Genomic DNA, 42,352 nt, shown 5'->3' with positions numbered 1-42,352 from the left:
GTTTTATTATAAACACATTTAGCTTCTCCAAAAAGACCACCTGTGTCCCATTCGCCACCATAATGAGCACAATTCAAAGGTGTACGATCGTTTCGCATACTTGGATTTGAAGGTGGTTCATAGCCATTATTTACAATACTACCAACAATAAATATCCCTCTGATTACAAATACCACAGCAACGATTAAGAGTGTTTTCCCATTAGGACCGGTAACAATGTCGTCTACAACTTCTTTTGCTTCTTGCTGAGTTTCACCTTTTGAAAATAATGAAAAAATAATAGAGATTATAAATATGAAAAATAGCAAGATTATAAATTTCAGAAAATATTTCTAAAAATCTTAGTTTCTTAGCTAAAAGTATCAATAATTCAAGTAGAAGTATTATTTTTGAACTTTATAAATATTGAACGAGGGAGAGGAGATATTTTTATGGATTCAAAAACTTATGAAAAGCTACAGGGACTACGTAGATATAAAGAGCCAATTCAAGCAGTATTGAGAGCGGTTAAAAGACACGATAAAGACGATCCAGATACTGAATATGCTGAGTTCGCCCTTGAAAACGGAAAGATTATAGGTATTTGTAAGAAAGAGGACTTCTCAGATTATTCTTTTAGAAGTATTACACAATTCACAGGTAATATTTTTAACGTAGTAATTACTCAAATGTCTGATGAACTAGATGTAAATAAAGTTCAGGTTTCAGTAAAAGAAGCAAGTAGGAGATCTGCAGATGCTTTAATTCGTGAATTAATAGAATTGGAGCAAGATGAAAGACTGCAAGAGCCAACCTACGAAGCAGAAGTAACTGGATACAATATGAATGCTCAGGTTCCTACTATATTCTTACGCATTAATGGTGCGGAATGCTTCATGAAGTTACATGAACTAAACTATGGAAGAGTGTATAAAAACGCAGTGGATCGCTATGCACCTATTGGTGAACGTATCCCAGTTAAGGTTCTACAATTTAATCCGGAGCAACGACTAATTCACGTTTCTAGGAAAGCGGCAGTGGAAAATCCTTATCAATTATTATCTGAATTAGCTGAAGGGGATACAATTGTAGGGAGAGTTGTAAATGTTGACCCGCGTTTTGGAGTTTTTGTTGAACTGGACCAAGGCTGCACAATTAAAGGAATTGTCCCTAAAACAATCGAACAGCCAGTATTGGATGAAGTAGTAAGTATGAGAATTGTGAATGTGGATGTAGAAAAAGAGAGAGGGTCGGGGGTTATCTTCAAGTTTCCTTTTGGACGCAAAAAAGTTAACGATCCAACGGCGTTTTTATATAACTAATGAGTGCGCCGCAGGTTTCCGTACAAGAGAATGGAAAAGCGGTTCAATATTGGCTTAATAGGGACCAATCTTTATCACTTTGGGATGACCCCTCTCTACAGGGGGGGCCAATTCTTCCAGATAAATTCAAACCACTTACAGATTTACGTAGTATTTATGACAGAATTAATTCCGGTTTTATAAATGAAAAAGACAATTTAATACTAAAGCTTATTTGGGATTCATTAGCTATTACTGAAGCTCAAATGAAAAATTTTGTGGAATCTAAAATTAGTAGGTCTCAGGTTTCGGAATCGCTGAAAAAACTGGTACTGTATGGATTTGTTAGTAGATGGGAGATAAAATCAGGGCTATTTCCGGATCAGCCTAAAACCTCTGCTCCAATTACTCTAAATACTGCTGGTCATTTGATGATGTGGGCTTATCATAACCGTAATACAAACTATTCTTTAAAGCCAGAGCAGTGGTTAAAACTTGGGGTGGCGGGTATACAAAGATTTGTCACTATGAATCAAATAAAATATGAGTTTGCAATAGGCCAACAATTATTAAAAAACTGGTGCTGGTATCCGAAGTTACAAGGTATTGGTAATGGGTATAATCCAATTGCTGTTGGAGAAATTAAAACTCCGATTGGAAATCAAAACTTCATATTTGAAAGGGTACAACAAGGTCAGCGGTATGCACAACATTTAAAATCGCGATTGAAAATTTGGGAAGATCAAATTCAAAATGGACCAAATAATTTATTGAATTTCGAGAACACGAAGAGTTTACCAGGAATTTTTATATTATCTATATCTAATCTTGCTTTAGCAGAACATGTTAGAAAGGAGCTAATGCTAGACTTACGAAAGATTCCTATAATGCTTGTAATAGACGAATGCATTCACAGTGAGGGATTCGCAAAATCTTTTTATATCTCAACTCAAAACGGAATTCAGCAAGCACCATTACCATTTTTGAGATAACAAGGGCTGCTTCAGTTAAATATGCTGAAGCGGTTCTTTGTTGTTTTAACGACGAATGGATTTTCACAACTCAATTTTTGTTTGCAATATATCTAATTTCATTTTTTATAGACTTCAATTAGAGTTGTTTTAATGAAAAAACAATGTGTTGAATAGATAATTAAATAAGGCTTTTCTATTCCTTCCTAGAATGAACAGTAATGTATAATCAAATGGCCCTAAATGTAACAAGGGGGCAGTAAAATTTGGTTTATATTCATTTTTTTAGCTATTTTAGTAGCTAGTTATGTTGTGGCCCAATATTTTATTATGGATGGATTTCAAACAGGACTTGTCAAAATGAAGCTTATGTTTGTATCTAAATTAATTGTTTTTTGGTATATAATGTTATTTATACATATTACAACTAGTATAGTAGCATTAGTAATCGGTCCGTTTACATTATCCACAAAATTTAGAGGAAAGAATATTAACCGTCATCGAATAGTTGGGAGAATCTATATGGTTGGTATATTATTAGGCGGCGTTTCAGGACTGTACTTATCCTTTTACGCTATGGGGGGATTGGTAGCAAAGCTTGGTCTCGGTTTGTTATCCGTATTTTGGCTAACATCAGCATATCAAGCATTAAATAGAGTTAAGAATAAGAAAATTCAAGACCATCGAAATTGGGTGATTAGAAATTATTCTTTAACCTTTGCGGCAGTTACATTAAGAATTTGGCTACCTTTGTTTGTATTGCTATTTGGATTAGAGCAGTTTGAAGTTAGTTACACTGTTATTGCTTGGTTAGCATGGGTACCAAATCTAATTATTGCAGAATTATTTATAAGACAAAGACTTAATAAAGGAAAATACCTGTTATATGAGGATGTACATTTATGATGCAAATCTGATTTAATGTTAAGGATTGAAATCCTCAGCAATTCAATGTTTTTTTGTAATTTTTCCCGCTGAGATTATGGAGTAACCTACGGTGACGCTAGCGAAAAAATAATTGAACGAATGAAGTACGTTATTCAAAAAATACTTTACCTTTTAATATTTTTACAGTATTCAACCAGAGAACGTTTCTTATGTAAGGAAGGGATATGAGGGGTTATATGAAAAGAATGAAAAATGTATGGTTATTAGTGTTATGTTTCTTATGTTTGAGTGGGTGCAATTATGAAAATGAAAATCAGGTGAAAAAATATATAAAAGAAAAATATGGTTTCGATGTTGTTGTAACAGATTGGGGCGGGATACATGAAGGAAATATGGGACATACGTACCATACTGTTCAGGCAAAGGATAATAAAAATATTCAATTTCGAGTAGAGGTAAATGGCATCTTCTATTCCACAATACAAGGTGATGAATACGAATATGGAAAAACACATACGAGGAATATAAGAAATTCAAACCCATTCTTGAAGAAATGAAAAAGTTAGGTTACGAGGAATCTGAAAATAAAAATGTTCTTCAATATATAGTAGATTATAACAATGCAGCAGAAAAACCAACAGATGAGTTGTTATTAACCTTAAAAATGAGTAAGGAAATCGATTATAGTCAATTTGAAACTATAGAATTAGATCGTTTACATACATTATTCCAACTCATTCAAAAGAGTAATAGAAAGATAACAGAACTTGAAATTGAGGATTATAATGGTAAATCGATTGGTCTTCCTTTCGAAGATGTGCAAAAGGGTATAACGAAAGAAGAACTTCTACTAACAATGAAAGACAAAGTAAGCGGTTATTGGACATATTTAATTGAAACACAAACAAAAGTCGTTGAAAGATTAAAAGAAATTCAAAATGACCGCTTTGTAATTAAAGATATTACTTGTGCACATCCGAAGGAAGGGAAATGTCCAAAATATGAAGCTACGATAGTTTTTAATGACAGTTCTATGGAGTATAAAAATGATCCCGATGTAATGGAGGATTTGACAAAGGTGGTCACGATTCTTAAAGAAGAACTACATAACGAGAAATTTGATATATTTGTATCCAACAAAGATAGAACAAGCTATTCACTCTGGCTAACGTCAGAGAAAATTCAAAACAGTAGTAACATCTATGAACTTATAAAATAATTGTATATCAAAAATAATATGTAATAGGTTATATTGATAACTTTGTTTTTTCGATGCAAAGTGCATGAATGGTTTTGCTGCTTTTTAAAGAAAATGAAAGTTTGTATTAGTTATTAATGCTATATTTTCAAATGAAAGTCGTATAATTTTAAAAAGTATAAAGTTATGAATTAAGTTGTATCAGTATGAAATATCTCTTTAGAATGAATCAACCAAAAGTTTATATTTTCTAGGAACATGAACAGAAAATGAACAAATTTTTTTATGAAAACTGTTCATGCAATCCTAAGGAAAGAGTTGGCTTTAATCAATCTTTTTTTTAAATCGATTCTTTTTGTGAGTCATAGAATCTAATTTGGTAAGAGATTTTTGATCAAACTTTATTTTAAAGCAACGTTTAAAAGGAGTAAAAAATGAATACAATTAATAAAATCTTAAGTGATTTTGCAGATATAAATACAGACGAATACGTGAGGAATTATTATGAGCTTAGTATTATGTCAGAAAATAAAAAGGACAATATTTTTGTACTTGCCAAAAAGGCGACATATGCTACTAGTAATGACACGTTAGAACTCATCCGCTTGAAAGAGTGGAAAAAAGAATTCCTAATTTGCCAATATCCCAATGGAGAGTCTTCTTGGTTTGGGAAAATACCGTGCGGATATGATTTAAATGGATTGACTTCGAAGGAATTTATAATAGAGCATTTATTAAATGTATTCAAACAAGAACCAGATGAGGTTTATTGGATTAAATTAGATCCAGGAGGTTATTATGCATGCTGTTATGAAGAATATTTGTTTAAGACAAACACAGGAATTTATTTTTTTAGTATGCAAGTACACGATTAAATAATCAGGGTTTGAAATGTAGTTTTATTAATAAAAAAGATTGATAACCTAATAATAAAGAAGAAGCCTCCAGGTCAAAGGAATAAGAATTAAATGAAAAATACAGATAGTCCAGGTGAATTTTGTATTCTTCTTAATTCCTATTATATTTTTGAAAATAAAGTTAAAAAACCAAGCACCTAAAATTGTAACAGATAACTCAAAAATCGTAATTATCCATTCTAGTATAGTATGTTCTACATCAGGAGAAGCACCAGCCATACTAAGAACAACTATAACTGGAAATGAGGGTATATAAACAAGTAAATAAGAAAAAAGTAAAAAATATATTTTATCAATGTTTTTCCTTCCATAAGATCCACTCCTAATATAGAACTAATAGTTAAAGGCGAATTATCAAACTTAGTCAAAAGTTACACATGTTATATTTTAAGTATATAAAGTTAGTGCTTTTATACATAAATGGAGATCCCTAAATAATGTTATTTTAGAGGTCTTCAGTGGTGAAATATCATATAATATCAAGAAGTGATAAGAAACTATAGCAAACAAATAGTCTGCATATATATCAATCTAATTATAGTAAAAAAGGAAAATTATTAGAATCTTGACTTTTTTCTACATGCATATCAGAAGGTAATGAGGAATTATAGCTTAATCCTTTAAAATATATCCATATTATAAAGAAAAATAGAACTTGAATACAAATAGGAGTCTGAATATTCTGTTGAAAATAAATTGAATATGATGATGATAATTTATATAATGTATGTAAGACTTTCTTTTTTTTTTTTATAATCCATAAATACTACAACCCTTTCGGGGAAATGACTTTGTAAAGCAGCCTTGCTTACAAAAATTCATATACCCGAAAGGGTTTTTTGTGTTTAAAAACAATTAGGCTTATGCCGTTTATATAGATATTTCTATAAGGAAAGGATGAAGGGTGTTGTATATATTTGAAAAGGAATTTTATTATGCAGTTACTCTAAAGGGCTTGTAACACTTCCACTAACTTATTAAACAAATTTCATACTAAGTAGTAGGAGGAAACATAATTTATGTTACTACTAAAACGAATGAACTAAATGGATTTGAGCGAATAGCTAAGATTTTAGAGGAAGTTGAGAGATCTGGTACTCATCAGCAGATGATAGAAGTTCTAGTAGAAGGTAAAACATATCAATCTGCCTTTTGCTTTGCACATGTTGTTGCGGATATAGGACAGTGTGTTTCCTTACTACTTTGCACAATAATTGGGAGAATCTATTTATCAAAGATTATTAGAGAAAAAAGAGATGGAGACTGTACCTTGTTATTATGACAATAAGTTATTTAAATATTTCTAGGTGTTAAAGTTCAATTTCAATGAATATGAAATGAATTATTGTATTAGTGAAATGGTAAAAGAGTAGAAAATCTTGTTTCCGAAGGCGGATTGTGGAAGCGTGTTAGAAGAGGGTAATAGTTTAACTGATTACATGCTTAAATATGCAGAAATTATAGTAGAGAAGGTTTTACATGAGGTGAAACCATCCTATAACCCTCTAATAGATTTGCCTTTAGAGCATTTTCTTTCATAAAGGGAGGAAATTACAATGATAGGTGAAACTTTTAAAAATTTATTATTAAATCTGGCTGGTTTAATAGTGGGGTTAAGTGCTATATATTTAATAATTAAATATAGCTTCAAATTAACAGTAGAAAAAGCTATACCTAATTTAATAGCCTATGCTAGCTTATATTTACCAGGAGTTATAACATTTAGCTTAGTTGGGTATTTTTCAAGCTCATGGATTTTTGGAATTGCAATGGGTGTTATAGTTGAGGCAATTTGTTTCTATGGATTAGGAAGAATACTAAATAAAATATCCTCTTCATTAAGAGCGATGAAAGTGAAAATTGCTATAGCAAAAGCAAATAAAATTTCAAATACTAAAAATAAACCTTTAGAGGTAATTGAAGTTGCTCAATTTAACCTTGAAAAAGAGAGCATAGTACAAGAGCAACCAGCAGTAATTGAATTGAAAAAAGCACAGAGGGAGAGTATAAAAACAGAAGGATTAGAAATAATTGACGATGCAGATGATGTAGAAGATTTAGATGAAATGGAAGGCTTAGAGCGTGTAGCTGTACTAGAGCACATAGAAATGGTCGCAGAAACTAAAGAAGAAATACTAGTGGAAAATGATACTACAGTTAAACGTGAACGTAAGCAGGCAGAAAGTACACCTGATACACAGGAAATATATGAACAATTACAACTTGTTTTAGTTGGTGGGGATTTATAAAAAAATAATCAAGAAATTAGTTTGGATTAATATAAGAGCTATCATCATGTTTAATGATGATAGCTCTTTGTATTTAGAATTAAAAAGCTCGCTTTAAGATGAACTAGCTACTATCTTACTCTGTTTCAATAATGGCAAAATAAATATCATTGTACACTTGATGTACGCGAATAATAAACTTGTTAAAAAGTAATAACGCCATTTCAAAAAACTTTAGAAACACATGGTAATAATTGGTTTAATTATTCTTTATCCTGTATGATAAAAATGGAGATATTCCAATGTTTTCATAGATAATAATTGGCTTAATAGAAGTAGAAAAAATTATTAATAGGAACGAAAAGGATGACCAAAATGGGAAGAAAAAGGAAGTGGCATGGCATAGACCGTGTTTTTGTTAAAGACTTAAAATATGAAATAGGATCGCCTGAATCTCATGCACTATCCATACATAAAACTAACTTTGAAGATTGGGAGTTAGAGTTAAGTGCCGATGAAGAAGAATTATATTATTTTGAAGAAGCAAAACCCAAAAAGGAACCTATAGAATTTGCAATTTATATTTAATATATGAATTGTTTAACAGGAAAGGAGGTAGTGAAAAGCATTGAAAAAAAACAGTTGTAGTAAAGGGAATTACTGTTTTATATGGTTATAGATATGTATCACCACGTTGAAAATATTTTAACTTTTAAACAAGATAAACAACAAGGGGTAGATAAAATGGGGAAATATGTGAAAGACCAAAAGGTAGTTGCTTATACACTATTAGGATTAGAACCTTGTACAGTTGTAAGAGTTGGTTGGATTTTTATTACGGTAAGAGAAGAAGAAACGGGTCATCTATATTCTGTTAGAAGAAGTAAAATGACACCTATAGAGGAAGAGGAACACTATCTTGTAGAAGAAAGTATTGATGATGAAGGGTTATTCGGTATAGGTAGATTGTTTGCTAAAATAGAAGCAGAAGACATGGAAATTGCAAAGAAATCATTTGAAGAGAATGAAGACTTCCTTAAATACGAAGATTTCCATAAACCATCAGAAGGGAAACTGTATGGTGGAGAGTACTATACTACAATCAAAACAGGTAAAGAGTTACTAGAACAATACTTTAATCGAGAAGAGCTAGAACGTAATGGTACTAATTAAATTAGATGTGTAAACGGTTAAAGGTCAAATCTTATTTATGTTAGGTATATAGACTAAGAAAATTTATATTTGTTTTTGGGGAGGACAAAATAATGGATTTGGTAAACAAATTTTTAAACGGTTTGAAAGCAGCATTATCAACAGATGATCTCGAAGCACTAAATAAAGCATACGGTGCTACAAAAGGAGATATTGATATATTAAGGACGAAATATCCAAATTGTCCAGAATCATTAATCACTTTACTTGAAAATATCGATGGTACATATTGGCGGAAATATGGAGAAAACGAAGTCACGGTATGTATTTTAGGTTCAGATGTTGAAGAGTATCCATATTATTTGCTTTCTACACAGGAGATGATTGAAAGTTCAAAAGAAGAAGAAGACGTCTCCTATCTTTTAGAATACCAAGATGACGAGGATGCTGTTGACTCCAAGATAAATCCAGAAGGACTTCTCCCTGGCACGTATATTCACTTTTCAGATTGTATGAACAACGGTGGAACATCAAAGCTGTATATTGATTTTAACCCTTCTGATGAAGGTGTATGTGGTCAAATCATTCGTTTTTTACATGATCCTGATGAATATGAAGTGATTGCAAACAGCTTTGATGAGTATTTACAGAGTCTTATTGATGGTAATTTTAATTTTCTAGACGAAGAAGAATCTTAATAATGTGTGAAGAATTTTACTCAAATATTGGAGGAGATTGCGATGAATCAAGATCCAATTTTACAAAAGGCAATAAATAAAGGGGAAAATATGAGCTATGATTCTTCTTTCCGAACAGCATATGAAGCTCGAGAGAAATTACTTCTAGATGAACAAGCTAAGTTAGCGCATGCAGAACAAGAGGGCATGGAAAAAGGAATTGAGCAAGGTAAGATGCAGATAATCCGAGGGATGTATGAAGTTGGTGTACCGCTTGAAACTATTGCAAAAGCAAGTAAGTTGAGTGTGAAGGAAATAAAAAGTATCTTAAATCTAAAATAAATATATGCGAGTATATAGAACTCATGAGTAGAAAAAAATAGACGTTCGTTATCATAGTACGTTTAATGGGAAAGCATTGCTGAAGATTTTGGCAGTGCTTTTTCTTAATCAATTTTTTGATGTTTTTCATGCTGCTCACAATTATATAAAAAATTCGAAAGAAGAACGTGAAATGTATTCACGATTAATAAATATGATGCAAATCTAATGTAATGTTGAGAACAGAATTCTTCAGTAATTCAATATGTTTTTTTATGATTCTTCTCGCTGAGATTTTGTAGGAAGAAAATACTAAAATGTTTACTATAAGGTCTCAATATATGAGGTTTTTTCTATGTGTAAAGTTACTTTCCAAAAAGAATAGTTAACTTAAGGAGCCCTTCTCAAACTTGAACCGTCTTAATTTTATTAATATGTATTGAATTCTCATCCACATCTTATTTTCCCGCGTTATGTAATGGTGGTCAGTGAGAAAAAAGGTACTCTTTCGAGTACCTTTTTACTATTCTACTTTTAACTTAATTTCTTTACCCGTCATACCACCACTAGCTTTTAAGAAAATTCCTTCAGCATCTTTTGGTATATCAAATACAATTTTACCTGTCTGTGTTAGACCAGGATTCAATTGTTTTAAGAAGAAGTCAGTTTTTCCACCGTTAGCTAAGTCAAAAGATGTTTGACCTTGTATTGAATATGTAAATTCGCGACCTTTACTATCTACTAATTTAAAGCTGTTAGCATCAACAGTGATAGCGTCTTTTTGATTATTAGTAAGTGTAACTTCTAAAATTTTAAATACACCTTGTGCTTGTTCTTTTGTATATTCATTGCCCACAGAATCTACTGTTTCCATAGACCCTACAGCGATTTTCACATCAGAAGATACACCTTCTTTTGATACTGCTTTAGTGTCTGTTGAAGTTGTTTCTGTTGAATCTCCGCCACCAGCAACCATAGCAATTATTCCGATTACAAATAAAGCTATAATGCCTAGGCATCCAAACTTAAATATTTTTCCCACGTTTGTTCCTCCAATTATGTAAAATTTAAGATTGCAACAGTAATAATAACACATTATATATCTTTATATTGTCATATTATGTCTAACAGAAATAAAAAGATAGTTTGGAAGTTTCAGATTTCATTTCTGTCCTATGACCTATCTTTCCCCGTATTTCGTCTGTATCTCATATTCATAAAGGTAAATGCGCTATAGCCAAAAATTTTATCTATTTTTGGTAATTGATTCATGTAAAATTTGTTTGTTGGTACATAACTTCATCTATTTTTTACTATTTTATTATTAGGATGATAAGGTGAAAATAATTATGTATATGGGTTTCGACAATCAGGAAGATTGACAAAGTATTGAGAATTACTGGACTGTCTGGCCAAATTTAAGAATTTAAACAAATGCATTATTAAAAAAAGAACTCTTATGGAAAGATAAGAGTTTTTTTTAAAATGTTGTATTTGAAACTCGTGATGTTTCACAAAAATATTACGTATATGCAATATATGGAGTCAATGAAAATGATAAAGGTGCATATAATCTATATTTTAATTAGTTTAGCCCCTTGGAGGGCGCTCCAAGGGGCTAAGATTCGAGAATTTTTAAACTCTTGTTAATTTATATGAGAACTCCTTAAAGAGTACCTATGCAATTTTAACACTTAACCATTTATTTTTACAACTGTATATATAGATTTATTTGTTAGTAGGTATCATGTTGCGTAACCATAATTGGTTAGCGAAGGTGAGGGGACAACAGAAGTACTGACTGGACCTACGGAGTATAAATGAGAAGATTCTTGGTTTTCTCCCAACCACCAAACATAAAGCGAATAGTTAAGAAAAATAGAAAGTTATATGATGCAGGTGCTTTTTTTTAGTTATATAGAAATTATACATTAAACATACTTAAGGAGTCATTTAAGTATAAAGATAATTTATAATCATACAATGATATGGAAAGGTCTTTTCGAACATGTTAGTTAATTCAAAGTATATGTATTATTTGGAACCTGTGCGAGGGTGCTTTTTTAATGCACATTATTATAAGGACAAGCATATTATGTAATAGGACGAGTTCTTCGTGTCCTATTCAATGCTCAGGATAACCCCGATTCACATTGAGAGCACCGATAGCGGGGGGCTCTCTTTTTATTGAAAAATATATTTAAATGTATATAATATGATTATTCAATTTATTTTTCAATATAAGGGGTACAAATTCGATGCGACGTAAAGAGGATTTGTTAAAACAATGGAAGGTGGATCTGCAAGCTGTTCAAGAAGAAAAGAGAATGAAGAAGAAAGCTAAGAATAAAAAATATAGCATTCCTGGTAATACAGCGGGATTCATGAATGGAAAGAATACTTATCGTAAAGAGAATGGGGTATGGAAACAAAGAAGTAAATGACGTGAAGGTAAATAAGTTTAGTTAAGTTTATAGCAAGTATTGTAGGCGCTTCCGTGATCTGGTTGGCGTCTTGTTTGTTGTTAAGGAAAAATAACAAAATCAAAGAATATAAGTACGGGATTAGAAGAAAAAATAATAGTCTTGTCGTTTGCTATAACCCACTAGGAAAAAGCGAATAACAAGACAATAGACAAGTAGTGAGAGGGAATTCCCATTCTCGATTGAAATTACATCGCAAAATCCAAATGCCGTATAAGAAATATTAAACTTATAAATGAAAAAAGAAACATGCTAGTGTCCCAAAAATATAAGTTTTTAAGGCTCTACCAGGATATGAATTGCAGGTACATCCCCGTATCGGTATAACGAGGAACACAATGTTCTTGGAACGGTGGACAGTAGTTGCCACGGAGAAGTCGGAGTGTTGGTTGTTAACAATGAAGTTCCTAAAGAGGAAAATTATGCAAGATCATGAAATTGAAAGAGGTACTCGTATTGCTAAAGGCGACATAACTTCGGTGGAAAAAGCTCATTTATAGAAAAAAAGAATGAGGAAAGTGGATTGGATTATTAGCTAAATCCAACCATAATCATTTCTTCATTTTTTATTTCAATTATAAATTTATATTCTTTATCCAATAACCAGAAATAAAAACTGACTGCATCAATATCAACTAGTGATTGGAATACTTTATCAAGATTTGTGCTTATTACAGGGATTTCATTATTATCCCATAATATAAAAATCTGTTCATCAAAATCTGGTTTGTTTTCTTTAATAAGGGAAATTAGTTGCTCTTTATTTAAAGCTATTAATTGATTGTCTATCTGTTCCCAATCTATTCTTCCAGAGACAGTTATAGGAAATGAATTTATTAAAGTATTTACAATCTGTTGGCTTTTATTTTGAGAGAAAATGAGAGTTTCTGCTCCGAGGGATTCAATACATTCATTAAACAAAGGGTTTGTATCATTGTTATTTTTGGTTTTCAGTGCCCGTAATTTTTGTTGCATTTTCCATCGTCTTGAGGATCTATCACTCATTTTTATCATTCCTTCTACAATTAATTAGGAGTCAGTATAGCATATAGAAATAGTTCTTTGGAAAGAAACTATTAGGCGATTGAAATCAGCCTCTACTTTCACCATATTTAGTTTAAGAATTAGATTGTTCAATCCTTTTGAAACATAACTATAATAATTCAATTTCAATATCGTAAGCAACTCAGTTATTATATAGAAATACAAATTCAATGACTTGAATTCAATGTTTTGTTACGCTATAGATAGCTTGATTTGTTTTAACTTAAACATATTAAGAGTACTTAATAATTTTTAGGAGGCTTTTTTGAATGAAGTTATGTAAGGCGAAAACCTGGTTACCATTATCTGCTGCAATGATTACAGTAGTAACAAATCCAGTAGGGACTGCGGCTTCAACGGTTTATACGGTTCAAAAGAATGATACCCTAGAAGCAATAAGTAAACAATATGAGGTTTCTGTACAATCACTTAAACAAGAAAACAATAAAGCAAATGATCAAATTAATATTGGAGAACGTTTAACAATTCCGGTATCGTCAACTGCAAACAAATATGTTCAAAAAAATAATTCAACAGTTTCAACTAATACATATCAAGCAATTTACCAAGTGAAAAGCGGGGATACACTAAGTTCTATATCACAACAATATAAGGTTTCAATACAGTCAATAAAACAAAACAATAACGTAGACGAAAACCATATTTTTATCGGTCAGCACTTAAAGATTGATACTGGTATTTCATTACAAGAAGTGGATTTAATGGCTCGATTAGTAAATGCAGAAGCAGGAGGAGAACCGCATGCAGGAAAGGTTGCAGTTGCAAAGGTAGTATTAAATCGTGCTAACGCAAATGGTTTTCCAAATACAATTACAGATGTAATTTATGAACCCATTAAAAATGGTTATGCATTTACTCCTGTTACAGACGGTAGGATTAATCAGCCTGCTACACAGGAAGCAAGAATGGCAGTAGAAGAGGCTCTCACTTCAAAAGGAACAAATTCTGATTGGCTTTATTTCTACAATCCCAAAACCTCGACTGATAAATGGATTACAACACGTCAAACCGTTGCACAAATTGGAAACCATCTGTTTGCTAAATAAAATAATAGTACATTAATATGTTTCCAATGAGATAAGGAGAGGTTATTTTTGCGTGTAGTTCATTCACTATTAGCAATATTAGCAGTTATATTTTTAATTTGTGGTGTTATTATTCACGAGTATGTATTGGTGTTTTTGGTAGGGATTTGTTGCATGGTGATAGTAAGTTTTATAATTGCCGGTATTCGTTATTGGAAAGAGAATAGAAAGCGTATTTCTATCGTGTATTTTACTTGTGTATCAATATTATTGCTATTAACAATATATCTTTTGTTTGTCACTTTTTATACACGTTCTTTTGAATTTTAGCACTTTTATATAATTTAACATGGCCCCAAAATCAAAAAGAATGATGAAATCCTCAAAAAATAATCAGCTCGATTTGTCGAGCTGATTATTACATCCAGAAATCCTCAAAGTCTACGCGTCATTTTACTTTATGAAGATTATCCCCTTATTGAACTATTCCCACTATTATCTCGTATAGACGAGGGAAATTGATAAGTAAGGGGCTCAATCGAATTCTAACTTATTAGTAGGTTATCGCCATAATTATAGTGGTTAGAAGCCTTATCCCTTCATTCTTCCAATTGATACTTGCTGAAATATCCCGATTATGGTTTGTTTGCTGTACCATTTCGCTATCAAGCTAACAAAGAGATTAAAAATATTAAAGAGGATTTCCCTAAAAATGAAAGCGTTTTATCAGTAAGAGAAATATGCAATTATACATATCTTTTTTTTATAATGTTTTCATATGCAAAATCTTTTACATATGCATTATCGATTATATTCAAAATGTCACAGGCCTTGGTATCTCTGTAAAAACGTATCAAAATTTTACTTTAAGACACACGGTATATAAATTTTTGATTGGGCAAATTCCTCTTGTTTAGGAATAGGAAAAACACCTACTATAAAAATTTTCACAACAGAGCCAGATAACGTGATAAAGTATGTATTGCTGTGCATGTAAATATAAAAAAAGCCTTACAAAATGATGTTTGTAATGGTTTATTTAGCTTATATGATTTTAGGAAATTAATAGCATTTTATGCCGTTATTATTAACCTAGTTACCAAGAAATAGAGGTGAATATAGGATGACTAAACCTTTTAAAAAAAATAGTCGTTATATGGTTGGGTTGGACAGTCTAAGGGGTCTAGCTATACTAGGTGTTATTTTGTATCATATTAATTTTAATTGGATGCCTGGAGGGTTTTTAGGAGTTACAGTATTTTTTGTACTTTCAGGTTATTTAATTACAGATATTCTAGCCATGGAGTGGAAGAGAAATAAGAGAATTGATTTGAAAAAGTTCTGGCTTAGTAGGGCAAGAAGATTGCTTCCAGGAATGCTTGTTATGCTCGTTATAACATTGGCATGGATTACGATTTTTCATAGCTCTTTACTTGAAAAAATGCGTGGAGATTCATTAGCGGCATTATTTTATGTTAGTAACTGGTGGTATATTTATCATAAATTATCGTACTTTGATAATTTTAACCAGATTTCTCCATTAAATCATTTTTGGTCGTTAGCAGTCGAGGAACAATTCTATGTTGTCTGGCCGTTTATTATTAGTTTAGGACTTTACTACATAAAAAAACAATCTCGTATGATTTTATTGATTTGTCTAGGAGCATTTGCTTCAGCTTTGGCAATGGCAATTTTGTATGAACCTGGAGTTGATCCGAGCAGAATATATTATGGTACAGATACGAGGGCCTTTTCCTTACTTATCGGAGCGGTACTTGCTTTAGTTTGGCCAAGCAATAGGCTTGCTAATAAAATTATCCCGAAGGCGCGTTTCATCCTTGATGTAGTGGGGGGCATTGCTCTTATTATTATTTTGGTTATGTTTTGGAAGACCAATCAATATGATCCATTTCTATACAAGGGAGGAATGGTTCTCTTATCAATTGCAACAGCATTGTTAGTGGCAAATCTAGCTCATCCAACTAGTCGCATTGCTCAATTTTTACGATTTAGACCTTTACGTTGGGTAGGGGTAAGATCGTATGGCATATATCTCTGGCATTATCCAATTCTCACATTAACGACTCCAAAAGTAAATACGGGGGATTTTTCAATAATAAGAGCAATCCTTCAATTTCTTTTAATCATATTGATTGCGCAAATTTCATGGAAGTTTATCGAAAAACCAATCCGACAAGGTGCGCTCCGGAACATTCAGTTTAAGAACTTAAGACTTCAAAATATCACTTTAGGTGTTAAGTTAGCTTTAGTTTGTTCATTATTCTTTTCGTCAATAGCAGTCTTAGGGTTATCAAATGCTAGTAAGGCTAAGGAGAATTATCAACAAGAGAAGGTGGAAGCAGTACAAACACAACCGGCGCCACATCCAGTTGCTGTTTGGGAAAATCCAAATCAAGAAACGCCTCTAAATCAAGGGGAATCAAAAGAAGTAAATTCTGCACAACCTAAAAATCCGCTCACAGTTACTGCGATAGGCGATTCCGTTATGATTGATATTACTCCATATTTAAAAAATACTTTTCCTGATATTAGGATTGATGCGCAAATTGGTCGTCAGCTGTCAAAAGCGATTCCGGTAGTTGAACAGTTAAAAAATGAAGGGAATTTAGGAAACTATGTCATTATCGGATTAGGTACAAATGGAGCCTTTACTACTGAGCAACTTGTTTCATTAATAAAATTAATTGGAAACGAACGTAAAATAATATTTATTAATACGAGAGTGCCACGTCCGTGGGAATCAATTGTGAACGAGAGACTGAAAGTAACAGTACCTAAATATCCTAATGTAACTCTAGTTGATTGGTATGCAGCAAGTGCTGGAAAGAAAGACTACTTTGCACCTGATGGTGTGCATTTAACCAATATAGGTGCAGAAGCATACGCAGTCCTTGTGGCTAAAGCGGTTAATCAATAATTAATTATATTTTGTCAAATTCTTTTGCAAAGTTAGCTGAAATAAAAAAAATCTATGTTTGGAAAAATAAATTTTTGGCATTTAGCAATAATTCCTGTAATTCATAATACATTGAAAAGCGAAGTTTAGTTGAAGACTTCGCTTTTTTGTACGGGACATGAATGATGTCGATGCCTTGTACTATACGTACGGCATAACCAAAATGTTGAATTTCTGTGGTTTTGAAAAAGTGGTTGTCACTTTACAGGTTAATAAACCTGTTCTATAGGGTTCTTTAATGGGCTAATTATATTTTTCTTACTAGATAATGTATCAGTTCAGTTAGTAATCTTTTAAATGATTTTCTATGATTAAGTAAATATCTCATTTATAAACATTGATATAGGTAATTTTGTTATCTTTCGAAAATGTAAGGTTGACGTAATGTTTTTGAATTTTTTTTCAAACGAGAACAGATTAAGATTACAGTATCATAGAAAATCAATGAGGTGAACAATATGAAAAAATATATGGCACTTTTTAGTCTTTTAGTTGTATTTGCAGGTCTGCTAGTTGGATGTGATATTAATCGTATGGGTAAAGATGAGTATTACGTTCAAATTACAATGGATGGAAAAGAGGGAGTTTCAAAATCTATGGATGGTAAAGTGATGGGAAAGGAGTATGAATATACATTATCGGGTTTTGATAAGGAAGGTAAAGAAAAAGAGTTACAATTTATGGCACAAAAGAATCTTCGTAAAGAAGCATTCCTACGTTTATATCACTCAGAGAAAAAAGGTGTAACCGCTTGGGAGGAAGTGCAGGAAGACGAGCTTTCTAAGAAAGCAAAAGAAAAACTAGGTGTGAAATAATCATTTATTTGTGATGGTGGATTCTCCTACGTGGAGGGTTCGCCGTTTTTTATTATATGTTATGTTGTAGTTTTTTATATAAAGCATATTGAAAAGATAAGGTAAATCTTCCGGAATGATATCTCCATAATTAATAATTTGCACGTTAACCTTTCCTTTATTACTAAATCCGTTTATATCAACAAATTGTCCCACATATCCCTTTGTACCAATATCTTTTAAAGTACGTATAAAAAATGCCCTTTATCTTATCTTTACCTTATCTTTACCTTATCTTTAAACTTTTATATTAAACTTAAAACCTTAAAGTATTGATGTTTTAGTCTAAAAAGGGCGGGAGATAGATGTCCATTACATAGTTTGTAAATAACCAATTACCTTTGAAAAATTGAATTTTTTATACGAGGAGGAATATATGAAGGATACAAGTAAAAAACAAATTATAAAAGTGTTCCTTATTAGTATTTTGGGCTTAGGAATAATACTTGGAATGCTATATTTTAATCATAAAACCAATATTCAACAAAATAAAGCGCTAGCCACCGAAAAACGTGTATTGCAATATGAATCTACCTTGAAAAAAGAATTAGAAAAATATAATTTAGGAGAGAAAACAGCAGTTTTATTAGGAATTATGTACCAAGAGAGTAGAGGTGAGGGAAACGATCCTATGCAGTCATCCGAATCACTTGGATTAAAGCCAAATGAAATTCAAGAGACAAGCTTGAGCATTGAACAAGGGGTAAAACACTTTGCTAAAATGTACAAATATGGAACGGACAAGGATGTTAGCATGGATACAATTATTCAAAGCTATAATATGGGGCCAGGGTATATTGATTTTGTTGCTAGTCAAGAAGTTAAACAACACTCGGAGGATTCAGCCAAAAAGTTTTCTAAGATGAAAGTTGATCAAAATCCAGCGATGTATACTTGTGGTGGAAATAAAAATAATTTTAGGTATCCATATTGTTATGGTGATTTCACATATGCCACAAAGGTAAATGAAAAAACAAAACTTATTGAAGAACTTCTTCGAAATGTACATAGCTCTTCTAAATAAGTTGCAGAATGAAATATAATGATACCAAGTTATTAACAAAAATATCTAAGAAAAAAACTACTTCCTTTCTTAATTCACATAATTTTCAAAAATAAATCTCGTAGATGTTAATATTTGTTATATAATATATTTGTCAAAGCATTACCCCTAAAGTTTCTACAGTCAAGCTGTAAGATAGTTTGTTTGGCCCGTATTTTTACCTTAAAACAAAAAGAACTTGTAGAGATTCCTACAAGTTCTTTTTGTTTTAAGGGTTAAAAGTGGATTTAAAATATAGTTGCAATTTTTTGAGGGGGACTTATATGGGAGCGGCTAATCTGCAATGGATTACAGGTAATGTATTTGGACCTCTACTAGGTGGTGTATTACTGGATCAGCTTTTAGGACATATGTTATTTACAATCTTAGGTGTAGGTTGTATTATTTCTGGATTTATTTACTTACTTTTAGACAGACTTATTGAGAATAGAAGTAAAGAAATACCTATAAAACAAACATCTTAATTTTAATATTGTTAATGAGTTGAAAATTAAATTTTATGTTTTAAGAATTAAATTAACTCATATATATAAATTTTTTAGGTTACGACCTAAGTATATAAAAGTAATTTACTGCTTCTTTTAATCAATTACAACTAAACTTCTTGACCTATCAATATGATTAAGTAACATACGATACTCTTCTTCGTACATATTTACGCTTTGTAGAAGGGACTGGTTTTCTGCTTCTAAATTTTTTATTTGGTTTTGTAAGTTTGTAAATTCATTTGTTTTTTTATAATTTTGTAGAAAGAGAATAATATCATCTAATGTCATAGATAAAGAGTTTGTTTCTTTTTTTTGTTGAGAGAGAGAAATATTGTTTCCCACTTTTTGATTTTGTTTTGCTTGTTGTATTTCCTCTTGGTATTGTTTTCTTACGTATGAATTCCAACGAAATCCACAAGCTGCAGGTGTCCTATTTAGTAGTTTTGCTACTTCTTTGAATGCAGCTAACTGTGTTCCACCGTTACGAATATTCTGGAGTACTGTTGATGCGAGAAGTAAATCGTTATCGTTAGTCCAGGAATCTTGCCTTGAGATTACCACGTTTTGACCTCCTTTACATGCTTTATATTACATATATGCAATTACTTAAAATGATAGAAGTTTAACTTATCGTGAACTACCCGCCACTTAACGTCCTAACGGACTGTTGAAGTGGAGGCTTCTCGGTTAGTCGTTACTTTTGGTAGCTAACGAATTCGTCCTAAGACAGCCGAGCTAACTCCCTTGTTCCAAGGGTTATTTTATTGCTATCTATGCTAACGCCAATAGGCGTATTGCTTCATTTTTGATATTGATAGCTGCGTTATAATCTCTATCGAGATTTACACCGCATATACAAGAATAGACTCGCTCAGACAATGACATATTTTTCACATTTCCACAACTGCTACATGTTTTTGTGGAAGGAAACCATTTGTCTATTTTCACAAGCTGTTTGCCTTGTTCATTTAGTTTATAAGCTAAGAAAGAAGTGAACATACCCCAAGCATTATCAGCGACGCTTTTTCCAAAATGAAGTGCTTGCGATATTCCCTTCATATTTAGATCTTCAATAGCTACAACATCAAAATGAGTAGCTAACTCTTTAGACTTATGATGAAGGAAGTTCTTACGTTGGTTTGCTACTTTTTCATGCAGCTTAGCTACACAGATACGTTGTTTATCCCAACGCCCTGAACCTTTTGTACGTCTTGATAATACTCGTTGAGCCTTTGCTAATCGGTCTAACATTTCACGATAGAACTTAGGATAATTGGCTCTCTCATCCTCAGAACTGACGTATAATTGATCCATCGCAAAGTCTAATCCAACAACTGTTTCTACTTCTTTTTGTACGATCTCTTTTTCGTATTCAGTCAAGATGGACACATAGTATTTACCAGTAGGTGTCATAGAAATCGTACATGACTTGATTATATGGTCTTGTGGTATTTCTCTATGCTGTTTGATACGTACCATTTTCAGTTTTGGCAATTTGATATGACCGTTAAGCAACATAATATTTCCGTTCACTACATTCGTTGTATAAGACTTTCTGTCTTTTTTGCTTTTGAATGTTGGGAAGTCATTTTGACCACTAAAGAAATTTTTATAGGCAGTTTGCAAGTTTAGTTGTGCATTTGCCAAAGCTAATGAATCAACTTCTTTTAACCACTCAAATTCTGCTTTGTATTTCGCAGGAGTGGGAAGCTTTTGTTTCTTTAGTTGATCCTTATCATCTTTATGTTTTTCATACGCTTCTTTCCGTTCAGCTAACCTTCTGTTATACACGAAACGTACACAACCGAAGGTTTTACGCATAAGGTGTGCTTGGTCTTCTGTTGGATACAAACGGAATTTATATGCTTTATTCTGCTTTGTCATATCATTTCACCTCACTTTTCACTTTGATTTTCAATATATGTTTTTACTACGTCTATTGGCGAACCACCAGTAGTTAGCAAGCAAAAACTTCTTGACCAAAACATCTCTTTCCAAAGTTTCTTTTTCACTTGTGGAAAGTCTCTTTTAATAAGTCGAGAACTTGCACTTTTATAAGCATTGATGAATTTTGTCATTTCTGTATTCGGGTGTGCCTTGAACAAAATATGAACATGGTCTACATCATGATTCCATTCAACTAATGTGATGTTATAGTTTTCAGATAGTCGAACAAACATATCTTTTGCATAGTCTGACATATCATCATCAAACACATTTCTTCTGTATTTTACGACCAACACAAGGTGATAATACAACAAGAATACTGAATGGTTATTACTATCTAATTTCATTTATATACCAGCCTTTATAATTTATAAGACTGATTATATCAGAGGCAAAATAAAAAGGAAAACCTTTTGGTTACGCCAAACTGAAATTCATCTCCCACCTACCGTTGGTCTACGCCCTTCACACGCTTGAGGAAGGAGAACTCTTTCGGGAAATTCGTTAAAATAATTAGGAGTATGTATTATTTAAAATGCGAAATTGCATAAAAAATTAGATTGACTATTTAATATTGATGTAACTATAGTGGTTACAGTTATGCAGCTAAATTAATAGGTTTGATGGTATGAAGTAGTTGTATTAATGATGTATAAGCAAATATTAAAAAATGAACGGAGTTGGAAATATAAGAAGCTTATATAAAAAAGAATTAAGGCCATATAAAGCATTTTATAATCATATATAAATTAAAAGAGGTGAAAATTTTGAAAATTTTTAAGGGAATTATAGTTTCTTCAATTGCGTTAACAGCATTTAATGGGGTGGGTGGACTACTTCCCAGTGATAAATCAGAAGTTGCCTATGCAGCTAGTTACAATTATTCAAATAAGCAATTGAATTCTACTGTACATAAGCAAGCTACTAAACAATTAATTTTGAAATTTAAAAATGAAGCAAATTTGCCATATCAGGATGGAATAGAAAAATTCATTAAAGAAGAAGAACAAGACCCTGAATTAATTAGAATTTTAACCGAATATCCAAATGTAACTATAAATCGACTTTTTAGTTCTTTAAACCCTAAAGAAATTAAAAATTTAGGTAGAGGAATAAACGACTCCGAACATATTTCTTCCAATTTGCTAAACTATTATGTTGTAGAAAACCAAGGTGATATTGATGTACAAGCCTTACTTGCAAAGTTTGAGAAATCATCTCTTATTGAGACAGCCTATCTACAGGAAGAAGAAACGCCACCTGAAGGGCGTTTACCAAGTCTATCTGTTAATCCATATGATGAGCCTAGACTTACAAGGCAAGGTTACCTTGAACCAGCTCCATTAGGAATTAATGCACCTTATGCTTGGAGTATAAATGGTGGAGACGGAAAAGGAACAACTTTTGTAGACATGGAGTATGGTTGGTTATTAAGTCATGAAGATTTAGTGAATCAGAAGATAGAATTGATGTCTGGACAGAACAAGAGTGAACACCATGATCATGGTACTTCAGTCTTGGGAATTGTTTCTGCAGAGGATAATAGCATAGGTGGAATTGGGATTGCACCAAAAGCTAAGGTAAAGGTTGTATCTCAGTTTAGAGACAACGGTAAGTATAATACAGCTGATGCTATTTTAAGTGCGGTTAAAAATATGCAAACTGGAGATATTCTTTTACTAGAGGCACAAGCAACTTACGATGGATATGGAGATAAGAATTATTTTCCTGTGGAAGTAAAACCGGACATATTTGATGCAATTCGTATGGGAACAAATAAGGGAATTATTATTGAAGCAGGTGCAAACGGTGGAAACGACTTGGATCAATTTAGAGACCGTAATGGTAAACAAGTTTTAAATCGCAATAGTCCTGATTTTAAAGATTCAGGGGCAATTATGGTTGGTGCAGCTTCTGCAAGGGTCCCTCATAAACGTTCATACTTCTCTAATTATGGTAGTAGAGTAGATGTGTATGGTTGGGGAAATGCAGTTGACACAACAGATGCTAAACCTAGTGAATTTACAGCAAATCTATATACATCCAGCTTTGGCGGAACGTCTAGTGCATCGCCTATTATTGCTGGTGCTGCAGCATCAATTCAAGGAATTGCAAAAAATAATCAGGGAAGGGTATATACACCAAGACAGCTTAGGGATATTTTAAGTGATTCTAGCACCGGAACGAAATCTAATGATCCAACTTCTGATAAAATTGGTGTTTTACCTGACTTAAAAGCCATTTTATCTAAACTTGGTTTTTCACCAAACTTAAGTAATGATTCTTCCATTGTATTTCCTGAGGAACAAGAAATAAATAAAGGGAATAAGGGAAGTGAAGGATCTACTATTACATTCCCAAAAGAAGATTCCGCTAATAGTGAAGGGGACTCTAGCTTTATTTTCCCAGAATAATGGTGGTTAGAACCTTAAATAACTAGTTGTTTATAATACTAGTGAGAAAGGCACTTATGCGTAGTAGCATAAGTGCCTTTCTGTTGTACTTTTAATCATAAGATAAGGAAAAGTAATCCAGTGGATATTTTTAGTGTAAAGGTATATCTTATATCAAAAATTAAACAACTATGAGTGTAGCCACATCCTAAATTTAGAACTGGGATATCTTTTCAAATATAGGCATAACGGCAATTGTTGATATTGATATAGTCCAATCAACTGCATATACACTTAATTTTCATTTAATTTTTAGTCTCCGCCATTCGAAATAAAATATATTGAAAAACTCTTATTTTTTTTGTAATTTCTGTTTTAAATCTTTCAAAATCCGTTGAACGCTTTCTTTATTAGGTTGTGAATTGTATATCCAATCTATTTTCCAAATGAATAGCATCAGCTTGGTCTTGGTAATCCTGTTCTGTAAACGTGGCGGGAATATCCAAAAAATTTTCAACGGTATCTAATGTACGGTCTATACCACCAAATACATGTGAAATTTTATCTTGTATTGCTTTTATTGTTAGATATACTTGAGTATCACGTGGAGTACACAACAAATTTATAGTTACATTCTCCTTCTCTTGCTACAATATTATTTTCCTATATTAATTTCTAATAATAAAGCGCCAGGACAGGTGTAATAAAAAAGGAAATTAATTTAATGTTTTATAGAATTAAATGCATAAATCGTTGTTTTTGTTGTATAAATATAAAACTGTATACAGAAATTTATATCTATGATTTGGGAATGCCATAATATAAAAAATTGAAAAAATAAGTTCTGTTATTACTTGACAAGTTCAAAAATAGTAGATATGCTTTAACACGAAACGAACAAAAAATTTGAGATATCTATGACCTGTTAGGTGAGGCTCCTATACAAACACAGGCTATTGCCCAAAAATATCGAAAGATGCCAATGGGTAGAACAGGAATTGTCGGATTAAGGCTCTTCTTAAGATAGCTAAGTGATGAATGATTCATCCTTTACGTTGTATAGTGCCAAAACTCAACTAGGGGGAATGAGCTTTATTTAGCTATGTCTTTTTTAGCAACCTCCTTTAGTTGAATTACTAAGGGAGGTTTTTTATATGCAAAATTTTATTTGTAATAAATCTTTTATAAAAGGGGGGAAGACTAATGATTGATGATATTGATCCCATATTTATTAAGAAATTAGTTTTCCTAGAAGTGGGAAAATGATACCAAGTACCACTGTCCTTAAGGAGGAATTACGATGAAAAAATGCTTACAACAATTATTAGCAACAAAAGATACAAATTTAGTGCAAGAGCTTATAAAAATTCAATCCTATGATATTGCAATGGAAATGAAAGAACTTCATGATAAAGATCAGATATCTTTAATGAAATACTTTCCTGCTGAAAAAGGTGCGAAAATTCTTAGTTACCTTACTCCAGAGGAGCAATATAATATTTACACCAATGTACCTATGGATAAAGGAGAAGAGCTATTAGCTAGGCAATCTATTGATGACCTTGTTGATGTAATTCTTTCAATTCATCGACTTCAGGCTGAAAAACTGATACAACTTTTATCTAAAGAATCTCAACAGAGAATTAGAAGTCTGTTAGTTTTTCAATCTGGAACAGCGGGCAGTTTAATGACCATTGACTATATTGCTGCAAGGGAAAATTGGAAAGTGAAAGATACGCTGTCGCATATTAGAAAAATTGGGGCAGGGGTAGAATCAATTTCTTATATTTATGTTCTTGATACACGTGGTCAGCTAAATGGAATTGTTTCTATTCGTGAATTATTGCTAGCTTCAGATGATAAAACTTTATCATCAATAATGGCATCAGATGTTATTTCAGTCTCAGTGGACCTGGACCAACAGGAAGCTGTACAAAAACTAATGGATTATGATTTATCTGCTATACCTGTAACAACGATGGATAATCGGATGATAGGTATCATAACCTTTGATGATGCAATGGATGTTTTCGAAGAAGAAGCGACTGAAGATATTCAAAAATTAGGAGGAAGCACCCCATTAGATAAGCCGTATTTCGAAACCTCTATTTGGCAAATATACCGTAAACGTATTGGTTGGTTATTACTTCTGTTTGTAGCAGAAGCATATACTGGTTCTGTACTTCGACATTATGAAGAAACCTTGACTCATGTAGTTGCACTGGCTTTTTTTATTCCATTGTTAATTGGAACTGGTGGAAATACAGGTACACAGGTCGTAACTACATTGGTTCGAGCGGTAGCTCTAAATGAGGTGAAATTTAAAGATATATTTCGTGTTATAAAAAAAGAGGCTTTAGTGGGTATTTTACTGGGGGTTACATTAGCCGTGGCGGCATTAATTCGTGCGTACACTTTAGGCGTAGGTACAGAAGTCGCACAAGTTGTAGCTATTACTGGATTGTTCATTGTTATTTGGTCGTCTATTGTTTCATCTGTATTACCCTTGATATTAAATAAGTTAAAGCTGGATCCAGCTGTTATCTCAGGTCCGTTCATTACGACATTAGTCGATGGAACGGGGTTAATTCTGTACTTTACCATTGCAAAAATGTTACTAGGCTTATAAGAAATTTATGTTAAGTTTTTATACCTACGATCGTTCCTATCATCCCTTGTTCGAAGCCAATTCATCTCCCATCTACTCACTGGGCTGTGACCCTTCACGCTCTTTGAGGAAGGAGTCTTCTTGGCTAAAATGATAAAAAAAAAAACAATCTAGGCTTTGTATTATTAATTTTAGGAATTGGGAGTATGATAGGTCTTCAATCTATTGTTAATTTAGGAGGTGTCACAGGAATTTTTTCCCTTACAGGCACTTTTATTCCGTTTATTGGGTTTAATGGAAGTTATTTGATAGCGATAGGAACACTGATAAATATCTCAATTTTCAATAAAATGAACAGGTAATATATTTGCTTGTGGAGGAGAAATGTTAAATTTGATAACAATCTTGATTATAATGGATTTCGGTATATAAATGAGTACGTGGGAGAAAATATATACATCAATTATTTAATGATTTTTTTGCTGAATATGCTCAGTATATGTTCATACTATTATTTATGATTCTTTGGTTAAACAAAAAATATAAAAATAGAACTTGTGTAATTCAAGCTATTATGGCATGCTGTTTTGCTTTTGTATTGAATAGAATTATTGGATTGTTTTTTTATAGAGAACGACCATTTGTTTCTCATTTGAATATAAATCAACTTGTTGAGCATACCGCTAATGCCTCTTTTCCTAGTGACCATGCTACAAGTGCCTTCGCACTAGCTATAACTTTATGCTTATATAAAAAACGTTTAGGGAAAGCGCTTGTATTGTTAGCTTTTTTAATTGCTTTTTCAAGGGTCTGGGTAGGAGTTCATTATCCGCTGGATGTATTAATAGGAGCTGTTTTAGGATCAATGTGGGCCTTCATAATCCATTATATAGTTAAAATAAATTTCAATAATAATTAATGAAGCATCTACACTACTATACTAGCGAAAGGCCATATTATATTCAAAATTTTTGTTGCTAATAAGAGGGAACTTATAAATAAAAATTACTATTTATGGTGAGAATAATACTATTTAAGTGCTATTGCACTTCTGAAACTAATTGAAAATTCCGGTAAATTATAAAAATGTAGTTTTAAAACAAGGGGATTCTATTTATTGGATAGGAGGTAAATTTGTTGAGATCTAATAAAAAATATTTTTATAATCAGGAAGTATTAAGCAAAAATTATAAGATGCTATGTGAAATTGCAAAAAGTGATGTTGAATCAACGTTAGATTTTTTTAAAACAACGTCTCAAGGGCTGTCTCACGAGGAAGCTACTAAGAGGCTTGAAGTGTATGGAGAAAATAAAGTAGTTTCTCAAAAAATAATAAAATGGTATATAACATTATTTAATTCTTTTAGAAGTCCGTTTATTTCTCTTCTAATTATATTAGGGATGTTATCTTTTTTTACCAATGATATAAAAGGTACTATTATTGTGGGAATCATGGTGACGTTAAGCGTGTTAATTCGGTTCATCCAAGAAATTCGTTCTCAGAAGTCTATAGAAAGATTAAAAAATCTTGTATATGAAAAGGTAACTGTTCTCAGGAAGGGAAATATTCCTTATAAAGAAAATAAGAGAACCTTATTGGAGGAAAGTGGAAAGGTACAAATTGGTCTTGAGGATCTTGTACCAGGGGATATTATAGAATTATCTGCTGGAAATATTGTGCCTGCAGATGTACGGATTATCTCATCAGAAAATTTACTTGTAAATCAATCATCCCTAACAGGAGAAGCATTACCCGTTGAAAAATCAAATCAGTATTTCCATATGTACAAAAAACGTAAAATTAGAAAAATCCAAAATCTGATTGAATTAGAAAATCTCTGTTTTATGGGGACTCATATTATAAGTGGTACAGCAAAAGTAATAGTTATAGGTACTGGAACAGATACTTACTTTGGTTCAATAGCAATGAATCAGGTTAAGCTGAACAAGAAATCTGATTCTAAATTCGATAAAGGGGTAAGCAAAGTTAGTTGGCTATTAATTAAATTTATGATCATCATGACTCCTATTGTCATGATAATCCATGGGGGTATTAATGGGAATTGGTATGAGGCTTTTTTATTTGCAATTGCTATAGCAATTGGACTCACTCCAGAAATGCTTCCAATGATTGTAACAGCTAATTTAGCTAAAGGCTCTATTAATATGAGTAAAAAAAAGGTACTTGTAAAACAACTATCTTCTATTCATAATCTTGGAGCTATGGATATTCTCTGTACCGACAAAACAGGCACGTTGACAGAAAATAAGATGGACCTGGTACGCCATACAGATACAAATGGAGAGAAGTCGGATGAGGTTTTAAGGTTAGCGTATATAAATAGTTACTTCCATACAAATTATAAAAATGAAATTGATTTATCAGTTATACGTTATGTAAAAGATAGTAGTAAATATGATCTGTCTCAATACTCCAAAATAGATGAATGCCTATTTGATTTTGATAGAAGAAGAGTTTCAGTTGTTATAGAAAAAAATGCTAACGAACGAATAATGCTTTGTAAAGGTGCAGTTAGAGAAGTTGTATCAATTTGTAGGTTTATAAAAGAAAATAATAAGATAATTCCTATGACAGATGAAATCCAGCGTAGAAATAAACACCTAATTGAACTCTGGCAAGAGCAGGGGATGCGAGTTGTTGCAGTTGCATATAAGCAATTAAATAGTGATAAAGTGGGAAGTTATTCTATAAATGATGAATCAGATATGATACTCGTTGGATATGTAGGTTTTTTAAATCCACCCAAACAATCGGCTATCGCTGCACTTCATACTCTACAAAAGAAAGGAGTACAAGTGAAAATTTTAACAGGTGATAACGAGTCCGTGACAAGAAATGTATGTAGGAAAATGGGCTTGTATATAGGAGAACCAGTACTGGGTTATGAAATTGATAGTCTTCCTGATAAGGTATTAGGAAAACTTGCAAGTAAAACAAGTGTGTTCGCAAAATTAAATCCTAGTCAAAAATTCCGTATTATAAAGGCACTTCAAATGAATGGTCATACAGTTGGGTTTATGGGGGATGGAATTAACGATGTGTTTGCTTTAAAACAGTCTGACGTTGGTGTATCTATCCATACAGCAGATGATATTGTTAAAGAGAGTTCAGATATTATACTTATAGAAAAAGACTTACATGTTTTAGAAGATGCTATAGTGGAAGGACGGACAACGTTTGGAAATATACTGAAGTATATTAAGATGACAGCAAGTTCAAATTTTGGAAATGTATTAAGTTTATTAATTGCTAGTGCATTTCTTCCTTTTCTTCCAATGCTACCAATTCAAATATTATGTCAAAACATACTATATAATCTATCCCAACTTTCAATTCCGTGGGATAAAGTAGACAATGAATTTTTAGTAAAACCAAGAAGTTGGGATACAAAAGATTTATTTCGTTTTATTATTTTTATTGGGCCGATAAGTAGTGTTTTTGATATAATCATTTTTATCGTAATGTGGAATGTATTTGGTGCAAATATTCCTGAGATGCAATCCTTATTTCAAACGGGTTGGTTCGTAGTAGGGTTATTAACACAATTATTAATTGTGCATATGATTCGTACTCAACATATCCCTTTCCTACAAAGTACGGCTGCTAGGCCAGTTTTGATACTTACAGGCTTAGTTATGTTTATAGGGATTTCCCTTCCATTTACCAGTTTAAGTACTCAAATCGGTTTAACTCCAATTCCATTTTATTATTTTCTGTGGTTATTGGGAATTTTAACAATGTATGCTCTAGTTACTCAATTTATAAAGAGAATATACATAAGGAAGTTTAATCGATGGCTATAATATTAAAAAATTCAGTACAATATGGAATAGGCAACGATAAAAACCAAAGGACAACAAAAGAGAGATGTTTGTTGTCCTTTGGTTTTTATTTTTAAATATGTTTTATAAAGAGATATGTATTATATTTCTTTTTTAATTAGAGTATGAATTAAGAAGATGTCTTATTTATTCTATAAAATAATGATGGTGTTTGATACTCGACTAGCCATAATAGCCTCCTTCCATGGAAGAAGAAAGGAAAGAAGCGAGTGACATGACATCTATATCATCTTTAATTTCGTTTTTTTCGATTCCTTCTTTAATAAGAGATTCCATTAGAACTACTGTATTATCATATCCTTTTGCAGCTGCAGCATGTAATTCAGGGAAAACATCTGTACTTTCAATTGCAAAATTAAGTAAAGGACAACCACCGGCTATTGGAGGATTGTTGGCCGCATTTTGGTATACAAGGAAGATGGCGATGATTTTATCTATAACATTCTCTTTATTTTCTATAGCCGCATAAAAATGTTTCCATATGATTTCTCCACCTTTATCAAATGCAGCCAATGCAATTTCTTCTTTACTTTTAAATCGGCGATAAATAGCGCCTTTAGGCAGAGAAACGGCGTCCATGATATCTTGAATGGATCTACGGGAAATCCCTTGTGTATTAAATAAATATAAAGCTGTTTCAATTATTTTTTCTTTTACTTTATCAACTTTAGTCATAATTTATATTCTTCTCAAATTGAATAATTCAGTATTATCGACCTCTGAATCCTTAAATTTTTTGCTATATTTTTAATAGAAGTTTTTTATATCATTTGCTGCTAAATATGTTTATTCCAAAATGATAAATATGTAGTAAATCATGAGTTTCTTGCTTCCCTCATGCTGCAAAAATTAAATGATGCTTTCATATTATTATATATGTAGTCGTTCGTGTTACATAGTATAGTTGTTATCTGAAAATATACAGTTTATCCTAAGGCTTGAAGTCCATCGGGTGCTTAGTTTGAATATATAGTGACTATCTTACAAAAATGTAATGTTAGCGTAATGTTAATAGATTTTGGCAGTAAAAAGATTGGGATATAATTTTTTTGAGAAGAAATATGAGGTGAATAATATGAAACGAATAATGCTTCTGTTTAGTGTTTTTGTGATATTTACTGTGTTTTTATCGGGTTGTAACTTAAACCGACTTGGTACAGATAAATATTATGTTCAAATTAATAAGGATGGCGAACAATTAAAAGAGAAAAATGTTAATGGTGATACGACTTACCAATATAAATTGTCCGGATTTGATAAGGACGGTAAGGAAAAGGAAATGGAGTTTACAGCATTAAAAAATCTTCGTAAAGAAGCATTTTTACTTATATATTACACTGAGGAAAAAGGTGTGAAATCTTGGGAAGAGGTTAAGAAAGACGACCTCCCTTCAAAAGTAAAAGAAAAACTAAAGGTGAATTAACATATAAAACATGCCATTGTTAGAGAAATATATCCTCTATTTCTTTTGCTTTTACAGGGATAAACACGCAATTTTGAGATGCTTTAAGTACTAAGAAGGTTTAACTTTGTTTATGTATTTGTCGAAGCTTAATGGATTTCGTAATGGTTATGATATAATAAAATTCAAGTACAATAAGGGGGATTAATTAAATGATTTTTCAAAGCATGATAACAGCTATTATAGAAAAATTACAAGATACGGTGAATCCCTATTGGATAATTGTGTTTGGATCAACGGCTGAGAATAGAGAACGGGAAGATAGTGATATTGATATAGCTTATGTAAGTGATACAACTTTAGGGAATTATGAACGTTTTTTATTAGCACAGGAGTTAGCTAACATTGTTCATAGAGATGTTGATTTAGTTGATTTATCCGAAGCTTCTACAGTTTTTCAAGCTCAGATTATACATACAGGAAAGACAATTTTTTGTTCTGATGAAGAACGGAAAATTATTTTTGAAATGAAAACTTTAAAAATGTATTCAAAATTGAATGAGGAACGCAAGATAGTATTCGATGATATAAAGAAAAGAGGTTCAATATATGAAGAATGAGGTTATTTTGAATAAAATTTCCACAATAGAGCGTTGTATAAAAAGAATCCAAGATGTGTATGGAAATGAACCGGAAAATTTAGAGGATTATACAAAGCAAGATTCAATAATATTAAATATACAAAGAGCTTGTGAAGCGAGTATTGATTTAGCAATGCATATTGTTGCTGGGAAAAAACTGGGGCTACCTCAATCTAGTCGAGAAGCTTTTGATTTATTGGTTACAGCAGGACTACTTAGCGCAGAGCTGGCAAATAAGTTAAAGGCGATGGTTGGATTTCGAAATATCGCTGTACATGATTATCAAAGTGTAAATTTAGATATTGTTCGGCAAATTATTGAAAAACACTTAACTGATTTTAAACTGTTTACAAAAGAGGTTATGGGGATATTAGAATTTTAGGCAAAGGAATAGACTAATTAAGCTGGGATAAAGTAAAAAAGAGATCTAATAAATAGGTCTCTTTTTTACTTTCGAAAAAATTAAATAAAAACTAGTTTCTATTCCTCACCAATAAGTACACTAAAATAAATACTATTTGGACATTCTAGCATATTAGCTACTTTTTCATACCTATTTCGTTCCTCTGGCCGTTAACAAATACTAAATATAATTTATAACATTGTTCAGATTGTAAATGAATTATCACATATTGCCAATACATATGTGGATAGCAGTAGTAATGTAGAGACTAGTATGAAAGAGCAAGAAATGTATGTACAAGAAATTGCAGAACTAGCAACATCATTAAGTTGGCTATCACAAGAGTTACAAGAATTAATTGGAGAGTTTAAAATTCAATAAAATTAATAAGTATCAGATTAATTTTATTGAAAAAACTTTTTTAAATTTGAATTTAATAATGTAAATCACATGCTTACTTAAATAAATATAAATTTTGCATATTTAATTGGAAATAGAGCATGATATTACCAATTAAATGGAGGTGTGTTAGAAATGCAAATTCGAGAAAATAATAATTCAAACGAGATTTTGGTAGCAGCGGCAGCAAGTGCAATTGAGCAAATGAAGTATGAAATTGCTCAGGAGTTTGGCGTTACACTTGGACCAGATTCAACATCACGAGCAAATGGTTCAGTAGGTGGAGAGATTACGAAACGTTTAGTTCGTATGGCGCAAGAGCAGTTATCTGGTCAATATAAAATTCACTAAAGTTAAAGGTATATCCCATTGAAGGGATATACCTTTTTAATTTTCTTTTAAAGAGGATTGTTAAAATTTTTATTGTTGGTTAAGTTTAGAAACTGTAAATTTAGCTGTGAAATTCATTTTCTTCATGTAAGAAGAATTTACTCCTGCTTGAAATTGTACAGAAATATTACCGTCTTTTTGTGCTTTGAATACGCGACCATATGGTGAATTAGCATTGTATGTGCCAATTACTTGATCATCTGCATCAAAGACTGTATAAGAAATTGGGAACCCGGAATTTTGTACAAAGACCGTAAGTTCTTCTCCTTTATTAAGATTAAATGATTCTTTTTGAGAAACTTCATAGGAACTCATAGAGTAATATTTTGTAACTTCTTGAATGTCTAAATTTGTAGTTGCCGCACTCGCTTTAGATGCCTCTGCTCCTGGTAAATTCATACCTGATAATACTGCAATTCCTAATGCCCCTGCTAAAATAACTTTTTTCATAATGCTAGTTCCTCCTTTAATATATTGTGAGATTTGAAAAGGAAGTGAAAATATCACCTCTTGAAACCATTATAGTTACAACGAGAATGATTTTCAATGAGATTTGATATGTAATTTTGCATACATAAGATGTCGATATACGGTAATCTATCCGAAGTTTAAAGTATTGTTAAAAGAAGGATAGGACAAATTTTTAAAACTATGAATGGGATGGTAGCTGGTTTTTACATACGTTGGTTTTATCCGTGGATATTTTTTGTTTTTTATTGTGAATTGTATGTAAATAAACACTCAGATGTTGATAAATTTGTATAATTCGGAATTATTAAACAAAAAAATAAAGGGTTATATGCTATAATAAAGCTGCAATAAGGTTCAGCATCCTAATCTTATTGTGTATATTTAGCCTATGTATGTCGTTTGTATTAAAAATAAGAAGCCTCTCAAAAAGAGGCTTCTTATTTTTTGTATGGAGGGGGATTACAGATGATTGATTATTATCAAATCTTTTTATTTACTATGGCAGGTATTGCCTTGTTTTCTTATATACAACATGCTGGAAAACCAACGAAAAGAAACAAACGGAAATTCTTTGTTGTAGTATTTTTATTTTTCCTTTTGAATTATTTATTTCTTAAATTTGTGTAGGTAAATGTAAGAGGGAATACGTTTTTTGTTCTAAAATTACAGTAAGAAGAACTTTTAAGACAAAACAGGGGTACGGGAAAAAGTCCAATAACTGTCATAATTTCTGTGAAAGTTTAATAAATTAGTATGTAATAATTCAACTATAGGGTTATTTGAATGTAATGAAGGTAAATGAATAGTTGAGTATGAAATTATGAGATTGTGTATTCAATTGTTCATTTTAGTTATACGTGTTTAGCCTTCACTTATATCCATGCTCTTAATATAGTAAGAAATTCAATAGGAGGGGACTAGTAGTATGAATAAAAAAATTCTAGGGCAGTTTAGAAAAATGGCTACAAATAAAAAAGGATTAAGTGCTGCTGCAGTAGCAGTGGGAATTATGAGTACAACTCTTATTCCTCAAAATGCCTATGCACATGGGTTTGTTGAAAAGCCAGGTAGCCGTGCAGCTTTATGCAGTCAAAATTATGGAGCGCTGAATTCAAATTGTGGAAATATAATGTATGAACCGCAAAGTTTAGAAGCTCCTAAAGGATTCCCACAGGGTGGACCAGCAGACGGGAAAATTGCTTCAGCAGGAGGCCTGTTTGGTGGGATTCTTGATCAACAAACAGCTGATAGATGGTTTAAGAATACGATTAAAAGCGGAGAAAATATCTTCACTTGGAAATACACAGCTCCTCATTCAACAAGTCAATGGCACTATTACATCACAAAAAAGGGATGGGATCCAAATAAACCTCTAACAAGAGCAGACTTCGAGTTAATTGGTACTGTAAAACACGATGGTTCTAAAGCAACTAATAATTTATCACATAAAATCAATGTACCAACTGATCGTAGTGGGTATCATGTTATTTTAGCTGTTTGGGATGTAGCTGATACTGTAAACGCTTTCTATAATGTGATTGATGTGAATCTAATAAATGATGAAAAACCAGATAAAGAGGCACCAACCCAGCCATCTGAATTAAAAGTAATAAAAGCTACTTCAAATAGTGTAGAACTTAATTGGAAACCTGCAACAGACAATGAAGGGGTGAAAGAATATCAAGTGTTACGTAATGGGGAGTTAATTAATACTGTAGTCGGTACAAGTATAATTGATAAAAAATTAAGCCCAAACACAGAATATACGTATACAGTAAGAGCAGTAGATGCTGCAGGGAATATATCTGAGGAAAGTGAAGCACTAGTTATTAAAACAACAGAGGAAAAACCAGATACAGAAGCACCGACCCAGCCTAAAGGATTACACAGTATGGGAACCACTACGAGTAGTATTGATTTAATGTGGGGTCCATCGGAGGATAATGTAGATGTGAGCCATTATATTGTATACAGAGAAGTTGGAGGGACCATGAAAGAAATAGGTACTGCTAATACAACTTCATTTATGGACAAAGATTTGCAAGCGAATACAGCATATAAGTATGTTGTATCTGCTGTCGATACATCAGGTAATGAATCAATGAAAAGTGATGCCATCACAGTTATAACAAAAGGACAAGAAAACTCTTATGAACAATGGGATGCGCGTAAAGCGTATAAAGCAGGAGATAGAGTAGTTCATGAGAATAAGGTGTATGAGGCAGTTCAGAGTTATCAAGGGAATGGAGATTCAAATTGGATTTTTGCATTGTCATTATGGAAAGAAGTAAACTAATGCTGTAAATAGTGAATCCCTTTAGTGTTTAAATAATGGGACAATTATAAGAGAAGGTATTCCTATTTTTTAACCCTTAATATTGTTTGAATATCAATTTCTGCATCTTCAATACCTATTAATAGCGAACGTAACCTAAAAATAAAACTATTATTCAAAGTACCTAATACGAATTAAAAGATTAGGTACTTTGAATAAATATTTGATAGATAATAAAAACAATAAGATATGAAGCAACCTTATGATTTAATTTGCTAATGTAATTGGCGCTGTGTACATTGTATCAACGTGTCCATCAGCATGTGTTACTTTAATTTTCATGCGATATGTTCCTGGTTCAGAAATTGCTCCACCATTGCCAGTCTCAGCATCAAAATCTTCATATACATTTGTTCCAGCTGGTAATAAGGAACCATAGTGAAAATCAGCGTCATAATAATCCCAACCAGTATCGTAGTGTTTTTCAAAAGATGCTGTGTAATGTACATCATATGCATTATCATTTGTTGCTCGTAGAATGATATTTTGTCCCAGTCTATATTTCGTATCTGAAAGTTGAATTGTGAAATTATTTAATGTTTCTTTAGGACCGCAAATGTAACGACAATATTCGCTCGCCCCATCAGCATGAGCTTTCGGTGTTTCCACATTCATTGCTGCTAAACTGCCAAGAGCCAATGTTCCCGCTAATAATACTTTACTAAATGTTTTCATTTGAAATTCCCCCTGAGTATGTTTTTAATTCATTCAACAGATGTCACATCAAGTAGTTTTATAACATTAAGCAAATTGAATGCTCTTTTTTCTTGAGTACATTTGCTACCAATCTTCCATCTTGTAGTAATTCAATCTGTACATAAAATTTCATGGTTTTAAATTCTATATATGTATCTTAATGTACATGGAATAGATTCTTTAATATTTTGATGACACGTTTGGTTTATTTACTTGTATCACCTCGTCATTACCGTTTATTGGTAAAAAGATAATGTCATTATACATAATATTGGAATCTACTGACAAGAGCTAATAATTTTGATCTAGTCATTTACAGGAAAGAAAATTATTAAATTAGGACGGTGTTCAAAACGAAGATAAAAACATTTGAAATGTGTGAGAAACGATTTGCAGAACAATTAGAGCACAAGTACTGTGGGAGTTTATAAGTGCTGTAACAGAAGAGAATATGAAGCAGAAGCAAGAATTAGAGTCTACACCAGGTTTATTAGTAGATCTATTTCAACTTGTAAAAGAAAGAATTCAAATTTAAAAGATGAAAAGGAGTATAACCAAATCTTCTGTAAAGATAGAAGCTAGTATGTTAGATAAATATAGATAATTTATGGAAGCGTATGTAAGATTAATTAATCATAAATTTGTTATTTCTAATTAGTTATAGAGCTTTCATCTGTTCTAAAAGAATTAAATTATTTTGTTCAATCATCTTTGCCACTGTTTCAAAGTAAGCTTCCAAGAACTTTAACCTGCTTCTCTTTAGGAAGCAATTGAATTATGTTTTTCATCTCTTTACACTCTTAAATTGTTGCAAAGATTTGTGTATTCAAGTATACCTAAAGTCGCTAACGAGCGTGTCTAGTCCTAGGATTTCCATGCATACATCCTCTTTCCTCTACTGATAATATGATAGAGGAAAAGAGATTCCTATAGTGATTTGGTAGGGCTTCTATTTTGTTAAATAATATGTTATTTACGAGGCGGAATGTTATTGAGCATGAATGTGATAGGGTTTTAATAGATGCAAAGGGGGGAAACATACTTTTGGAATTCAAGAGAAAACGAAATAGAAAGGGGATTTAAGGAAATTTAAAAGGCCTTGTCATTATAGACAGGGCCTTTCAAAAAGGGACACAATTGACAACTGAAGGTGACTTCATATTACCATTTTTGGTATTTAAATTCCAGGTATCTATGTTGAGAAATAAAATGATTATTTTGTAGAGTGTGAGATGGGGGATACTGCTTATCAATTTTTCAGGACGGGAAGGCAAAAGCAGAATTTTTTATTTGCTTTAAACAAAGGATAGGAGAAGTACTTTTGCTTAGCAAAGCGTGTTAAATATAGATCAAATTTATGTGAAAACTGTTTTCAGGATAGGTTTCCTTTTTGCTTTAAGAAGAGAATACATTTTCTCAACAGGACAAATCGTAATTATCTATAAGTACTATTTATAAGGATAATAAGAAAAATAGAAATTAATAATAAAGGAGAATGCGAAATGAAAACAGTAGTAACTGATAGAGATCTAGCTGAAATCCGCGAAGAAGACGTAGATGTTTTAAAAGTAATGGCACATCCGGTACGATTACAAATTGTAAATGAATTAATGCATCATAAAATGTGTAATGTTACGCAATTAACGGAAATATTAAGACTCCCACAATCTACTGTTTCACAGCATCTTTCAAAATTAAGGGGAACCGTACTTCGTGCAGAAAGAAAGGGATTAGAGATGCATTATTATATAGATAATGTTAAGGCTCGTCAGATTGTTGGAATTTTAGGCTTGTAGGTTAATAAAAAGCAAAAAAGTTTCCTGTTATTAAGTAGGGAACTTTATATAAATAATAATTTTATTTTATGAGGATTACTGTGTAAATAAGAAAATATTGTCCATAGAATTTCTGTACCTCTCAAAGGAGTGTAATGAAATAAAATCTACTAATTTGTTTTCAATAGAGCTTATAATTATGTTATTAAATATTTTTTTGGGTACCTATATTGATGGAATTTAGCTAATTCATAGGAAGATGTGGAGTAGGTTTATTATTTTCTTTATAAATAATAAACCTACTGTATTAACTGAGTTTTCTTATAAGAATTATAACAAATTATTTTAGTAATAAACAGACTTGAAGTCACTTCCTAATAAATCGTAAAATTTACATGTAAGGTAAAAACAGGAATATTTGGAGGTTGTTATGAAAAGGTTATTAGCAAAATCATTATTAGGTATTTCAGCATTTTCTCTATTAACTACATCATTTTCTATGAGTACGCAAGCAGCGACTCATGAATTAGATAATGTACCGGTTATTAGTGTAGAAACAGTAGAAGATAGTAAAATTGAAGTGGCAGAATTTAATCAAGTAGAACGATTTGCATTCCCATTAGCCATTCCTGTGATTATTTGGGGTGCTAGAGGTGCACAAGTAGTTCATAAGGTATGGAAAGCAGGTAAATTAGTTACAATTGGATCTGCTGTTGGTATTTCTGGAATGAAAGCACAAGATGTCATTGGTAAATATAAAAAAGGTGCTATTAATAAGGAATTTCCAGGCTCAATGAAAAATAAAACTGTGAAGGAGATTGAAGATTTAGCTAAAAAAGGAAATAAAGATGCGAAAAAGGCAAAAAAATTACTAACAGATAAGAGATTTAACAAGGGTGATAATAGAAAATGAGTATAATTACTAAAAGTGATATTTTAAATACAGTAGATTCATTTTTTTCTTATGAAAGACCTACGGATAAATCATCAGTAAAAATCTTAAAGCCAAATGAGAGGTTACTATCTTTAAAGCAACATAGTCAAGAAGATAATATAGATAAAATTTGGTATACCGAGTTTCAAAAATTATACTCTAATAATGCAGTTGTTAATTGGACGGATTTACCTAATAGCCAGTGTTTAGAGTATAAGGTTTTAGCTCACAGTAATCAGAAAATTTTAGATGATGATATTGAGTTAATTAAATTATTAGGTGGAAAAAGAGTGGATTTAAGGATCTTTATTAGTTTACTGGGAAATTATTATTACTGTATGTTAGAGGAAACTAGCTATATTAAAGAAACAGATGAATGGAATTTCAATAATATAAGTGATAGTGGACAATACGTTAAACTTCTAGAAGAGGCTAAAATTTTTATGGATAAAAAAGGGTTTAATTATATCTCTAAAGAGTTATTAAATACTACATTAGAAGGTATAGAAACAGAATATATTTCTTGTAATAAGCTCACTTTATTTAATTGTTTATTCTCTGAATTTGAATCTATAGATTAATAATTAGCATGATAGCTTTCATTCTGATTATTAAGTTATAAGAAGCTTTCATTAAACAATATTAATTATTAGATTACTGTCAAATAGATATATAGATTAAAAAACCTTCCCTAATGGAAGGTTTTTTAATGCTAAATTTAAGTGGGATGGGAATAATATGTAAAAACCTGATAGTATAATATATAATTTTAGGAGAGTAAAAAATACAGGAGAGACCAATTGAGTTATCCATTAAAGGAGATTGCTACATGAATAATTGTAATCAATGTGGGACAGAAATAATTATGCAATTGCAAGATAGATATAGAGAATATTGCCCGAAATGTGAAATGCCTATGCCAAGTAGCTTATTGTATTTGCTCATGAAAAATTGTATATCTTTTGTCCACAATATGAGCTAGATGATTGGGGACAAAAGAAGTCGGTAGACATATATATTAAGACGAATCTGATTGAAAATAAGGATAGGAACAAATACATGATTGTTGTTTCTTTTCATAAAAGGAATAAACCAGTCACTTATCTTTTTAGGTAAAGATAAGTGACTAATGGTTTTAGAATGAGGGAGGATTTTTATGTTGGTTTTATGTGAGTGTTGTCGAGATATGGTGAATTATTCTACAAAAGATGTTCCAAAAATGACAGTCATTAGAGGGAAGCAATATCATTACGTGGGTAAAGAAGCAAAATGCGGAGAGTGTAAATCTGAAATATTTGTTTCTGACATTCATGATTATAATTTAGAACAATTAGATCATGCATATAGGCAACAGGAGCAGTTAGTTACTATCTCTGAAATAAAAGAGGTTTTAGAAAAATATAAGATTGGAAAACGTCCATTGTCTTTACTTTTAGGTTGGGGTGAAGTTACCTTAACAAGGTATGTAAATGGGGATATTCCGACAAAGCAGTACTCGGATATATTGAAAAGATTAAGTAGGGATCAATCTTTTATGCTAGATATTCTGGAAAGAAATAAAGGTTTAATTACGCAAAAAGCATATAGGGTTTCTAAAGAAGCGATTGTAAAGCTGCAGGGAAATGAGAATTTTACTTCTACACAGACTACGAAAATTGAGGCAGTTGCTAATTATTTGCTATATAAAAATGATGATATTACTCCTTTAGCTCTTCAAAAGCTTTTATACTATGCGCAAGGATTTTGTAGGGTGTTTACTGGAACATATTTATTTGAAGATGATTGTGAAGTAGGAAGTCACGGCCCGGTATATCGAGTTATTTTTGATAAATACAAAGGATATCAGTACGACAATCTTGAATTCAATTATGATAGTACAAATCAGTTAACTCAAATAGAAAAGGAACTATTAGATTATGTAGTTAATACTTTAGGCTGTTATAGTGGGAAGAGTTTAGAAAAAATGATTCTATTTAACTTACCATGGGAAGTAGCTGATCTAGAATTAGAAGATAATAATTCTGGTAAACCTATCATGGAAAAAGAGGAGATAGATAATTGTTTTAATACAATGAAACAGGCATATAATTTAGTTACTATTTCTGATATTAAACAATATAGTATAAGGGTATTTGAAAATATAAACAATTAATTGTTGTAATTATATTATTTTTAATATGATTGATATATCGATTTTTTTACTGTTAACCAAACCCCTGTAAAGGTATTAAAAGATAGTAATAATTACAAAGGATAAGGAGTACAGAATATAAACACTTTTAACATGATGTAAATATGCATATTAAATAAAATGTAAAGTAAATTAATACATTATATGGTAAAATGATATATGTGAATACGCCTTATGAAGTAAATTTTATGCTTTGGACCTTTAGCTCAGCTGGTTAGAGCAAACGGCTCATAACCGTTCGGTCGTAGGTTCGAGTCCTACAAGGTCCACTTATAAACAAGGAGAAAGCACTCATTTGAGTGCTTTCTCCTTGTTT

Annotated in this window: 34 protein-coding genes, 1 tRNA gene, 12 pseudogenes and 1 riboswitch; of the genes and pseudogenes, 36 read left to right on the top strand and 11 right to left on the bottom strand. The window is 31.7% G+C overall.

Features of this window, described 5'->3' with window-relative positions:
* On the bottom strand, positions 1-323 hold a 323-nt coding region (locus tag RBB48_RS27960; protein WP_306008484.1), incomplete at its 3' end, for a hypothetical protein.
* A gap of 108 nt (positions 324-431) precedes the next feature.
* On the opposite strand from RBB48_RS27960, the gene RBB48_RS27955 reads away from it, so the two are divergent.
* From RBB48_RS27955 to RBB48_RS27910, 10 genes and pseudogenes are all read left to right on the top strand, one after another.
* Positions 432-1,301: an RNA-binding protein gene (locus RBB48_RS27955; RefSeq protein WP_306008482.1), complete on the top strand. Its 870-nt coding sequence runs from the start codon at positions 432-434 to the stop codon at positions 1,299-1,301.
* Positions 1,301-2,272: a hypothetical protein gene (locus tag RBB48_RS27950; RefSeq protein WP_306008481.1), complete on the top strand. Its 972-nt coding sequence runs from the start codon at positions 1,301-1,303 to the stop codon at positions 2,270-2,272. The genes RBB48_RS27955 and RBB48_RS27950 overlap by 1 nt, the downstream gene beginning before the upstream one ends.
* A 309-nt stretch (positions 2,273-2,581) precedes the next feature.
* A complete protein-coding gene (locus tag RBB48_RS27945; protein WP_306008483.1) occupies positions 2,582-3,157 on the top strand; it encodes a DUF2306 domain-containing protein in 576 nt (191 codons plus the stop codon).
* A gap of 218 nt (positions 3,158-3,375) precedes the next feature.
* Positions 3,376-4,358: pseudogene (locus tag RBB48_RS27940) on the top strand (hypothetical protein).
* Between the two features lie 413 nt (positions 4,359-4,771).
* On the top strand, positions 4,772-5,212 hold the full coding sequence (locus RBB48_RS27935) for a hypothetical protein (RefSeq protein ID WP_306008480.1): 441 nt from the start codon (positions 4,772-4,774) through the stop codon (positions 5,210-5,212).
* A gap of 1,598 nt (positions 5,213-6,810) precedes the next feature.
* Positions 6,811-7,503 carry a hypothetical protein gene (locus RBB48_RS27930; protein WP_306008479.1) on the top strand — a complete coding sequence of 231 codons (693 nt, stop codon included), beginning with the start codon at positions 6,811-6,813 and terminating at the stop codon, positions 7,501-7,503.
* A gap of 345 nt (positions 7,504-7,848) precedes the next feature.
* Positions 7,849-8,180, top strand: a pseudogene (locus RBB48_RS27925) (transposase).
* 46 nt (positions 8,181-8,226) lie between these two features.
* A complete protein-coding gene (locus RBB48_RS27920) occupies positions 8,227-8,655 on the top strand; it encodes a hypothetical protein (RefSeq protein WP_306008478.1) in 429 nt (142 codons plus the stop codon).
* Between the two features lie 92 nt (positions 8,656-8,747).
* Entirely contained in the window at positions 8,748-9,332 is a 585-nt protein-coding gene (locus tag RBB48_RS27915) for an SMI1/KNR4 family protein (RefSeq protein WP_098230687.1), read from the top strand.
* A 9-nt stretch (positions 9,333-9,341) separates the two neighbouring features.
* Positions 9,342-9,653, top strand: a pseudogene (locus RBB48_RS27910) (Rpn family recombination-promoting nuclease/putative transposase); the annotation flags it as partial.
* 502 nt (positions 9,654-10,155) lie between these two features.
* Here the strand turns inward: RBB48_RS27910 and RBB48_RS27905 are convergent.
* On the bottom strand, positions 10,156-10,674 hold the full coding sequence (locus tag RBB48_RS27905; RefSeq protein ID WP_306008477.1) for a DUF4352 domain-containing protein: 519 nt from the start codon (positions 10,672-10,674) through the stop codon (positions 10,156-10,158).
* 1,216 nt (positions 10,675-11,890) lie between these two features.
* Here RBB48_RS27905 and RBB48_RS27900 point away from each other — a divergent pair.
* Entirely contained in the window at positions 11,891-12,076 is a 186-nt protein-coding gene (locus tag RBB48_RS27900; RefSeq protein WP_001253021.1) for a hypothetical protein, read from the top strand.
* Between the two features lie 570 nt (positions 12,077-12,646).
* Here the strand turns inward: RBB48_RS27900 and RBB48_RS27895 are convergent.
* Complete coding sequence (locus tag RBB48_RS27895; RefSeq protein WP_001283878.1) at positions 12,647-13,120, bottom strand: CDI toxin immunity protein; 474 nt, start codon at positions 13,118-13,120, stop codon at positions 12,647-12,649.
* Positions 13,121-13,428: 308 nt separating this feature from the next.
* On the opposite strand from RBB48_RS27895, the gene RBB48_RS27890 reads away from it, so the two are divergent.
* The 4 genes from RBB48_RS27890 (at position 13,429) to RBB48_RS27875 (ending at position 17,997) form a co-directional block, all read left to right on the top strand.
* Entirely contained in the window at positions 13,429-14,226 is a 798-nt protein-coding gene (locus RBB48_RS27890) for a LysM peptidoglycan-binding domain-containing protein (protein ID WP_306008476.1), read from the top strand.
* A 48-nt stretch (positions 14,227-14,274) separates the two neighbouring features.
* The gene (locus tag RBB48_RS27885; RefSeq protein WP_306008475.1) at positions 14,275-14,535 is read left to right on the top strand and encodes a hypothetical protein; all 261 of its coding nucleotides are present in this window, start codon (positions 14,275-14,277) and stop codon (positions 14,533-14,535) included.
* Positions 14,536-15,328: 793 nt separating this feature from the next.
* Positions 15,329-17,143: an acyltransferase family protein gene (locus RBB48_RS27880; protein ID WP_306008474.1), complete on the top strand. Its 1,815-nt coding sequence runs from the start codon at positions 15,329-15,331 to the stop codon at positions 17,141-17,143.
* A gap of 497 nt (positions 17,144-17,640) precedes the next feature.
* Positions 17,641-17,997 (top strand): YxeA family protein, encoded by a 357-nt coding sequence (locus RBB48_RS27875; RefSeq protein WP_306008473.1) that lies wholly within the window; start codon positions 17,641-17,643, stop codon positions 17,995-17,997.
* A gap of 78 nt (positions 17,998-18,075) precedes the next feature.
* On the opposite strand, the pseudogene RBB48_RS31770 reads toward RBB48_RS27875, so the two are convergent.
* Positions 18,076-18,198 (bottom strand): annotated as a pseudogene (locus tag RBB48_RS31770) (histidine kinase); the annotation flags it as partial.
* Positions 18,199-18,412: 214 nt separating this feature from the next.
* Between RBB48_RS31770 and RBB48_RS27870 the strand changes: the two are divergent.
* On the top strand, positions 18,413-19,060 hold the full coding sequence (locus tag RBB48_RS27870) for a lysozyme family protein (protein ID WP_097890836.1): 648 nt from the start codon (positions 18,413-18,415) through the stop codon (positions 19,058-19,060).
* Positions 19,061-19,347: 287 nt separating this feature from the next.
* Positions 19,348-19,563 (top strand): annotated as a pseudogene (locus tag RBB48_RS27865) (MDR family MFS transporter); the annotation flags it as partial.
* Between the two features lie 117 nt (positions 19,564-19,680).
* On the opposite strand, the gene RBB48_RS27860 reads toward RBB48_RS27865, so the two are convergent.
* The 3 genes from RBB48_RS27860 to tnpA all read right to left on the bottom strand — a co-directional run bounded on the left by RBB48_RS27860 (position 19,681) and on the right by tnpA (position 21,881).
* Positions 19,681-20,148 carry an RsfA family transcriptional regulator gene (locus RBB48_RS27860; RefSeq protein ID WP_306008472.1) on the bottom strand — a complete coding sequence of 156 codons (468 nt, stop codon included), beginning with the start codon at positions 20,146-20,148 and terminating at the stop codon, positions 19,681-19,683.
* A gap of 210 nt (positions 20,149-20,358) precedes the next feature.
* A complete protein-coding gene (locus RBB48_RS27855; protein WP_306008471.1) occupies positions 20,359-21,471 on the bottom strand; it encodes an RNA-guided endonuclease TnpB family protein in 1,113 nt (370 codons plus the stop codon).
* Positions 21,472-21,482: 11 nt separating this feature from the next.
* Positions 21,483-21,881, bottom strand: coding sequence for an IS200/IS605-like element ISBth16 family transposase (gene tnpA, locus RBB48_RS27850; protein ID WP_000762752.1), 399 nt, complete (start codon positions 21,879-21,881; stop codon positions 21,483-21,485).
* A 420-nt stretch (positions 21,882-22,301) separates the two neighbouring features.
* Here tnpA and RBB48_RS27845 point away from each other — a divergent pair, with 420 nt between their 5' ends.
* The 5 genes and pseudogenes from RBB48_RS27845 to mgtA all read left to right on the top strand — a co-directional run bounded on the left by RBB48_RS27845 (position 22,302) and on the right by mgtA (position 30,360).
* Entirely contained in the window at positions 22,302-23,948 is a 1,647-nt protein-coding gene (locus RBB48_RS27845) for a S8 family peptidase (RefSeq protein WP_306008470.1), read from the top strand.
* 893 nt (positions 23,949-24,841) lie between these two features.
* A riboswitch (M-box (ykoK) riboswitch) is annotated at positions 24,842-25,018 on the top strand.
* Positions 25,019-25,227: 209 nt separating this feature from the next.
* Positions 25,228-26,556 (top strand): magnesium transporter, encoded by a 1,329-nt coding sequence (gene mgtE, locus RBB48_RS27840; RefSeq protein ID WP_306008469.1) that lies wholly within the window; start codon positions 25,228-25,230, stop codon positions 26,554-26,556.
* Between the two features lie 164 nt (positions 26,557-26,720).
* Positions 26,721-26,897: pseudogene (locus RBB48_RS27835) on the top strand (cell division protein FtsW); the annotation flags it as partial.
* A gap of 22 nt (positions 26,898-26,919) precedes the next feature.
* Positions 26,920-27,454 (top strand): annotated as a pseudogene (locus RBB48_RS27830) (undecaprenyl-diphosphatase).
* Between the two features lie 215 nt (positions 27,455-27,669).
* The gene (gene mgtA, locus RBB48_RS27825) at positions 27,670-30,360 is read left to right on the top strand and encodes a magnesium-translocating P-type ATPase (protein ID WP_306008468.1); all 2,691 of its coding nucleotides are present in this window, start codon (positions 27,670-27,672) and stop codon (positions 30,358-30,360) included.
* Positions 30,361-30,525: 165 nt separating this feature from the next.
* On the opposite strand, the pseudogene RBB48_RS27820 reads toward mgtA, so the two are convergent.
* Positions 30,526-31,074: pseudogene (locus RBB48_RS27820) on the bottom strand (TetR/AcrR family transcriptional regulator).
* A gap of 400 nt (positions 31,075-31,474) precedes the next feature.
* Between RBB48_RS27820 and RBB48_RS27815 the strand changes: the two are divergent.
* The 5 genes and pseudogenes from RBB48_RS27815 to RBB48_RS27795 all read left to right on the top strand — a co-directional run bounded on the left by RBB48_RS27815 (position 31,475) and on the right by RBB48_RS27795 (position 33,595).
* Positions 31,475-31,822 carry a YxeA family protein gene (locus tag RBB48_RS27815; RefSeq protein WP_306008467.1) on the top strand — a complete coding sequence of 116 codons (348 nt, stop codon included), beginning with the start codon at positions 31,475-31,477 and terminating at the stop codon, positions 31,820-31,822.
* Positions 31,823-32,013: 191 nt separating this feature from the next.
* Positions 32,014-32,421 (top strand): type VII toxin-antitoxin system MntA family adenylyltransferase antitoxin, encoded by a 408-nt coding sequence (mntA, locus tag RBB48_RS27810; protein ID WP_306008466.1) that lies wholly within the window; start codon positions 32,014-32,016, stop codon positions 32,419-32,421.
* A complete protein-coding gene (gene hepT, locus RBB48_RS27805; RefSeq protein WP_098149697.1) occupies positions 32,411-32,824 on the top strand; it encodes a type VII toxin-antitoxin system HepT family RNase toxin in 414 nt (137 codons plus the stop codon). Before mntA ends, hepT begins: the two co-directional genes overlap by 11 nt.
* Before the next feature lie 198 nt (positions 32,825-33,022).
* Positions 33,023-33,226: pseudogene (locus RBB48_RS27800) on the top strand (methyl-accepting chemotaxis protein); the annotation flags it as partial.
* A gap of 153 nt (positions 33,227-33,379) precedes the next feature.
* Positions 33,380-33,595, top strand: coding sequence for an alpha/beta-type small acid-soluble spore protein (locus tag RBB48_RS27795; protein ID WP_001167052.1), 216 nt, complete (start codon positions 33,380-33,382; stop codon positions 33,593-33,595).
* 69 nt (positions 33,596-33,664) lie between these two features.
* Here the strand turns inward: RBB48_RS27795 and RBB48_RS27790 are convergent, their stop codons facing one another.
* Positions 33,665-34,084, bottom strand: a complete 420-nt coding sequence (locus RBB48_RS27790; RefSeq protein WP_097890828.1) for a hypothetical protein — start codon at positions 34,082-34,084, stop codon at positions 33,665-33,667.
* Between the two features lie 486 nt (positions 34,085-34,570).
* On the opposite strand from RBB48_RS27790, the gene RBB48_RS27785 reads away from it, so the two are divergent.
* A complete protein-coding gene (locus RBB48_RS27785; protein ID WP_306008465.1) occupies positions 34,571-34,732 on the top strand; it encodes a hypothetical protein in 162 nt (53 codons plus the stop codon).
* Between the two features lie 298 nt (positions 34,733-35,030).
* Positions 35,031-36,401 carry a lytic polysaccharide monooxygenase gene (locus tag RBB48_RS27780; RefSeq protein ID WP_306008464.1) on the top strand — a complete coding sequence of 457 codons (1,371 nt, stop codon included), beginning with the start codon at positions 35,031-35,033 and terminating at the stop codon, positions 36,399-36,401.
* 246 nt (positions 36,402-36,647) lie between these two features.
* Here RBB48_RS27780 and RBB48_RS27775 read toward each other — a convergent pair whose 3' ends face one another.
* Positions 36,648-37,115: a hypothetical protein gene (locus tag RBB48_RS27775; protein ID WP_098134995.1), complete on the bottom strand. Its 468-nt coding sequence runs from the start codon at positions 37,113-37,115 to the stop codon at positions 36,648-36,650.
* Between the two features lie 395 nt (positions 37,116-37,510).
* On the opposite strand from RBB48_RS27775, the pseudogene RBB48_RS27770 reads away from it, so the two are divergent.
* Positions 37,511-37,871: pseudogene (locus RBB48_RS27770) on the top strand (hypothetical protein); the annotation flags it as partial.
* On the opposite strand, the pseudogene RBB48_RS27765 reads toward RBB48_RS27770, so the two are convergent.
* Positions 37,795-38,013 (bottom strand): annotated as a pseudogene (locus RBB48_RS27765) (hypothetical protein). The pseudogenes RBB48_RS27770 and RBB48_RS27765 sit on opposite strands and share 77 nt — an antisense overlap.
* Positions 38,014-38,638: 625 nt before the next feature.
* Between RBB48_RS27765 and RBB48_RS27760 the strand changes: the two are divergent.
* The 6 genes and pseudogenes from RBB48_RS27760 to RBB48_RS27740 all read left to right on the top strand — a co-directional run bounded on the left by RBB48_RS27760 (position 38,639) and on the right by RBB48_RS27740 (position 42,305).
* Positions 38,639-38,932 carry an ArsR/SmtB family transcription factor gene (locus RBB48_RS27760; RefSeq protein ID WP_088610620.1) on the top strand — a complete coding sequence of 98 codons (294 nt, stop codon included), beginning with the start codon at positions 38,639-38,641 and terminating at the stop codon, positions 38,930-38,932.
* A gap of 409 nt (positions 38,933-39,341) precedes the next feature.
* The gene (locus tag RBB48_RS27755) at positions 39,342-39,824 is read left to right on the top strand and encodes a hypothetical protein (RefSeq protein WP_000825893.1); all 483 of its coding nucleotides are present in this window, start codon (positions 39,342-39,344) and stop codon (positions 39,822-39,824) included.
* A complete protein-coding gene (locus RBB48_RS27750) occupies positions 39,821-40,426 on the top strand; it encodes a hypothetical protein (RefSeq protein WP_242015977.1) in 606 nt (201 codons plus the stop codon). The genes RBB48_RS27755 and RBB48_RS27750 overlap by 4 nt, the downstream gene beginning before the upstream one ends.
* A gap of 355 nt (positions 40,427-40,781) precedes the next feature.
* A pseudogene (locus tag RBB48_RS31765) lies at positions 40,782-40,961 on the top strand (hypothetical protein); the annotation flags it as partial.
* A gap of 40 nt (positions 40,962-41,001) precedes the next feature.
* Positions 41,002-41,997 carry a type II toxin-antitoxin system antitoxin SocA domain-containing protein gene (locus RBB48_RS27745; RefSeq protein ID WP_306008463.1) on the top strand — a complete coding sequence of 332 codons (996 nt, stop codon included), beginning with the start codon at positions 41,002-41,004 and terminating at the stop codon, positions 41,995-41,997.
* Between the two features lie 234 nt (positions 41,998-42,231).
* A tRNA-Ile gene (locus RBB48_RS27740) sits at positions 42,232-42,305 on the top strand.
* Positions 42,306-42,352: the final 47 nt, after the last annotated feature.

Source organism: Bacillus sp. MMSF_3353 (assembly GCF_030733445.1).
Lineage (GTDB): Bacteria > Bacillota > Bacilli > Bacillales > Bacillaceae_G > Bacillus_A > Bacillus_A wiedmannii.
Note: the sequence above shows the minus strand (reverse complement) of the source record. Positions and strands in the feature narration are given on the sequence as shown.

Excerpts from the sequence above, each read along its gene's own strand:
- RBB48_RS27955 (WP_306008482.1), top strand. The coding sequence starts at position 432 with ATGGATTCAAAAACTTATGAAAAGCTACAGGGACTACGTAGATATAAA.
- RBB48_RS27950 (WP_306008481.1), top strand. The coding sequence starts at position 1,301 with ATGAGTGCGCCGCAGGTTTCCGTACAAGAGAATGGAAAAGCGGTTCAA.
- RBB48_RS27945 (WP_306008483.1), top strand. The coding sequence starts at position 2,582 with ATGGATGGATTTCAAACAGGACTTGTCAAAATGAAGCTTATGTTTGTA.
- RBB48_RS27935 (WP_306008480.1), top strand. The coding sequence starts at position 4,772 with ATGAATACAATTAATAAAATCTTAAGTGATTTTGCAGATATAAATACA.
- RBB48_RS27930 (WP_306008479.1), top strand. The coding sequence starts at position 6,811 with ATGATAGGTGAAACTTTTAAAAATTTATTATTAAATCTGGCTGGTTTA.
- RBB48_RS27920 (WP_306008478.1), top strand. The coding sequence starts at position 8,227 with ATGGGGAAATATGTGAAAGACCAAAAGGTAGTTGCTTATACACTATTA.
- RBB48_RS27915 (WP_098230687.1), top strand. The coding sequence starts at position 8,748 with ATGGATTTGGTAAACAAATTTTTAAACGGTTTGAAAGCAGCATTATCA.
- RBB48_RS27900 (WP_001253021.1), top strand. The coding sequence starts at position 11,891 with ATGCGACGTAAAGAGGATTTGTTAAAACAATGGAAGGTGGATCTGCAA.
- RBB48_RS27895 (WP_001283878.1), bottom strand. The coding sequence starts at position 13,120 with ATGAGTGATAGATCCTCAAGACGATGGAAAATGCAACAAAAATTACGG.
- RBB48_RS27890 (WP_306008476.1), top strand. The coding sequence starts at position 13,429 with ATGAAGTTATGTAAGGCGAAAACCTGGTTACCATTATCTGCTGCAATG.
- RBB48_RS27880 (WP_306008474.1), top strand. The coding sequence starts at position 15,329 with ATGACTAAACCTTTTAAAAAAAATAGTCGTTATATGGTTGGGTTGGAC.
- RBB48_RS27875 (WP_306008473.1), top strand. The coding sequence starts at position 17,641 with ATGAAAAAATATATGGCACTTTTTAGTCTTTTAGTTGTATTTGCAGGT.
- RBB48_RS27870 (WP_097890836.1), top strand. The coding sequence starts at position 18,413 with ATGAAGGATACAAGTAAAAAACAAATTATAAAAGTGTTCCTTATTAGT.
- RBB48_RS27855 (WP_306008471.1), bottom strand. The coding sequence starts at position 21,471 with ATGACAAAGCAGAATAAAGCATATAAATTCCGTTTGTATCCAACAGAA.
- tnpA (WP_000762752.1), bottom strand. The coding sequence starts at position 21,881 with ATGAAATTAGATAGTAATAACCATTCAGTATTCTTGTTGTATTATCAC.
- mgtE (WP_306008469.1), top strand. The coding sequence starts at position 25,228 with ATGAAAAAATGCTTACAACAATTATTAGCAACAAAAGATACAAATTTA.
- RBB48_RS27815 (WP_306008467.1), top strand. The coding sequence starts at position 31,475 with ATGAAACGAATAATGCTTCTGTTTAGTGTTTTTGTGATATTTACTGTG.
- mntA (WP_306008466.1), top strand. The coding sequence starts at position 32,014 with ATGATTTTTCAAAGCATGATAACAGCTATTATAGAAAAATTACAAGAT.
- hepT (WP_098149697.1), top strand. The coding sequence starts at position 32,411 with ATGAAGAATGAGGTTATTTTGAATAAAATTTCCACAATAGAGCGTTGT.
- RBB48_RS27795 (WP_001167052.1), top strand. The coding sequence starts at position 33,380 with ATGCAAATTCGAGAAAATAATAATTCAAACGAGATTTTGGTAGCAGCG.
- RBB48_RS27790 (WP_097890828.1), bottom strand. The coding sequence starts at position 34,084 with ATGAAAAAAGTTATTTTAGCAGGGGCATTAGGAATTGCAGTATTATCA.
- RBB48_RS27785 (WP_306008465.1), top strand. The coding sequence starts at position 34,571 with ATGATTGATTATTATCAAATCTTTTTATTTACTATGGCAGGTATTGCC.
- RBB48_RS27780 (WP_306008464.1), top strand. The coding sequence starts at position 35,031 with ATGAATAAAAAAATTCTAGGGCAGTTTAGAAAAATGGCTACAAATAAA.
- RBB48_RS27775 (WP_098134995.1), bottom strand. The coding sequence starts at position 37,115 with ATGAAAACATTTAGTAAAGTATTATTAGCGGGAACATTGGCTCTTGGC.
- RBB48_RS27760 (WP_088610620.1), top strand. The coding sequence starts at position 38,639 with ATGAAAACAGTAGTAACTGATAGAGATCTAGCTGAAATCCGCGAAGAA.
- RBB48_RS27755 (WP_000825893.1), top strand. The coding sequence starts at position 39,342 with ATGAAAAGGTTATTAGCAAAATCATTATTAGGTATTTCAGCATTTTCT.
- RBB48_RS27750 (WP_242015977.1), top strand. The coding sequence starts at position 39,821 with ATGAGTATAATTACTAAAAGTGATATTTTAAATACAGTAGATTCATTT.
- RBB48_RS27745 (WP_306008463.1), top strand. The coding sequence starts at position 41,002 with ATGTTGGTTTTATGTGAGTGTTGTCGAGATATGGTGAATTATTCTACA.